Raw genomic sequence first — 42,714 nt, forward strand, 5'->3', positions numbered from 1 at the left:
GGTGCGGACGGCGGCCCTTTCCGGGTGCGTACGGGTACGGCGTTACTCCGTGGCCCGGATCAGTGGCCCGCGGCGTGCGAGGCGGAGCCCGACGGCGACGCGCCCGCGGCGCCCGAGGGGGACCCGGACGGGGAACCGGAGGCGGCACCCGACGGGGAACCGGACGGCGTGCCCGAGGGGCTGCCGGACGGGCTGCCCGACGCGGCCGGGGCCCCGGACGGGCCGAAGCCCGCGTACATGCCGGCGGCCGGGACCACGAAGGCCTGGAGCTCGACGCCGCCCGTGCTGCTCAGCTGGAAGACGACCTTCTGCACGTCGCCGTTCTTGGCGGCCTCGGAGCCGTTCTCGATCACGGCGGAGGCGTTGTCCTTGCCGCCGAGCACCACGGAGCCGCCGGCCGGCACGGTGATCTTGCCGGAGCCCTCGGCCGGCTTCAGCACGACCTTGCCCTTGCCGTCCGCAAGGGTGATGCCGTCGAGCGTCTGCGCCTCGGTGCCGTTGTTGAAGACGGTCGCCGAGACGACGGCCGGGCCCTTCTGGTCCTTCTCGCCCTGGGTGATGACCAGTGCGTTCTGGATCTCGATGTCGCCCTTGGCGGCGGAGGCGTTGTCCGGCTTGATCTGGAGAGTCTGCGCGTCGTTGCCCGCACCGCATGCGGCCAGCGAGGCGATCGAGAACACGACGGCGGTGGCGGCGAGGGCGCCGCGTCGAAGGCTGCGGCTCACGGCGGCGGCAACTCCTTGGACGAACGGAACGGGTGGGCTCTCCCGGCAACCGCTGGGAGGTATCCCCGGAGCGGCCGGTGTGAAGCCGCTCTAAGGGTGTGTCAGCGGGCTTAGGTTACCGAGCCGCCGCCCCGCCCCCGCACCCGACCCTCCGCAGCGCGGCCGCGACCCCGGGGTTGTCCCCGATCTCGCATTCCGGCCGGTGTTCGCCTCGCCGTTCGCCTCGCCGATCATGGGCCGCTCGCATATCGTGCGGCCGGCGCCCGTTGATCAATTCCGGGATTCCTTCGAAACGCCACTTGGTGATCAATTTCGGATTGGGCCGGAACCGGCTCCCGCGCGCCTGCTCGCCAGCCGAACGGAGCAGTTCGGTTTCGCGACTCCCAACCCGGCAAAACGGGACGTACGTCACACTGATGGAGGTGTGCAGCGGGTGTAGCGTGGCCCTTTCGCCCGGTCCGCGCAGCGCCCCCGACCTGCGAATACCCCCTTCCGGAACCCTTCCGCAGCACGTTCCTGTTGCTGTTGTCAAGCCCCGAGATGTGCCCTGACCTGCGAAAACGCCATTCATAACAGTCAGTTCTCGTGTTACCCTGGATAGCCACGGAAGGGGTACCTGTCACATGACGTTCAAGGTTGGCGACACCGTGGTCTATCCCCATCACGGGGCCGCGCTGATCGAGGCCATTGAGACTCGTCAGATCAAAGGCGTGGACAAGACCTACTTGGTGCTCAAGGTCGCCCAGGGCGACCTGACGGTTCGTGTGCCTGCGGACAACGCGGAGTTCGTCGGCGTTCGCGACGTAGTCGGCCAGGACGGGCTGGACCGGGTCTTCGAGGTGCTTCGTGCACCGTACGCAGAAGAGCCGACGAACTGGTCCCGGCGCTACAAGGCGAATCTGGAGAAGCTCGCTTCTGGCGATGTCATCAAGGTCGCCGAAGTGGTGCGCGACCTGTGGCGTCGGGAGCGCGAGCGCGGGCTCTCCGCGGGCGAGAAGCGCATGCTCGCGAAGGCGCGCCAGATCCTGGTCAGCGAGCTCGCGCTCGCTGAGAACACGAACGAGGACAAGGCCGAGGCCCTCCTCGACGAGGTGCTCGCGTCCTGACGCGAAGCCTCGTGCACGGTGTGCACAGCTTGCCGCGGTGCCCGATGACAAGGTCCCTCCTCCACGAGAGACCTGTTGCCGGGCGCTGCGGCATGTCTGTATCCGTACCTCATCGCGTACCCCGTCTTGCGGTACGCGTACCCCTGACCGCCTGACTCCATCACTGGATCACTGGCGTGCCGGGTCCGGGCGGCCTGCTCGACCGGTCGTCACGGAAGGGGCGAGGGGCGTCGCACCCGGCACCCTTCAGGCCATACCCATGTCGGCCGAAGTCACAAACCTGGCTCGGAAACCTGGCTCGGAGCTACTGATGTCTGACGTAACGCGGCCCCGCCGCACCGCCGCGGTGATCCCGGCCGCCGGCCGCGGGGTACGCCTCGGCCCCGGGGCCCCCAAGGCCCTGCGGGCCCTCGGCGGCACCCCCATGCTCGTGCACGCCGTCCGTGCGATGGCCCGCTCCCGCGCGGTGTCCGTGGTGGTGGTCGTCGCCCCGGCCGGCGAGGCGGCCGAGGTGCGGCTGCTGCTCGGCGAGCAGGCGCTGCCCGAGCGGACCGAGGTCCTGGTCGTCCCCGGCGGGGAGACCCGCCAGGAGTCCGTACGCGCCGGCCTGGATGCGCTGCCGCAGGACGTCACCTCCGTACTCATCCACGACGCGGCCCGCCCGCTCGTCCCCGTGGACACCGTGGACGCCGTCGTCGAGGCCGTGGACCGGGGCGCCCGGGCCGTGGTGCCCGCGCTCCCGCTGGCCGACACCGTCAAGGAGGTCGAGCCCGGCGGACCGGGCGAGCCCGAGCCGGTCGTCGCGACGCCCGAGCGGGCCCGGCTGCGCGCCGTGCAGACCCCGCAGGGCTTCGACCTCGCCACGCTCCTGGAGGCGCACGCCGCCATCGCCGTCGCCGGCGAGGGCGCCACCGACGACGCCGGCATGGTGGAGCGCCTCGGCGTCCCCGTCGTCGTGATCCCGGGACACGAAGAGGCCTTCAAGGTCACCCGCCCGCTCGACCTGGTCCTCGCAGAGGCCGTACTCGCCCGCAGGAGGGCCACCGATGGGTTCTAGTCCCGACGCACCGCTGATCCCGCTCGTCGGGATCGGCACCGACGTGCACGCCTTCGAGGCCGGCCGCGAGCTGTGGTGCGCCGGGCTGCTCTGGGAGGGGGAGGACGGCCTCGCCGGGCACTCCGACGGCGATGTCGCCGCCCACGCCGCCTGTGACGCCCTCTTCTCGGCTGCCGGGGTCGGCGACCTGGGCGCGCACTTCGGCACCTCCCGCCCCGAGTGGTCCGGCGCTGCCGGCGTCACCCTGCTGGCCGAGGCCGCCCGGATCGTGCGTGCGGAGGGCTTCGAGATCGGCAACATCGCCATCCAGGTGATCGGCGTACGCCCGAAGATCGGAAAGCGGCGCGAAGAGGCACAGAAGGCGCTCGCCGCCGCCGCGGGCGCCCCCGTCTCCGTGTCGGGCACCACCACCGACGGACTGGGTCTCACCGGCCGGGCCGAGGGCCTCGCCGCGATCGCCACCGCCCTCGTGTACCGGACGAACCGGGCCTGAACGTCCGCGGAGACGGCACATCTTCGGCAACAAAGCGGCCCCGCGCCCGCAAAGGTCGCGGGGCACTGCTACAGGCCCACTACCCTGGATGCCGTGACTATTCGCCTGTACGACACCAGCGCCCGGCAGATCCGCGACTTCGTCCCGCTCGTTCCGGGCTGCGTCTCGATCTACCTCTGTGGCGCCACCGTGCAGGCGGCCCCGCACATCGGGCACATCCGGTCCTACCTGAACTTCGACGTGATGCGTCGCTGGTTCGCCCACCGCGGCTACGACGTCACCTTCATCCGCAACGTCACCGACATCGACGACAAGATCATCACGAAGTCCACCGAGCAGGGCCGTCCCTGGTGGTCCATCGGCTACGACAACGAGCAGGCCTTCAACGACGGGTACGACGCCCTCGGCTGCCTGCGGCCCACCTACGAGCCGCGCGCCACCGGGCACGTCCCCGAGATGATCGAGATGATGCGCGGCCTGATCGAGCGCGGCCACGCCTACGAGGCCGACGGCAACGTCTACTTCGACGTGCGCTCGTTCCCCGGCTACCTGAGCCTGTCCAACCAGGAGCTCGACAACCTGCTCCAGCCCTCCGGCGAGGGCGAGACGGGCAAGCGCGACCCGCGCGACTTCGCCATGTGGAAGTCCGCCAAGCCGGGCGAGCCCTCCTGGGAGACCCCGTGGGGCCGCGGCCGTCCGGGCTGGCACCTCGAATGCTCCGCCATGGCGCACAAGTACCTCGGCGAGGCCTTCGACATCCACGGCGGCGGACTCGACCTGGTCTTCCCGCACCACGAGAACGAGATCGCCCAGGCCAAGGCCTTCGGCGACGCGTTCGCGAACTACTGGGTCCACAACGCCTGGGTCACCATGTCCGGCGAGAAGATGTCCAAGTCCCTCGGGAACTCGGTCCTCGTCTCCGAGATGGTGAAGCAGTGGCGCCCGATCGTCCTGCGCTACTACCTCGGCACCCCGCACTACCGGTCGATGATCGAGTACAGCGAGGAGGCGCTGCGCGAGGCCGAGTCCGCATTCGCGCGCATCGAGGGCTTCATCCAGCGCGTCGTGGAGAGGGCCGGCGGCCCCGTCGAGCCGGCGAAGGAGGTCCCGCCCGCCTTCGCCGAGGCCATGGACGACGACCTCGGCGTCCCGCAGGCGCTCGCCATCGTCCACACCACCGTCCGGCAGGGCAACAGCGCGCTCGCGGAGGACGACAAGGACGCGGCCGTCGCCCGTCTGGCCGAGGTGCGGGCCATGCTGGGCGTCCTCGGTCTGGACCCGCTCGACCCGCACTGGGCCGGCGAGGCCGACCGCGGCGAGGAACTCCACGGCGCCGTGGACGCCCTCGTGCGCCTCGTTCTGGAGCAGCGCGAGTCGGCCCGCGCCCGCAAGGACTGGGCGACCGCCGACGCCATCCGCGACCAGCTCCAGCAGTCCGGTCTGGTCATCGAGGACAGCCCGACGGGTCCGCGCTGGACGCTCGGCGCCCGCTGAGCCCCCGGCACCCCGGAGCAGTCCGACTGTGCCGCCCGGCCGTCCGGGCGGCACACTCTTCATACGTACATATCGCAGCACCAACGAAAACAGGTAGAGGTCATGGCCGGGAACAGCCAGCGCAGGAACCGCCGCACGTCCAACAAGAAGGGCGCCACGGTCGGCAGCGGTGGCCAGCGGCGCAGGGGCCTGGAAGGCAAGGGCCCCACGCCCAAGGCCGAGGACCGCAAGGGCCACAAGGCCTTCCGGGTCTCCAACGCCATGGCCCGCCAGGCCGCCAAGCGCCGTCCCGCCCCGCGCCGCGGCGGCCCCAAGGGCGCCAGCGAGATGGTCGTCGGCCGCAACCCGGTCTTCGAGGCGCTGCGCGACGGCGTCCCCGCCACCACCCTGTACGTCCAGCAGTTCATCGACAACGACGAGCGCGTCCGCGAGGCGCTCCAGCTCGCGGGCGAACGCGGCAACATCAACCTGATGGAGGCCCCGCGCCCCGAGCTCGACCGGATGACCAACGGGCTCAACCACCAGGGCCTGGTCCTCCAGGTCCCGCCGTACGAGTACGCGCACCCCGAGGACCTCACCGACGCCGCCTACGACAACGGCGAGGACCCGCTGATCGTCGCCCTCGACGGGGTCACCGACCCGCGCAACCTCGGCGCGATCGTCCGTTCCGTCTCCGCGTTCGGCGGCCACGGCGTGGTCATCCCGGAGCGCCGCGCCGCCGGCATGACCGCCGGTGCCTGGAAGACCTCGGCCGGCACCGCCGCCCGCACGCCGGTCTCCCGGGTCACCAACCTGACCCGCGCCCTGCAGGAGTACAAGAAGGCCGGCATCGCCGTCGTCGGCCTCGCGGCCGAGGGCACGCACGAGGTGCAGGACCTGGAGGCGCTCGGCGGCCCGGTCGTCATCGTCGTCGGCTCCGAGGGCAAGGGCCTGGGCCGCCTCGTCGGCGAGAACTGCGACTACCTCGTGCGCATCCCGATGCCGGGTGGCGCCGAGTCGCTCAATGCCGGTGTCGCCGCGGGCGTCGTGCTGTACGAGGCGGCCCGCCGCCGTGCCGCGCAGCCGCGCGCCTGATCGCCTTGATCCACTTGGCTCAGGGAACGTGACCCGTGAGCGTGCCACCCCGCCCGTTTCGGGCGGGGTGGCTTGATCTTGACGGGTCTCGGACAGATCCCTGATGTCAAGGCAGTGTCCTAAACACTGATCACTCGGTTAGATGAGTGTGGACACCAGAACGTCAGGGTTCGACGACCAGCCCGCGCTGAGCATGGTCAAGGTGCCGTGCGACCCCGCACAGGTCATCGTCAACCACGCCAGCTTCCGCGTGCGGCTCGCACCGAGCCCGAGCGCGCGTCCCAAGCCCGCGAAGGCCCCCGGCCGCGCACCCGTCCTGGGCGGCGCCGTGGTGGCCGCCGCCGGGGCCACCCGCCGCCGGGCCCCCGTGGTCTGGAGCGGCAAGTCCGACACCGGCGACGCCGCCGCGGCCATGGGCGGACTGCTCCAGGCCGTACGCGGCCACGACGCGCACGACGGCGGCGCCACCCAGGTCATCCCGCGCGTCGACCTGGACCACGATCTCGCCGAGGACACCCTGGCCACGCCGACCGTCATCGGCCAGCGCAGCTACGGGGACCCCGCCGAGACGCGCCCCCTGGCCGCCGTACGGGACCTCCCGTACGAGCAGCCGCAGGGACCGGCGGCCGGTCCCGGGCCGGAGTCCCGGCGTCCGGCGGGCGACAACCGCGGTCAGGCGTCCTACTACCCGGGCCGCCGGATGAACCTCGGCGTCGTGCTGCTCCCGCTGCGCGTCTTCCTCGGCTTCATCTCCATCTACGCCGGCATGGGCAAGCTGTGCGACCCCGTCTACTTCGACGGTGGCGAGCGCGGCTCCATGGTCACCTGGCTGCACACCCTGCACCCGTGGGCGCTGGCCGAGCCGCTGCGCGACTTCGCGCTCGCGCACCCGGTGGGGGCCGGCCTCAGCGTGGCCTTCATCCAGGTCATCGTCGGCGTCCTGACGGTCTTCGGCCTGTGGCAGCGACTGGCCGCGAGCTTCGGGGCGCTGCTGTCCGCCGCCCTGCTGATGACGGTGAGCTGGAAGACCGTCCCGGCCTACGACGCGCCCGACATCATCTACCTCGCCGCCTGGAGCCCGCTGATCATCGCGGGCGCCCCGGTCTACTCCCTCGACGGGCGCCTCGCCGGGGAGGCCTGGCGCACCCTCGGGCCGCGCTCCGAGATCTGGCGGCTGCGCCGCCGGGTGCTGCGGCGCGGGGCCATCATGGCGAGCGTCGTGTGCGGACTCACCCTGCTCGTCGGCTCGCTCCTGGGCGGCGCCGTCCGGTCCACCACGGTGGTCACCGTCCCCGGACCCGGCGAGGCCCCCAGCAACTACCTTCCGGGCCGCCCGCTGCCGCAGACGCCGGCCAGGCAGCAGCCCGCGCAGCAGCAGCCGACCCGGGCCGCGTCGCCGACGCCCTCCCCGTCCGAGACCTCGGCCAAGGCCGGGAAGACCGCTTCGGGGGCGCCCTCCCGGGCGACGACGGGCGCGGGTTCCGAGTCGCCCACCGCGACCCGGGGCACGACCGGCAAGCAGCAGACCCCGCGCAGCACTCCCCGCCAGTCGACGGCGCCGAAGTCGCCGTCCTCCTCGTCGGGCAGCAGCACCCGCGGTTCGGGCACCGCTCCGACCAAGCAGCCCGGCCTGATCGGCGGGCTCATCGGCTGAGCCCTCCGCCAGGGGCCGGCACACGGGAGCCCGGTACGCGTGAGCGTGCCGGGCTCCCGTGGCGTGTGCCGCGTGGCGTGTGCCGCGTGGCGTGTGCCGCGTGGCGTGTGCCGCGTGGCGTGTGCGGAGAGAAGGTGCCGGAGGGCCGGGCGCCGCGAGGGCGGTGCGGGCCCTCAGGAGCCCGTCTGCGCCGCCAACTCGCGTGCGGCCTCGGTGAGGTCCTTGGCCGTGTCGATCGCCCGCCAGTAGGCGCCCTGGGGCAGCGGGAAGCCCGCCAGCCGCCGCTCCCGCGCCAGCCGTGGGAAGGTGGTGCGCTCGTGGTCTCCCAAGTCCGGCAGTAGCGCGGCGAATTCGGGCCCGAAGACGTACACCCCGGCGTTCACCGGGTACGGCGACGGCGGGGCCTCGATGAAGTCCAGTACGTGGCCGTACGCGTTGGTCTCCACCACCCCCCACGGGATCCGCGGCCGGGCCAGCGCGAGCGTCGCGACCGCCCCGCGCTCGGCATGGAAGGCGGCCATTTCACGGAGCGAGAAGCGGGTCCAGACGTCGCCGTTCGTCGCGTACCAGGCCCCTCCGGGGTCCGGCAGGTGCCGTGCGGCGTACTTCAGGCCGCCCCCGCGGCCCAGCGGTTCCTCCTCGACCACCGTGGTCACGCGCAGCGGCAGCGGCGCCTCGGCCAGCCACTCCTGGAGCACCCCGGCGAGGTGCCCGCACGAGACGACGGCGTCGGTGACCCCCTCGGCCGCCAGCCAGGCCAGCTGGTGCCCGATGATCGGCAGCCCGGTCCCCGGGATCTCGACCATCGGCTTGGGGCGGTCGTCGGTGTACGGACGCAGCCGCGAACCCTGGCCGCCCGCCAGGACGACTGCCTGGGCGGGTGGGGCGGGGAACGCGGCTGCGGAGGAGGCGGATCGGGGGTCGTCGGTCATGACGGCCAGCGTAGGGACGCGGCGCGGGTCAGCCCATGGAGGCGACGCCGGCGGCGTACGAGGTGTCGCAGACGGGGCGGGCGAACGACTGGGCCTTCGTCGGGCCGTACGCCTCGACGGCGGCGCGTCCGAGCGCGCGGGCGATCCCCACGCAGTGCTCGGCGAGCGACGGCCGGCGGTTCACCTCCTGCTGCAGGTGGGTCAGGACGTCGTCCGGCCCCTGTCCCTGCTGCAGTTCGCCGACGAGCTGGGTGCGCAGCACCTCGTGGGCGGCGCGTGGCTTCGCGGGCGTCGAGACGCCTTCGGCGGACGCGGTCACGAGCTGGGAGGAGGACGTGTCCGCCCAGGGGACCATGGTGACCGCGAGGGTCCCGGACAGGACCAGGACGACGGGCAGGACCAGGGCGAGGGAACGGCCGATACGGCGGGCAGTGTGGGTCACGAGGGCGAGAGTAGCGCTCGGTGAAGATTTGGCGACATTTAGTCACCCTGTCGGGGGATGGTTCGACGTGGCTTTTCGAATTCCGGGTTGACGGGGCCGCCCGAATGGCCCGCTCTGCCGGGGTTCCTGAGGAGATCCCGTCGGCAACCGACGGCGGAGGGGCGCCCCTTGGCGGGACGCCCCTCCAACCCCCTTGCCGGTACGACTAGTCGGACAGTCGCTGACCGGAGGAGGTGGAGAAGACGTGGATCTCCCCGGCCCGCGGCACGATGTGCAGGCTGGAGCCCTTCTCCGGGACCTGGCGGCCGCCCACGCGGACGACGAGGTCCTGCGAGCCCTCGGCGGCGGAGGTGGAGCCGTAGACGTACCCGTCGGCGCCGAGTTCCTCGACGACGTTCACGGTGATCGTCAGGCCGCCGCTCTCGGCGACGTCGAAGTGCTCCGGGCGGACGCCGACCGTGACGGCCCGGTCGCCCGCGTCGGCCGCGGCGGACAGCGCCGCGCGCGACACCGGGACGACGCTGTCGCCGAACTTCACGCCGCCGTCGGTGATCGGGACCTCGACCAGGTTCATGGCCGGGGAGCCGATGAAGCCGGCGACGAAGAGGTTCGCGGGACGGTCGTACATGTTGCGCGGGGTGTCGACCTGCTGGAGCAGACCGTCCTTGAGCACGGCCACCCGGTCGCCCATGGTCATGGCCTCGACCTGGTCGTGGGTGACGTAGACGGTGGTGATGCCGAGGTCGCGCTGGAGGGCGGCGATCTGCGTACGCGTCGACACGCGGAGCTTGGCGTCGAGGTTCGACAGCGGCTCGTCCATCAGGAACACCTGCGGCTTGCGGACGATCGCGCGGCCCATGGCGACGCGCTGGCGCTGGCCGCCGGAGAGCGCCTTCGGCTTGCGGTCCAGGTACTGGGTCAGGTCCAGCATCTTCGCCGCGTCCTCCACCTTCCTGCGGATGGTGGCCTTGTCCTCGCCGGCGATCTTGAGCGCGAAGCCCATGTTGTCGGCGACGGTCATGTGCGGGTAGAGCGCGTAGTTCTGGAACACCATTGCGATGTCCCGGTCCTTGGGCGGCAGGTGGGTGACGTCGCGGTCACCGATGCGGATGGCGCCGCCGTTGACGTCCTCCAGGCCCGCGAGCATGCGCAGCGAGGTGGACTTGCCGCAGCCGGAGGGGCCGACGAGGACGAGGAACTCGCCGTCCTCGATCTCCAGCTCCAGCTGGTCGACGGCGGGCTTGTCGCCGCCCGGGTACAGACGGGTCGCCTTGTCGAAGGTGACAAAAGCCATGCTGATGAATCCCTTCTACCGGCAGGAACGTGCCGGACGATCCGAGTGGAAGGTCTAGTCCAGAATCCGGACTCCGCCCGACGCTACCCGCCGCCGCCCGTGCTGTCAGCACCGCTCCGCCGTGACTTCGAACTTTGTGCGATCTGTCGGACCCGCCTGCTTTCCTGCCCGCTCGCACCCGGTCGGCGGGCGGCATGAGCGGTCACGGGTGCGGGTTCAATGTGATGGCTCGGGCAAACGGGCGCTGTGTAGAGTGATGGCGGCCCCACACGCTGTGCGTTCGGGGGTGGCCCTGTGCCGCCTTAGCTCAGTTGGTAGAGCAACGGCTTTGTAACCCGTAGGTCATCGGTTCGATTCCGATAGGCGGCTCCATTGCAGGTCAGAGGCCCCGGACAGGTCACCGTCCGGGGCCTTCAGCGTGTCTCGGGCCGTCAGTGGCGGCCCGAGACGCGGTCGGCCAGGCGGGCCAGGGGGGCCGTCGTCGAGGTGTGGGTGGCCGCCTCCCGGCGGTCCGCCTCGCGGTACGCGGCGTAGAGGGCCTGCACCCCGAGCCAGCGGAAGGGCTCCGGCTCCCAGCGGCGGACCCGGTGATTCACCCACGGCAGACCGGTCAGCCCGGTGGACTCGCCGAGGACCAGGTCGCGCAGGGTGCGGGCGGCCAGGTTGGCGGTGGCGACACCCGAGCCGACGTACCCGCCCGCCCAGCCCACCCCCGTGGCACGGTCCAGGGCGACGGTGGCGCACCAGTCGCGCGGTACGCCGAGGACGCCCGACCACGCGTGGGTGATCTCCGTGCCGGTGAGCACCGGGAAGAAGGAGAAGAGCAGGTCGCGGAGCGAGTCGACGGTGGCCGGCCGGGTCCGGCCGTCGTTGTCGGTGCGCGAGCCGAAGCGGTACGGGACCCCGCGCCCGCCGATCGCGATCCGGTCGTCGGCGGTGCGCTGCGCGTACATGTACGCGTGGGCCATGTCGCCCAGGACCTCGCGGCCCGACCAGCCGAGCCGTGCCCAGGTCTCGGCCGACAGCGGGGCGGTGGCGATCATCGAGGAGTTCATCGGGAGCCACGACCGCTTCTGGCCCTTGAGAGCGGCGGTGAAGCCCTCCGTGCAGCGCAGGACGTGCGGGGCGCGGACCGTGCCGTAGGGGGTGACCGCCTTTCCCGCGGAGATCTCCGTGACCGGGGTGGATTCGTGGATCACCACGCCGAGGCGGTCGCAGGCCTCGGCCAGGCCCCTGACCAGTTTGAGGGGGTGGACGCGGGCGCCGTGCGGGCTCCAGCTGGAGCCGACGGCGTCGGCGATGCCGATGCGGGCGCGGGTGGCGGCGGCGTCGTGGAGCTCGCGGTCGGTCTCGCCGAAGGCGAGCTCGGCGGCGTGGAAGGCCTTCAGCCGGCCGAGCTGGGCGGGGGTGCGGGCGACTTCGAGGACGCCGCCGCGGTGGATGTCGGCGTCGATGCCCTCCCTGACGGCGACGTCGACGACCTCGGTGACGGTCTCGTTCATGGCCTGCTGGAGGCGCTGGGCGGCCTGCCGGCCGTGGAGGGCGGCGAAGCGGTCGCGGCCGGCGATGCCGTTGTAGAGCCAGCCGCCGTTGCGGCCGGAGGCGCCGTAGCCGCAGAACTTCTGCTCCAGGACGGTGACGCGCAGGTCGGGGGCGGCCCGCTTCAGGTAGTAGGCGGTCCACAGGCCGGTGTAGCCGCCGCCGACGATGACGACGTCGGCGGTGGCATGAGCGGTGAGGGGCGCGCGCGGTGGGGCGTCCGGGGTGCCGGGGAGGGTCGCGTACCAGAAGGAGATGCCGCCGTTGATCGTCATGGGGAGTTGCTATCCCTTTTCCCCGCGAGGTGCCAGGGACGGGATGTCGCGCCGCGGGGCGTGATGCGCGGCCCCCTGTCGCTTGCCCTGCGGGCGGCCCGGCCGTGTCTCCCGCAGGATGCTCGGGGGCCCGGGGCCCGGCCTGCGGTCCCGGACCGACCGGGCCGGGCGGGCGGCGTACCGCAGGGGACGCCGCCGAGCCGGGGCGCAGGGCGATAGCGTCGCCGCATGGTCGAGGTCGTGGAGATTCCGGACGGGCTGATCGAGGCCCAGATCGGGTACAACGGGGATGCCGGCCATCGTCAACAACTTCCGCGCGCAGGACGTGCGGTGGCGGTTCGACGTGCTGACCGAGGCGGCGGGCCTGGATCGGGCGCGGGCGCGGGCCTGGACGCTGGGCCGGGTGCGGCAGACCTGCCTGTGGGACGTGGAGGACGGTGAGGAGCGGCTGGACGAGGACCGGCTGGCGGTCGCCCGGCTGCTGCTGGGGCGGTGAACCCGCCGGGGTGGTGAACCCCTGGGGCGCTGCCGCGGTTCGTGGCGCCGAGGCCGGCGATGCCTGCGCCGGCCCGGCGGTGATCCGCGGGCGGCGTACGGGAAGCACGGCGCGAGGCGCGGGTCACGGTGCGCCGATGGACGGGGTTCTCGGCGGAGCCGAAGGCGCGGAGACGGACCGGGTTCCTGGCGGCGCGCGGGGCGGCGGCGGGCCCGGGCCCGGGCCGCGGGCCGATGTCAGTGCGGTCGGCCAGGATGGGGGCATGGTGCGAGACGGGCGGAAGCAGTCGGTGAAGGCAGCGCGGAGGCCGCAGCTGCGGCTGCCGGACCTGGTGCCCTGGCAGGGGCGGGAGCTGGAGACGGACGGGGACTACGAAGGGCTGGAGTTCGCGGACCTGGACCTGGCGGGGCAGGAGGGGGTCGGGGCCCGGTTCATGGACTGCGCGGTACGGCGCTGCACGCTGGACGAGGCGGGTCTGGCGAAGACACGCATCCTGGATTCGGTGCTGGAGGGGGTCCGCGGGGTGGGGACCGACCTGTCGGGGGCCTCGCTGCGGGACGTGGAGCTGGTGGACGCGCGGCTGGGCGGGGTGCAGCTGCACGGGGCCGGTCTGGAGCGGGTGGTGGTCCGGGGCGGCAAGATCGACTACCTGAACCTGCGGACGGCGCGGCTGCGCGACGTGGTCTTCGAGGGGTGCGTGCTGGTGGAGCCGGACTTCGCGGGCGCGGTACTGGAACGGGTGGAGTTCCGGGAGTGTTCGCTGCGCGGGGCGGACTTCAGCGGGGTCCGGATGGCTGAGGTGGATCTGCGGGAGGCCGCCGTACTGGAGATCGCGCGGGGGGTGGAGGCGCTGGCCGGGGCGGTGATCAGTCCGGCGCAGCTGTTCGACCTGGCCCCGGCGCTCGCCTCCCGGCTGGGGGTGCGGGTGGTGCCGTGACCGGGCCCGCGGTCCGGGTGCGGCGCCGTGACGGGGGAGGCGCTCCCGGCCTCCCCGGCTCCCGCCGGGAGGTGTCCGCGGACGGGGAGGCGGCGACGGCGGGGCGGAGGCTGTGGCGAATGGCCGAGCGACCGGGTGTCCGGGCGGGCGGTGCACCGGGGTGGGCGCCTAACGTCGCAGGCGGACACACCGGTGCCCGAGGCCTGTGGAGGTGTCATGTCCCACCGGAGCTGCCGGATCCGATGGCTGGTCGGAGCCTGCGTCAGTGCCGTCGCCGTCACCCTGCTCCTCGTGGTGCCCGCCCCCGGCCCCGGCCCGCGGCTGCCGCGGCAGGGCGCCGGGGGCGGTGCGGGGGCCACCGGGACGGCCCTGGGTGCCTACCTCCACTACGGGTCGCCGGGCGTCGAGCGGATGGCGGAACTCTCGCGCTGGCTCGGCGGTGCCGAGCTGCGCGCCGGGCACACGTACCTGCCCGGCGACACCTGGACGAACATCGAGGGGGCGCCGGATTCCCTGCGCAGCTGGGCGCGCTGGCGCAGGGAGAGGGCCGACCGGCTCTTCGTCCTGAACGTGCCCATGCAGGAGGGCAACGAGGCCCGTGTCCCCGACGCCCGGGTCGCGGAGCTGATCCGCGCCGGTGCCCGCGGGGCGAACGACCACCATTTCCGGCGCCTGGCCGACCGGCTGGTCGGCCTCGGCTTGCCGGATGCGGTGATCGTGCTCGGCTGGGAGATGAACGGCTTCGACTACACCCACCGCTGCCGTCCCGACCCCGAGAACTGGAAGGCCTACTGGCGGCGCATCGTGACCGCCATGCGTGCGGTGCAGGGGCAGCGCTTCCGGTTCGACTACGCGCCCAACCGCGGAGCCGACGCGATCGCCTGGACCCGTTGCTATCCCGGTGACGACGTGGTCGACGTCATCGGCATGGACTCCTACGACCAGGAGCCCGGCCGCACCTTCGACGAGCAGGTCACCCAGCCCTACGGGCTCCGGCAGCAGGTCGACTTCGCGAAGGCGCACGGCAAGCGGATCTCGTACCCCGAATGGGGGCTGTTCCGGCACGGCGACAATCCCGAGTACGTGCGGCGCATGCTGGCCTGGTTCGCCGAGCACGAGCCGCTCTACCACAGCATCACCGACTACTGCCCGCACGGCGTGTGGCAGTGCGGGCAGAACCCGCGCTCTGCGCGGGTGTTCCGGGAGGTGCTGTCCGGCGGACGGCCCTGACTACCCGGGAACGCGGGGGAAGCGGGCCTGGAGGGTCCAGACGGCCGGGTTGTCGCCGAGCCCGTCGTGCATGTCGATCAGGTCCGCGAGCAGGTCGTGCAGGAAGTCGCGGGCCTCGCGGCGCAGCAGCCGGTGGCTGAAGGTCAGCGGGGCCTCCTCGGCCGGCATCCAGTCGGCCTCGACGTCGACCCAGCCGAAGCGGCGCTCGAAGAGCATGCGGTCCGTGGACTCGGTGAAGTCGATCTCGGCGTACTGGCGGTTGGCGGAGCGGCTGCCCCGCGGGTCCTGGTCGAGCCGCTCGACGATGTCGCACAGTGCCCAGGCGAAGTCCAGCACCGGAACCCATCCCCAGGCTGTGGATACTTCCCGGTCCGAGTCGGTGTCGGCGAGGTAGACGTCCCCGCAGAACAGGTCGTGGCGCAGCGCGTGGACGTCCGCCGAGCGGTAGTCGGTCTGCGGGGGGTCGGGGAAGCGCCGGGAGAGGGAGTAGCCGATGTCGAGCACGTACCCGATGGTGTCACGGGTGCGGAGGGGGCCCCACCCCGGCGTCAGGAGGGGAGGAGGCGCTGCTCCTTCGCGACCGAGACGGCGCCCGCACGGGTGTCGACGCCGAGCTTGTCGTAGATGCGCCCCAGGTGGGTCTTGACGGTGGCCTCGCTGATGAACAGGGCACGGGCGATGTCGCGGTTGCCGAGGCCGCGGGCCAGCTGCCCGAGGATGTCCAGTTCGCGGTCGGTCAGGGTGGGGCGGCCGCCCCGCATGTGGGCCATGACGCGGCTGGCGACCGGCGCGGAGAGGGTGGTGCGGCCCTGGCCGGCGGAGTGGATCGCGGCGAAGAGCTCCTCGGGGCGCTCGGCCTTGAGCAGGTAGCCGGTGGCGCCCGCGCCGATCGCCCGGGTGATGTCCGCGTCCGTGTCGTAGGTGGTGAGGACCAGGACGTGCGGGGGCCGCGGGAGCGCGGTGATGCGGCGGGTGGCCTCGACGCCGTCGATGCCCTCGCCGAGCTGGAGGTCCATGAGGACCACGTCGGGGCGGAGCCTGGACGCCAGGGCGACCGCCTCCTCGCCGCTGCCGGCCTCGCCGAGTACCTCGATGTCGGGTTCGCTGCCGAGGAGGGCCAGCAGGCCGGCGCGGACCACCACGTGGTCGTCGCAGAGCAGGATCGTCGTCATGGAGCGGGCTCCAGGGGGATGGCCGCGGACAGGACGGTGCCCTCGCCCGGTGTGGATTCGATGGTCAGGGTGCCGCCCAGCTGGCGGACGCGGGCCCGCATCGCCGGGAGGCCGTGTCCGCGCCCGTCGGCGGCGTCGGTGTCGGCGCGGGGCTGGGTGAAGCCGTGGCCGTCGTCGGCGACGTCGAGCACCACCTGGTCTCCGAGGAAGCTCAGCGTGAGCGCGGCCGTACGGGCGGCGGAGTGCTCGCGGACGTTGGCGAGGGCGCCCTGGGCTATCCGCAGCAGGGCCGACTGGACGCGGTCGGGCAGCGGGGCGGGGGCGCCTTCGAGGTGGAAGCGGACCTCGATGCCCGGTCCGGCGTCCAGGCGGCGCAGTGCCTGGGCGAGGCCGGCGCCGTCGGCGAGCTCGGAGGGGGCCAGGTCGTGGACCAGCCGCCGGGCCTCGGCGAGGCCGTGTGCGGCGATGTCGGTGGCGGTGCGGACGTGCGCGCGGGCGGTGGCGGGGTCGGTGTCCCAGGTGCGGTCCGCGGCCTGGAGCAGCATCTGCTGGCTGGACAGGTTCTGGGCGAGGGTGTCGTGGATCTCCATGGACAGCCGCTGGCGTTCCGCGAGGGTGCCTTCGCGGCGTTCGGTGGCGGCCAGTTCCCGGCGGGTCCGGATCAGGTCGTCGATCAGTGCCCGCTGGGCCCGGGCCTGGCGTTCCATGTGGACGAAGACGGCGGTGGCGAGGGCGGCGACGGCGGGCGGCGCCAGGAGCAGGTTGGGATCGAAGGACTTGGACAGCTGGAGCTGGGCGGTCACGACGAAGGCGGTGAGGAGGGCCACCAGGACGATGGCGGGGCGGGGCGGGAGGGTGCGCAGGGCCGTGAAGAAGAGCGGTACGGCGCACCAGGCGAAGCTGGGCGCGAGGACGACGAGGACCACCCAGGTGGTGACCACCAGGCCGAGCCAGAGGAGGCGCCGGCGGGTGGGGGCGGCGCCGAGCGCGGGGCCGAGCACGTAGAGCAGGGCCAGGGTGACGCCGAGGGCGATGACCCATGGAGTGCGGGGTTCGCCGGGGTGGCGCAGCAGGAAGCGGGCCACGGAGGCGCCGAGGAGGAGGAAGAAGGCGGTGTGGGCGACCGTCGCCAGCGTGCGGGTGTCGTCGCGCGGCGCGGCGGGTGTCACGGGGTGCTCCTCGGTCGGGGGCATGCGTCCATTGTCGGCTGCGGCGCCGCTCCCCGGGCTCCGCCCCGGGCCCGGGTCACCCAGGTCACCCGGGTCCGACCAGGGAATACCGTGCCGGGGGCGGAGCGCATCGACCGATCGGACGACCCCCGGGTCAGCCGGTGCGGTGGGCGGGGCGAGCCGGTACGGGGACGGGGCGGAGGGGGGACCGGGCACAGGCTTGGAGCAGTGAAGGAGCCGGTCCGACCGGCCCGGAACGAGACCCGATGCCGTCACCGTGCCACCGTTCTCAGGAGCAGCAGAGATGAAGACCCGCACCCGCGTTCTCACCGGTACCGCCCTCGCCGTCGCCCTGGGCGCCGGCGCCTTCGGTGCTGTGAGCGCCAGCGCGAGCCCCGCCGCCACCACCGCCCAGGCCGCCGCCCTCGCGGCGAAGAAGGACGCTCCGAGCGACAAGAACTTCACCACGACGACCCACCTGACCGTCGACGCCGCCACCCGCGCCGCGCAGGCCGCCCTCCAGGCCGCCGCGGCGGAGAACCAGAAGGTGACCGTCGCGGTGGTGGACCGCAACGGCAACACCATCGTCACCCTGCGCGGCGACGGCGCCGGCCCGCAGTCCTACGAGTCGGCGCAGCGCAAGGCCTTCACCGCAGTGTCCTGGAACGCCCCGACCTCGGTGCTCGTGGGCCGGCTGGCCCAGGCCCCGAACCTGAAGGACATCCCCGGCACCCTCTTCCTCGGTGGCGGCACCCCGGTCCAGGCGAACGGCGCCCCCGTGGCCGGCATCGGTGTGGCCGGCGCCCCGAGCGGCGATCTGGACGAGAAGTTCGCGAAGGCCGGCGTGGACGCGCTGAGCAAGTAGGACGCGCGCCGTGGCCGCTTAGGATCGAAGGCGTGGAACACCGCGCGCTTCCCCGCCTCGCCGCCCCCGCCCTCGTCGCCCTGCTCACCGTCACCACGGCGTGCACGGGGGGCCCGGTGCAGGGGCGGCCGGGCGCTTCGGGGCTGCGCGACCCGTACTTCCCCAAGGCCGGCAACGGCGGCTACCAGGTCGAGCACTATGCGCTGGACCTGGACTACGACCCGGCGGACGGGGTGCTGCACGGCAGGGCCGTCATCACGGCGCGTGCCGGACAGGGGCTCAGTTCCTTCAACCTCGACCTGAGCGGCCTGCACGTCGAGGGCGTTGACGTGGACGGTGAGGGCGCCCGTTTCAACCGGACCGGCAACGAGCTGACGGTGCGCCCGGCCGACGACCTGGAGAAGGGCCAGGTCTTCCGGACGGAGGTCGCCTACAGCGGCAGGCCGAGGGCCCTGACGGACGTGGACGGCACCAGAGAGGGCTGGATCGCGGACGAGGACGGCGCGGTCGGCGTCGGTGAGCCGGTCGGCTCGATGACCTGGTTCCCCGGCAACCACCATCCGAGCGACAAGGCCTCGTACGACATCACGATCACCGTCCCGGGCGGCTACGAGGCGGTGTCGAACGGGGAGTTGCGCTCCCGCACCGAAGGCGCCGACGGGCGCACGCGGTTCGCGTGGCACAACCCGGAGCCGATGGCCAGCTACCTGGCCACCGCCGTCGTCGGCCCGTACCGGGTGACCACCGGGAAGACGCCTTCGGGGGTGTCCGTCTACAACGCGGTGTCGCCCGGGGAGGCGGCGGCGAGCGAGCCCGCGCTCAAGCTGCTGCCGGAGATGGTGGAGTGGGGCACCCGCCGGTTCGGCCCGTACCCCTTCGGCACGGCGGGCGCGGTGGTGCTGCCCGCCGGGACGCTCGACTACGCCCTGGAGACGCAGACCAAGCCGGTGTACCCGGGCGCACCCGAAGCCGGGCTGGTGCTGCACGAGTTGGCCCACCAGTGGTTCGGCAACTCCGTCTCGCCGAAGACCTGGAAGGACATGTGGCTCAACGAGGGCTTCGCGACCTATGCCGAGTGGCTGTGGGACGAGGACCACGGCGGGCCCACGGCGCAGCAGCACTTCGACGCCCTCCTGGCCGGTGACACGGACGTCGACGAGGCCGCCGACTCCGGCTGGGACGCCTTCCCGCCGGCCGATCCGCCCGGTCCGAAGGACATCTCCGCGAGCCCGGTGTACCAGCGCGGCGCGATGGTCCTGCACCGGATCCGGCAGGAGGTCGGCGACGAGGGGTTCTTCGCCCTGGTGCGCGGGTGGGCCGCCGACCACCGGCACGGGAACGCGAGCACCGCCGACTTCACCGCCTACGCGCAGGGGAAGACCGGCCATGACCTGACGGAGGTCTGGGACGTGTGGCTGTACGGGACGGCCCGCCCGAAGTAGGCCGTGGCCGGGCGGGAGCGACGCCGCTACGCCGTGCCGAGGGGCTTGCGCAGCACCGTGCAGTCGCGGCCCAGCTCGCGGTCCTTGGCCCGGCGCGCGGGGGAGTACCCCTGGGACTGCCAGAACGCCAGGGCCTTGGGGTTGTTGTCCAGTACGGCGATCTGCACGCCGGTGCGTCCGGCGGCTCGGAAGCGGTCCTCGACCAGGGTGGCCACGGCGCGGCCGAATCCCTCGCGGTGCGCGGTGGCGTCGATGAGCAGCAGGCCGATCCACGGGTCGTCGTCCCCCGGGGCGGCGGCCGGGTTGCGGTCGAGGGTGGCGGCGAGGCCGACGAGGCGGCCGGCGCTGCGGGCGAGCAGGATCTCCGCGCTGGCGTGGGCCAGTTCGTCAGCGAGGGAGGCCGCGACCTGTTCGACCGTGATGCGGTTCGGGTCGGGGAAGTCGCCGCTGAGTTCGAAGAAGGCGTGGTTGGTCGAGTAGAGGGCGGCGATCTCGGTCAGGACCGGGCCGGGGAGGGCGCCGTCCACGGGGACCAGCGGTTGGAGGATCACGTGGGGAACGGTAGCGAAGCCCCCTCCCCGGACGGCCGGGAGGGGGCTTCGCCCGCGCTGGTGTCGGTCAGCGCCGGACCGGGCGGACTCAGACGTTGACGCCGAAGTCCTGGGCGATGCCGGTGAGGCCGGAGGCGTAGCCCTGGCCGACCGCGCGGAACTTCCACTCCGCGCCGTTGCGGTAGAGCTCGCCGAAGACCATGGCGGTCTCGGTCGCCGCGTCCTCGGAGAGGTCGTAGCGGGCGATCTCGGAGCCGCCGGCCTGGTTCACCACGCGGATGTAGGCGTTGCGGACCTGGCCGAAGTTCTGGCTGCGGCTCTCGGCGTCGTAGATGGAGACCGGGAAGACGATCTTGTCCACGTCGGCGGGCAGGCCCGCGAGGTTCACCTTGATGGCCTCGTCGTCGCCCGCGCCCTCGCCGGTGCGGTTGTCCCCGGTGTGGACGATGGTCTGGTCCGGGGTGGACTTGTTGTTGAAGAAGACGAAGTGGCCGTCGGAGACGACCTTGCCCATCGCGTTCACGGCGATGGCCGAGGCGTCGAGGTCGAAGTCCACACCGGTCGTGGTGCGGACGTCCCAGCCGAGACCGACCGTGACGGCGGCGAGGCCCGGGGCCTCCTTCGAGAGCGAGACGTTGCCGCCCTTGGACAGGCTGACAGCCATGGGAATGTCCCTTTCCTCATCCAACATGCACGTACAGGCGGTCAAGGTACCGCTGACCCCTATAACGCGACGAGAGGCCGCTCGGGTTCCCGCCGGGGATCGCGGGTCCCGGCAAATGCGGGTGACGCGGGCCGAGCGGGCGCGGATCATAGGGGACATGCCTGGTCCCTATGTCATCCGCGGTTCGGTCGTGCTCCCCGAGGGGGAGCTCTCCTGGCGTTTCTCGCGGTCCTCCGGGCCGGGCGGGCAGCACGTGAACACGTCCGACTCGCGCGTGGAGCTGCTGTTCGACCTGGCGGCGACCAAGGCGCTGCCCGAGGTCTGGAAGGAGCGCGCGCTGGAGCGCCTCGCGGGCCGGCTGGTGGGCGGGGTGGTGAGCGTGCGGGCCTCCGAGCACCGCTCGCAGCTGCGCAACCGGGAGATGGCGCTGGTCCGGTTGGCGTCGCTGCTGGCCGAGGCGACGGCGCCGCCGCCCAGGCAGCGCCGGCCGACGAAGATTCCGCGCGGGATCAACGAGCGGCGGCTGCGGGAGAAGAAGGCGCGGTCCGAGACCAAGCGGGGCCGGACCGGCCGGGACTGGTAGCCGCCGCGGGTCAGGGTCCGAGGACGCCGGCGGCGGGCCGGCGCGGCGCGGGGCCGGGCCGGGCGGGGCCGCGGATCAGCTCAGGTGCCGGTAGCGCCCGCGGAAGTAGGTCAGCGGCGCGGAGTCCGGGGACGGCAGGGCAGCCGTGAGCACCCGACCGATCACCAGGGTGTGGTCGCCCGCCTCGACGCGGTTCTCCGTACGGCATTCCAGGGTGGCGAGGGCGCCGCTGAGCAGGGGCGCGCCGGAGGCCTCGCCGCGCACGTGGGGCAGGTCCGCGAAGAGCAGTCGGTCGCTGATGCGGCCCTTCATGGCGAAGCGGCCCGCGATCGGGAGCTGGTGGTCGGCGAGGACGGAGACCGCCCACAGCGGCTGCTCCGCCAGCAGGTCGTCCATGCGGGAGCCCTCGCGCAGGCTCACCAGGACCAGGGGCGGGTCCAGGGACACGGACATGAAGGCGGTCGCCGTCATGCCGACGTCCTCGCCGCGCGGTCCGCCGTCCGCCAGCGGGCTCTCGTGCGCGGTGATCAGGCACACGCCCGCGGCCAGCCGGGACATCGCGGCGCGGAACTCGTCATTGCTCACCCCCTCAGCATGGGGGTTCGCGTCGGGCCGGGCGGGCAGAGGGGTCGTCTTCAGCACGCTGAAACGCTAATCTCGCCCTCCCGTGCGGCACATCGGGCCCTGGTCCGAGTCGTGCCCCCGCCCCTCGGCCTAGGCCCGGGCGTATCGTTTGCTCACGAGAAGGCGGGGGGAGCGCTCCCAGTCCGAACCGTCCCAACGCGTACCGTTATTCATCTCATGTGACTTGACTCACAGAGGGCAAGATTTGTTGACCCTGTGTACCTGCCGCACAGCTCACTGTGATTCAGTGGACGGGACACCGCAACGAAACGCCGATGACAAAACTGGAGTTGCTGTCGAGGTCTCGGGGAGAGCGAGCAATGGAGACCGAGTCGGAGCCGTACGTCCGTCTTGCGACCCTGCGGCAGCTGCACCGGGTGGTGGCCGATCTCAATACGGCCCGGAGCCTGGCGGACACTCTGCAGACCGTCGTGGACGGCATCGTCGTGGGCCTCGGCTATGAGCTCGCCTGTGTCAACCTCGTGCGCCCGGACGGCGATCTGGTCGTCGCCGCCTTCGCCGGAGACCCGGCCGCCGAGGCCCTCATCACCGGTCGCGTCGGCTCCCGGGCCTCCTGGGAGCGCCGCCTGACGATGGGTGAGTGCTGGGACGGGCTCCGCTTCATCCCGCACACGGAGGGCTGGATCCTGCTGGAGGACGACGTCCCCCAGTGGCACACCGACGGCCCCGATCCGCGCTTCGAGGACGAGTGGCACCCCGAGGACCGGCTCTACGCCCCCATGTACGCGTCCGGTGGGGAACTTCTGGGTGTCATTTCGGTGGACAGACCGCGCAACGGCCGCCGCCCCGGCGCGTGGGGCCGCGAGGCGCTGCAGATGTACGCCTTCCAGGCGGCGATTGCGATCAGCAATGCCAGGCTGCGCGCGAACATGCAGCGCGCCCTCGTCCGGCTGGAGCGCGAGCAGCAGGCGCTCCGCGCCAGCGAGGAGTCCTTCCGGCAGGCCTTCGAGTACGCCCCCAGCGGCATGGCCATCGCCGAGATGGGCGGTGACCAGCACGGCCGGCTGCTGCGCACCAACGACGCGCTGTGCCGGCTGCTCGGCAGACCCGCCTCCGTGCTGCGCCGCTACTCCTTCTCCGACCTGGTCCACCCCGAGGACATCGGCACCCTGCTGCGCACCTCCGCCGAGGGCGGCCGCGCCGAGCTGCGCCTGGGCCGCCGGGACGGCACGTACGTATGGGTCTCGCTGCGCAACTCCGTCGTGGCGGACGCCGCGGACGGGCCGCGCTTCCTGCTCACGCACGTCGAGGACATCGAGGAACGCAAGCGGCACGAGCTCCAGCTCGCCCACCGGGCCAGCCACGACTCGCTGACCGGCCTGCCCAACAGCGCCGAGCTGCGGGCCCGGCTCGGCGCGCGGCTGTGCCGCAGGCCGCAGTCCGCCCGGGCCAGCGCCATCGAGGCCCTGGACGCGGCCTTCGAGGGGCGCGACGCGCCGGGCGGGCAGGACGGACACGAGGCCGGGTTCGAGGCGGGTGGTGCGGGTGAGCGCGGGTTTCACCCCGACGGCCCCGACCGCTACACCGCGGCCGATCCCTTCGACTTCCCCGGGGCGCCGACGGCGCCGACGGACGGGCCGTACGACCACCACGTGCACACGGTGGCGCCCGCGGCCGACGTCGACGACGGGACGAAGGGGCTCGCGGTGCTCTTCTGCGACCTCGACGGCTTCAAGTCGATCAACGACCGGTTCGGGCACCACACGGGCGACGCGGTCCTCATCGAGGTGGCCCGGCGCCTGACGACCGGCGTCAGGGACGGTGACACCGTTGCCCGGCTGGGCGGTGACGAATTCGTCGTCCTGGCCGACGGCCTCGGCGCGGCGGACGCCGCGGACCTCGCCGTCCGACTGCGCAACGCGATCATTCCGCCGATCCGCGTGGACGGCCGGGCCGTGCGTGTCGGCGCGAGTTTCGGTATCGGCTGGGCCAGCTGCGGCATGTCCGCGGACGAAGTGCTGCGCTCCGCCGACCAGCGGATGTACATCGAGAAGAGGTCCCGCTCCAAGGCGCACCGCCGGGCGGGCTGAGGCGGTCCGGCGCCCGTGGGTGCACCTGTTCGGGGTAGGCTCCCGGGGGTCGAAAGGAGTGACCTGCGATGACGACGCCCGCGAACAACGGCCCGGACGGTGGGGCGAACAAGCCCGAGGACGACGATCCGTTCGGCTATCTCTACGCGGACGGCCAGGCTGCCGGAGCCACCCCGCCCACGTCGGGCGGCGGGTACGGCTACCCCGGTGCGTCGGTCGGCGGTCACCCCGGTGCACAGCCCGGTGTCCCCCGTACCTCGCACCACCAGGTGCGTACGGTCGGTGACCGGAGGAACGGCGGCCAGCGCGGCCCCGTCCCCCAGCAGCAGGGCCCCGGCTACCAGGCCCAGTACCAGGCCCCCGAGGCGCTCCAGGCGGGCGGCTACGGCGTGCCGCAGCAGCCTCAGCCGCAGCACCAGACCCAGACGCCCGGGTCGGCCGGAAGCCACGGCGGGCACGGTGGGCACGGCGGGGGCTCCTCCAGCCGCCGCGGTCTGCTGATCGCCGCCGTCGCGGTGGTCGGCGCGGTCGCGATCGGCATCGGCGCGGCCCTCGCCTTCGGTGACAAGAACAAGCCCGTGGACAAGGGCCAGGACACCGCCACCGGCAACCAGCAGTCGGCGGCCCCGAAGGACCCGGCCGGCCCCACCCAGAGCGCGCAGCCCTCGCAGGCCCCGCTGCCGAAGGGCGAGGCGGCCGGGGCGGGCATGGTGCTGACCGGCGGCGCGAAGCTGGACAGCACGGTGCCCGGTTCGAAGAGCTCGGGCGGGCAGTACGTCGCGGGCTTCAACCAGACCGGTGCGGCGCTCACCTGGACGGTGGAGGTCCCGGAGGCGGGCGACTACACGCTGTTCGTCAACTACGGCGTCCCCGGCAAGGACGGCAAGGCGACCCTCACGGTCAACGGGCAGACCCCGACCCAGGGGCTGAACCTCGCGAACTTCGCCAAGGCGGCGGACGGCGCCTGGGACAAGGGCTGGACGCGCACCTACGCGTGGATCACGCTCAAGAAGGGTTCGAACTCGATGAAGATCTCGTGCGAGCCCGGCAACCAGTGCGACGTGATTTTCGACCAGCTGGAGCTGGCCTCGGGCCACACCAAGCGCTGACCGTGCCCCGCCGAACGCTTCCGGCCCCGCCGCACCTGCGGCGGGGCCGGAAGCGTTCGAGGTGGCGGCCCGTCAGCCGCAGTGGACCCAGCCGGTGGTCTCGCGGTGTGTGCCCGGCCAGCCGCTGGAGCCGTTCCAGAAGCCCGTGACGTGGCCGGAGAGCATGACGCACTTGCCCGGGGCGGAGACATAGACGGGGCCCGCGTACTGGGTGTAGGTGCGCCGGTTGTCGGCGGACACCTTGCCGTCGCTGGAGCTGATGGCTATCCCCATGCCGTCGGTGACGTTGAACTGGGTGTCGCGGCGGAGGATCGCGCAGTTCTTGCCGGTGGACTTGTTGTAGTAGAGGAACATCACACCGGCGCCGGAGGCGCCCGTGTGGTCGCCCAGCGGGTAGGCGTCCTGCTGGTAGTAACCCGCGCCGCACGAGCCGCCCGAGATCGTCTGGGCCTGGGCTGGCACCGCCGCCAGGGAGGAGACGGCCACTACTCCGGTGGTGATGGCGAGCACCCTGCGAGAGATTCGGTTCATGTCGTTCAACCTTGCATATGTGTAGATCAACAGCGTTCGTGATCATAGTCCGCCGAATCCGGGCGACCGGTCGCTGAGGCACCGTCAAAAATGTTACTCAAGAGATAATTTCAAACGCAGTCAGGCGTTCGGGGTGCGCGTTCAGCGACTCGGCCGCGGGCGCCCGGTCGGCCCGCCCGGCGGACGGGTCAGCCGCCGCTGGTGACGCGCACGCTCCGGCGCAGCTCCTCGTAGACGCCGGCGTCGAACTCTCCCGCCACCGGGGCCAGCACCGCGGCCGCCGAGAGGGCCACCGCGCGGGTGAGGCGGTCCGGCCAGTCCAGGCCCTCCGTCAGGGCGGAGAGCAGACCGGCGACGACGGAGTCGCCGGCTCCGGTGGGGTTGCCGGAGAGCGGGCGCGGCGGGGCCGCCTGCCAGGTGCCCTGGGCGGTCGCGGCCAGCAGGCCGGCCGGTCCCAGTGAGGTGACCACGGCGTGCGCGCCGCGGCGGCGGGCGTCGCGGCTGGCGGGGAGCGGGTCGCGGGAGCCGGTCAGCTCGGCCAGTTCGACGGTGTTCGGCTTGATGATCTCGGGGCGGGCGGCGACCCCACGGCGCAGGGCCTCGCCGCTGGTGTCCAGGAGGACGGGGACGCCGGCCGCGCGGGCCGCCCGTACGAGTACCGCGTACGCGCCCACGGGGACGCCCGGCGGGAGGCTGCCGCACAGGGCCACCGCCCGCGCCCCGGCCACGAGCTCTTCGTAGTGCGCGAGGAACCGCGCCCACTCGTCGGGCGTGATCAGCGGGCCCGGCTCGTTGAACTGGGTGGTGTCGCCGGAGGCTTCGTCGACCACGGCCAGGGTGCGGCGGGAGGCGCCCTCGCAGGGCAGCAGTGCGTCCACCACCCCGGGCGAGGCGGCCAGCGTGTCCCGTACGACGGAGCCGACCGGCCCGCCGGCGAAGCCCGTCGCCGTGACCTCGTGGCCGAGCGCGGCCAGGACGCGGGCGACGTTGAGCCCCTTGCCGCCGGGCCGTTCGCTGACGGCCGTGACCCGGTGCGAGGCGTGCGGGAGCAGCCGCGGCACGCGGTAGGTGACGTCGAGTGCGGTGTTGAGCGTCACGGTCAGGATCATGGGCACCCCCGGGTCTGTTGCTGCCGGGATCATGCCAAACACGAGGCGGTCGGCCCAGTCCTACGGGCCGACCGCCTCGTTCCGTCCAGCCGCATGGCCGTCAGGCGGGCCTTCGGAAGGCGGGGCTGACGACCCATTCGCCGCGTCGCATGACGCCCTTGAGGTCGAAGGCGGCGTCCAGAACGACGAGGTCGGCGTACTTGCCGGGCTCCAGCGAGCCGATTTCGTCGTACAGGCCGATCAGCTTGGCCGGGTTGGCGGAGATCGCCTGGACCACGGATTCCACCGGCAGTTCGTCGAGGGTCACCGAGCGCTTGAACGCGGTGTCCAGGGTGAGCGTCGAGCCGGCGATGGAGCCGCCCTCGACGAGCCGGGCCACACCGCTCTTGACCTCCACCTCCAGCGGGCCGAGATGGTAGGTCCCGTCGCCGAAACCGGCCGCGTCCATGGCGTCGGTGATCAGTGCCACGCGGTGCGCGCCTGCGTGGTGGAAGGCCAGTTCGAGGGCGGCCGGGTGCAGGTGGGTGCCGTCGTTGATGAGCTCGACGGTGATCCGCTCGTCCTCCAGGAGGGCGGCGATCGGGCCGGGTTCGCGGTGCGCGAGCGCGGGCATCGCGTTGAAGAGATGGGTGGCCACGGTCGCGCCCGCGTCGATGGCGGCGCGCGTCTGCTCGTACGAGGCGTCGGTGTGCCCGATCGCGGCGATGACCCCGTGTTCGGCCAGCAGCCGTACCGAGTCCAGGCCGCCCGGCAGTTCGGTGGCCAGGGTGACCATGCGGGCGGTGCCGTGGGCCGCGTCGACGAGCTTGCGGACCTCGGCCGGGTCGGGGTCGCGGAGCAGGTCCTCCTTGTGGGCGCCCTTGCGGCAGGGGTTGATGAACGGCCCCTCGAAGTGGATGCCGGCGATCTCGCCCGCTTGCGTCAGTTCGGCCAGCAGCCCGGCCCGGCGGGCCAGTTCGTCCAGGTCCCCGGTGACGGTGGAGGCGACGAGGGTGGTGGTGCCGTGCGCGCGGTGGGTGCGTACGCCCCGGAGCACGTCCTCGGTGGTGCCCGAGGTGAACGAGGCGCCGCCGCCGCCGTGGTTGTGGATGTCGACGAAGCCGGGGACGATCCAGTGCCCGGTCAGGTCGACGATCTCCGCGTCCTCCCGGGCGCTGCCGGCGATGCGGGCGCCCTCGACGATGACCCGGCCGCCCGCCACGGTCCCGGTGGGGAGTACCACCCTGGCGCCGGAGAGAACAGTGCTGTGTGCGCTTCCGGACATCAGGCCGGTACCTCCGTGGCGAGTAGGTCCCAGGCGAGCAGCCCTGCGCCCAGGCAGCCGGCGGTGTCCCCGAGGGCCGCCGGCACGATGTGGGGGAGCCGCTGGAACGTCACGCGCTCCTCCACGGCCTTCCGTAGTGGTGTGAACAAGGTTTCCCCCGCCTCGGCGAGTCCGCCACCGATGATCAGCGTGCGCGGGTCCAGCAGGGTGATCGCGGTGACCAGCCCGTCGGCGAGGGCTCCCACGGCGGCCAGCCAGACCTCTCGGGCGCGCGCGTCACCGGATGCGACGGCTCTGGCGCAGTCGGCGGCGTCGGCTCCGGGGTCGCCGGAGGCGGCCGCCCAGGCGCGGCTGACGGCGGCGGCGGAGGCGAGGGTCTCCAGGCACCCGCGCTGGCCGCAGCCGCAGTCGGGGCCGCCGGGGCGGACCACGATGTGCCCGATCTCGCCCGCGTACCCGTGGGCGCCGGCCTCGATGCGGCCGGCGATGCCGATGGCGCCGGCGATGCCGGTGCCGAGCGGGACGAAGAGAAAGCGGTCGGCGCCTCGGCCGGCGCCGATGCGGCCCTCGGCCAGTCCGCCCGTGCGCACGTCGTGGCCGAGGGCCACGGGGATGCCGCCGAGCCGCCCGGTGAGCAGCGCGCGCAGCGGGACGTCGCGCCAGCCGAGGTTCGCCGCGTAGACGGCGGTGCCGCTGTCGGCGTCGACGATGCCCGGGACGGCGACGCCGGCGGCCGAGGCGGCCCGTCCGAAGCGTTCCCGGCCGGTGGCGAGGAGCTCGCAGGCGAAGTCCTGGATCGTCTCGACGACGGCGTCGGGGCCCCGCTCGCGGCCGGTGGCGCGGCGCGCCTCGTGCAGCAGGGTGCCGTCGTCGGCGACGAGGGCGGCCTTCATCCCGGTGCCGCCCACATCGAGGGCGATGACGTGTTTCACGGGTTTCACAGAGACAGTCTCGCGTGCTCGGCGGGGAAAGGTCTAGTCCATTGGGAGGGATTGTTGAGTGGCCATACAAATCGGGCGCCCTGGTGGGGGGCCTGATGTGGACGAGCCGCCAAAGTGGTGTAGACCTTACGTGGATCGTACGTACAACAAGGGGTGGATCGATACCTGTGAAGGGCCGTTACCAGAGCCTGGCCGCGTCCGGCGCCGCGCTGTGCCTGACCGCCGTCACGCTGACGGGCTGCGGAGCCATCGGCGGACTCACCGGAGACAACGAGGTGACCCTGCGGGTCGTGGCGGCCGATTACGGGGACACTCCGCAGAACTCCTCGGCCGGCTACTGGAAGGGCCTCGCCGAGGGCTTCCAGAAGGACCACCCCGGCGTCAAGGTCGAGGTCAACGTCTACTCGTGGTCCGAGGTCGACGCCAAGGTCGCCGAGATGGTCAAGGCCGGCAAGGCGCCCGACATCGCCCAGATCGGCGCCTACGCCGACTACGCCGCCGCCGGCAAGCTGTACTCCACGGCCGAGCTGCTCTCGGTGAAGACCGAGGCCGACTTCCTTGCGCCGCTCGCGGACGCCGGGAAGGTCAAGCAGGCCCAGTACGGCATGCCCTTCGTCTCCAGCACCCGGCTGCTCTTCTACAACGAGAAGCTGCTGGCCGACGCCGGAGTGATCGGCAAGGACGGCAAGGGCTGGCAGCCCAGGAGCTGGGCCGACCTGGAGGCCGCGGCGAAGAAGCTCAAGGCCGCGGGCGTGCCCGTCCCCTTCGCGCTGCCGCTGGGCCGCGAAGAGGCGCAGGCCGAGACGATGATGTGGATGCTCGCGGGCGGTGGCGGCTACACCGACAACGAAGAGGGCTACGCCATCGACTCCGCCGACAACGTCAAGTCGCTGGAGTTCCTCCGGGACAAGATGGTCGGCCAGCAGCTCGTCGGGCCCGTCGAGCCCGGCAAGCTGGACCGCCAGGCCGCATTCGAGGCCTTCACCAAGGGCGAGGTCGGCATGCTCAACGGCCACCCGACGCTGATGAAGCAGGCCGAGGCCAAGGGCGTGAAGTTCGGCATGGTGCCGCTGCCGACCTCCGACGGCTCCCCGCAGCCGGCGATGGGCGTCGCCGACTGGGTCATGGCCTTCAAGAACGGCCACCGCGAGCAGTCCGGCGCCTTCCTGGACTACCTGTACCAGCCGGAGAACGTGACGGCCTTCACCGAGAAGTACGACCTGTTGCCCGCCACCACCACCGGCTTCCAGGCGAAGCAGGCCGCCACCGGCCCCGCGGCCCAGCTCAGGCCCTTCCTGACGGCGTTGCCCGGCTCGCGGCTCTACCCGGTCGGCAAGAAGTCCTGGGCGGGCGTCAGCGAGGACATCAAGCAGAAGATCGGCACGGCCGTCCAGCCCGGCGGACAGCCCGCCAAGGTGCTGGAGGAGATCGCCACCGCGGCGCGCGCCGCGGACAAGGGCTGATCCGGGGGACGCCGCCGTCTGTCGGACGGCGGCGTTAATCTGGCCGTATGACGGACGACGGGCAGCTGACGGCCACGGAGGCCGCGGTGCTCGCGTACGAGGGACGCACCTGGCCGGGGCCCGGAGCGAAGGAACGGGCCATACGGGAAGGACTGGGGATGACCCCGGTCCGCTACTACCAGTTGCTCAACGCCCTCATGGACGACCCGCGGGCACTGGCCCACGCCCCGGGCACCGTCAACCGGCTGCGAAGGATCCGCGAGGCCCAGCGAGCCCGGCGATAGCCGTAGCCGTGGACCCGCCGGGCCGTTAGGGTCGTGCGTATGGGGAGCCATCCGCACGATCTGCCGATGCCCGTCACCGCAGCCGGACGCGAGGGACTCGAAGCCCTGCTCCGCGCACCCCGCCGGTCCGTGGTCGCCCTGGACTTCGACGGCACCCTCGCCGACATCGTCCCGGACCCGGACCAGGCCCGGGCACATCCCGACGCCGTTCCCGCGCTCTCGGCGCTCGCCCCCGAGGTGGACTCGGTGGCCGTGGTCACCGGGCGGCCGGCAGGCGTCGCCGTACGCTACGGCGGCTTCGCCGGGGTGCCCGGACTGGAGCACCTCGTCGTCCTCGGCCACTACGGCGCCGAACGCTGGGACGCCGTGACCGGCATAGTCCACGCCCCCGCCGAGCACCCCGGGGTGGCGGCCGTACGGGCCGAGCTGCCCGGATTCCTGGACTCCATCGGGGCCTGGCGCGGCACCTGGATCGAGGAGAAGGGCCGGGCGCTGGCCGTCCACACCCGGCGTGCCGAGGACCCGGCGGCGGCCTTCGCCGCGCTGCGCGAACCCCTCACGGAGCTGGCCGCCCGGCATGGGCTGATGGTCGAGCCGGGGCGGGCGGTGCTGGAGCTGAGGCCCCCGGGCATGGACAAGGGCGTGGCCCTGACGGAGTTCCTGGCGGAGCGGGACGCGGAGACGGTCCTGTACGCCGGGGACGACCTCGGCGACCTGGCCGCGTACTCGGCCGTCGAGAAGCGGAGGGCCGACGGGCTGCCGGGGCTGCTGGTGTGCAGCGGCTCGGCCGAAGTCCCCGAGCTCGCCGCCCGGGCCGACCTCGTCCTGCCGGGGCCGGCCGCCGTCGCATCGTTCCTGGCTTCCCTGGCCGGCGCCGTCCGCCGCTGACGCTCCGCCGTCCGCCGCTGCCGCTCCGCCCGCCTTCCGCCGCCGGCCCGTCCGCCGTCCGCCGGGCGCGGATCAGTCCAAGGCCGCGAGCTGAGCCTTGAACCAGGCCGACGGGGGGAGGGCCGTCGCGGCGGAGGCCAGGCGCTCGGTGCGCTCCGCACGCTCCGCGTCCGGCAGGGACAGCGCCGCGTGCAGCGCCTCCGCCGTCGCCGACACGTCGTACGGGTTCACCGTCAGCGCGTCCTCGCGGAGCTCCTCGTAGGCCCCCGCGCCCGTGGACAGCACCACCGCGCACCCCGCCTCCGACACCACCGGGATCTCCTTCGCCACCAGGTTCATGCCGTCCCGCACCGGGTTCACCAGCGCCACGTCCGCCATCCGGTAGACCGCCAGCGACCGCGCGAAGTCGTCCTTCACCGACACCAGCACCGGCTGCCAGTCCTCCGTACCGAACTCCGTGTTGATCTCCGCCGCCAGCTCCGAGACGGCCGTCGTGTAGTCCCGGTACACCCTGAGGTCCTGCCGCGACGGGTACGCCGAGGCCAGGTGCACCACCCGGCCGCGCCATTCGGGGCGGACCGTCAGCAGCTCCCGGTAGGCCAGCAGGCCCCGCAGGATGTTCTTCGACAGCTCGGTCCGGTCCACCCGGGCGATGGTCCTGCGTCCCGCGACCTCCGCCCGCAGCTCCGCCAGCTTCGCGTCCACCTCCGGCCGGTGCGCCAGCGCCCGCAGCTCGTCCGCGTCCACGCCCAGCGGGAAGACGGCCACCCGCCGCTCGGCGTCCGCGTGCGCGGCGTCCGCGAAGGCGTCGGCCCAGACCCGGGTGTGGAAACCGACGACGTCCGCACCGAGCATCCCCCGCACCAGCTCCTCCCTGACGTCGGCCGGGAGCATGTCCAGGAACTCCCGCGAGGCCCACGGCGTGTGCGTGAAGTGCGCGATCCGCAGATCCGGTCGCAGTTCCCGCAACCGGCCCGGCACCAGCGCCAGGTGGTAGTCCTGGACCAGCACGCGGGCCCCCTGCGCCGCCTCCTCGGCGAGGGCGCGCGCGAAGGCCTCGTTGTACGCGACGTAACCACCCCAGCGGCGGCGGAACTCCGCGTCGAAGACCGGTTCGCGCGGCACGTCGTAGAGGTGGTGGTGGGTGAACCACAGCACCGAATTCGCGATGCCGTTGTACGCGTCGTCGTACACCGTGGGATCGATGTCCAGCATCCGGACGCCTGGCTCGGCGACCCCCCGGCGGACCGCCTCCCGGTCCGGCTCCGACAACGCCGCGCAGATCCACAGCGCCCCCGGCTGCTCCGCGAGGGCCGCCGAGAGACCGGAGACGAGTCCGCCCCCGCCGCGCCGGGCGCTGAGCGTGCCGTCGTCGGAGAGGGCGTAGGAGAGCGGGCCGCGGTTGGCCGCGACGAGTACCTGAGAAGCCATGCGCCGAACCTAGCCCGGCCCGCGCTCGCTCAAACGTATGGACACGGTCACGCCACGTGGCGCCGGCCGTACTCCTTCACGCCCACCATCGGCGGCCGCTCCTCGGTGTCCACCGCGTACGTGCGGGGTACGAAGCCCTCCGGCCGCCGCTCGAACTGCGTCAGCTCCGGCCGTACGAGGTGGCCGCGGGAGAGCCGCACCTGGGCCGTGCGGTAGATCGCCGCGGCCATCCTGCCCAGCGCCTGTCCGTCCTGATGGCGGTGGAGTCGTACGCCGACGTCCACCTGGGCCAGCGCGTCCAGCCCGACCGTGTGCAGTGCGTCGACCAGCAGCCCCAGCTCGACGCCGTAGCCGACGGGGAAGGGAAGGCGCTCCAGCAGCGAGCGCCGCACGGCGTACTCGCCGCCCAGCGGCTGGACGAAGCCGGCCAGCTGCGGCCAGTGGAGGTTCAGCAGCGGGCGGGCGACCAGCTCGGTGACCCGCCCGCCCTGGCCCGGTGCCCTGCCGGCGGCGGGCCCGTCGCACTCCGTGCCGAACGGGCGGTCGTACATCGCCTTGACGAACTGCACGCCGGGGTCGGTCAGCAGCGGGCCGACGATTCCGGAGACGAAGGCGGCCGAGAACTCCCGCAGGTCGGCGTCCACGAAGCAGACGACGTCCCCGCTGGTGGCCAGCAGCGAGCGCCACAGCACCTCGCCCTTGCCGGGCAGTGCCGGGATCCTCGGCAGGATCTCGTCGCGGTGCACCACCCGGGCGCCGGCCTTCGCCGCGACCTCGGCGGTCCGGTCGGCCGAGCCGGAGTCGACCACGACCAGTTCGTCGACGAGCGGGAACGGCAGTCCCTCGATCAGCTCACGCCGGATGACCTCGACGATCGCGCCGACCGTCGCCTCCTCGTCCAGCGCGGGTAGCACCACGCTGACCGTGGTCCCGGCCGCCCGTTTGAGGTCGAGCAACTGGTCGAGCGGTCGGTCGGCGGCGGACCAGGAGCGGTCGGCCAGCCAGCGCTCCACCTCTTCCAGCACTCTCAGCACTCCCTGCGTGTCGGTGTTATCAGCCGTTTTGTGATCCATCTCGCGGTTCGGACGGCTGTCTCAACCGCCCGCCCCTTCGGTTACAGTCTTGAACAACGCGAAGGACCACCGCATGCCGGGGTCCCCGCGGACAAACGCACCGGCGCGCCACAGAGCGCGTGTGCCGGTGCCATACCGCTCATCCAGAGGGGCAGAGGGATACGGCCCGTTGAAGCCCCGGCAACCCTCCAGTCGGTTCTCGCGATCGCGCGTCAGCGCTCGTCAGCGAGGTCCCCGGCTAGGGAAGGTGCCAATTCCGTCTCATGGCGAAATGCGCCATGGGGAAGATGAGGAGAAAGGGCCTCGCCATCATGGCTGCACAGACTGTCGCCACCTCTGTCGATCTCGGACCTGCCACCGGCCTTTCCTGTCGGGAGTGCGGTACCCGCTTCGCACTCGGTCCCATCTTCGCGTGCGCCGAGTGCTTCGGACCTCTGGAAGTCGCCTACGCGCTGCCGACCGGCGACCCCGAGGCCCTGCGCGCCGCGATCGAGGCCGGCCCGAACAACATCTGGCGCTACGCGCCGCTGCTGCCCGTCCCCGCCGACGTGGCCTCCAAGCCCAGCCTGAACCCCGGCTTCACCAAGCTGGTCGACGCGGCCAACCTGGCCAAGGAGTTGGGCGTCACCGGCAAGCTGTACGTCAAGGACGACTCCGGCAACCCGACGCACTCCTTCAAGGACCGCGTCGTGGCCATCGCCGTCGAGGCCGCCCGCGCCTTCGGCTTCACCACCCTGTCGTGTTCTTCCACCGGCAACCTGGCCGGCGCCGTCGGCGCCGCGGCCGCCCGGGCCGGCTTCCGCTCCTGCGTGTTCATCCCGCACGACCTGGAGCAGGGCAAGGTCGTCATGGCCGGTGTGTACGGCGGCGACCTGGTCGGCATCGAGGGCAACTACGACGACGTCAACCGCTTCTGCTCCGAGCTCATCGGCGACCCGCTGGGCGAGGGCTGGGGCTTCGTCAACGTCAACCTCCGCCCGTACTACGGCGAGGGCTCCAAGACCCTGGCGTATGAGATCTGCGAGCAGCTCGGCTGGCAGCTGCCCGACCAGATCGTCATCCCGATCGCGTCCGGCTCGCAGCTGACGAAGATCGACAAGGGGCTGCAGGAGCTCGTCAGGCTGGGCCTCGTCGAGGACAAGCCGTACAAGATCTTCGGCGCTCAGGCCGAGGGCTGCTCCCCGGTCTCGACCGCCTTCAAGGCCGGTCACGACGTGGTCCGCCCGCAGAAGCCGAACACCATCGCCAAGTCCCTCGCGATCGGCAACCCGGCCGACGGCCCGTACGTCCTGGACATCGCGCGCCGCACCGGCGGCTTCGTGGAGGACGTGACCGACGAGCAGGTCGTCGAGGCCATCAAGATCCTCGCGCAGACCGAGGGCATCTTCGCCGAGACCGCGGGTGGCGTGACCGTCGGCGTGACGAAGAAGCTCATCGAGAACGGGCAGCTGGACCCGGCGCTGACCACCGTCGTCCTCAACACCGGCGACGGCCTCAAGACCCTGGAGGCGGTGGCCGCGGACAGCGGGCAGACCGCCACCATCCGCCCCAGCCTGGACGCGTTCCGCGCCGCCGGCCTGGCCTGACCACCCTCCCTCGTACTACCGGAAAGGCAGTAGCGCCATGAGCGTCAACGTCCGCATCCCCACCATCCTGCGCACCTACACCGGCGGTCAGGCCGAGGTCCCGGCCGAGGGCGCGACCCTCGCCGAGGTCATCGAGTCCCTGGAGAAGAACCACCCGGGCATCGCCGCGCGCGTCCTGGACGACCAGGGCAAGCTCCGACGCTTCGTGAACGTCTACGTCAACGATGACGACGTGCGCTTCGAGGGCGGTCTGGCGGCGGTGACGCCGGACGGCGCCGGTGTGTCGATCATCCCGGCCGTCGCGGGCGGCTGCTGACCCTCCCGACAAACCGAAATTACCCCCTCCGCTAAAAGCGGAGGGGGTAATTCTGTTTGATTGGGCACGGTAGAGTTGGGGAAGTCCCCTCCGCTGGACTTGCCCGCTGCATATGAACGGGTCGCGTGAGGGTCGACATCGGGTCAATGTGCGGGCGCGGTATGGGGCTTTGGCGAGATATGTCTGGCCCGAGTTGCCCTGGAAGATGCCAAATTTTCACTCTATTTCAATGTTTCTCGGTGTCCAGATTTCTCGTCGGATTGACCTGTTGCAGACAGCACTCGCGCAGATACATTCAGCCTCGGTCGACGCGTTCCGACGCAAGTTCTGACCCGGGAACGCGAAGTGCGTTCCCGCGCAAGGGCCAGTAATAGGGGAGTTAGGCATGGCTCAGGGCACCGTCAAGTGGTTCAACGCGGAGAAGGGCTACGGCTTCATCGCGGTCGACGGTGGTGCGGATGTGTTCGTCCACTACAGCGCCATCCAGATGGACGGGTACCGCACCCTTGAAGAGGGTCAGCGGGTCGAGTTCGAGATCTCGCAGGGCCAGAAGGGTCCGCAGGCGGACATGGTCAAGCTCGCGCTCGGCTAGTCCCGGAGCATCGACCACCGACGCTCGGTCTTCCGTCGAAGACCCGGAAGACCTACGAGGGGCCCACATCCCGTGTCCGGGATGTGGGCCCCTCGCGTGTCCCCCGTGTGCCCGTGTTCTCCCCGGGGCCGCTTGCGCCCGCCTGTCACTCGACCGCCACCCCCGCATCGAGGCTTCTTCGAAGCCGCTTGCGCCCGCCCGTCACCCGACCGCCACCCCACGCCGAGGCTTCTTCGAAGCCGCTTGCACTCTCGGGGGTCGAGTGCTAATCATTGGCGTTAGCACTCTACGAGTGAGAGTGCTACTGAAACGAGGACCGGGTCGGTGAGGCCCGCAGGGTCCGGTGGGAAGGAACCGCCGGGCATGCAGGCCGTCCGTCGCGGGCGCGGGCGCGGTCCTGGGAGCAATCCACCGCTGTCCGGGAGGACCACTTCAGATGGCCAAGATCATTGCGTTCGACGAGGAGGCCCGCCGCGGCCTCGAGCGTGGGATGAACCAGCTCGCCGACGCCGTCAAGGTCACCCTTGGCCCCAAGGGTCGCAACGTCGTCCTTGAGAAGAAGTGGGGCGCCCCCACGATCACCAACGATGGTGTTTCCATCGCCAAGGAGATCGAGCTCGAGGACCCGTACGAGAAGATCGGCGCCGAGCTGGTCAAGGAAGTCGCCAAGAAGACGGACGACGTCGCCGGCGACGGCACGACCACCGCCACCGTCCTGGCCCAGGCGCTCGTCCGCGAGGGCCTGCGCAACGTGGCCGCCGGCGCCAACCCGATGGCCCTCAAGCGTGGTATCGAGAAGGCCGTCGAGGCCGTCTCCGCCGCCCTGCTCGCCCAGGCCAAGGATGTCGAGACCAAGGAGCAGATCGCCTCCACGGCCTCCATCTCCGCCGCCGACACCCAGATCGGCGAGCTCATCGCCGAGGCCATGGACAAGGTCGGCAAGGAAGGCGTCATCACCGTCGAGGAGTCCCAGACCTTCGGTCTGGAGCTGGAGCTCACCGAGGGCATGCGCTTCGACAAGGGCTACATCTCGGCGTACTTCGCCACCGACATGGAGCGTATGGAGTCGGCTCTCGACGACCCGTACATCCTGATCGTCAACTCCAAGATCGGCTCGGTCAAGGACCTGCTGCCGCTCCTGGAGAAGGTCATGCAGTCCGGCAAGCCGCTGCTGATCATCGCCGAGGACGTCGAGGGCGAGGCCCTGTCGACCCTGGTCGTCAACAAGATCCGCGGCACCTTCAAGTCCGTCGCCGTCAAGGCCCCGGGCTTCGGCGACCGCCGCAAGGCCATGCTCGGTGACATCGCCATCCTCACGGGCGGCACGGTCATCTCCGAGGAGGTCGGCCTCAAGCTGGAGAACGCCGGTCTCGACCTGCTCGGCCGCGCCCGCAAGGTCGTCATCACCAAGGACGAGACCACCATCGTCGACGGTGCCGGTGACAGCGACCAGGTCGCCGGTCGTGTGAACCAGATCCGCGCCGAGATCGAGAACTCCGACTCGGACTACGACCGCGAGAAGCTCCAGGAGCGCCTCGCGAAGCTGGCCGGCGGCGTGGCCGTCATCAAGGCCGGTGCCGCGACCGAGGTCGAGCTCAAGGAGCGCAAGCACCGCATCGAGGACGCCGTTCGCAACGCGAAGGCGGCCGTCGAGGAGGGCATCGTCGCCGGTGGTGGCGTGGCCCTGCTGCAGGCCTCCGCGGTCTTCGAGAAGCTGGAGCTCGATGGTGACGAGGCGACCGGCGCCAACGCCGTGAAGCTCGCCCTGGAGGCCCCGCTGAAGCAGATCGCCGTCAACGGTGGTCTTGAGGGTGGCGTCGTCGTCGAGAAGGTGCGCAACCTTCCGATCGGTCACGGCCTGAACGCCGCGTCCGGCGAGTACGTCGACATGATCGCCGAGGGCATCATCGACCCGGCGAAGGTCACGCGCTCCGCGCTGCAGAACGCCGCGTCGATCGCCGCGCTGTTCCTGACCACCGAGGCCGTCATCGCCGACAAGCCGGAGAAGGCCGCTGCCGCTCCGGCCGGCATGCCGGGCGGTGACATGGACTTCTGATCGGCCTGCTGGTCGATCGGCTGTTCTCGAACGAGGGCGGCACCCCGACGGGGGTGCCGCCCTCGGGCGTTCCCGGCCGGGACAGTCGGGACGTGGTGTCGAGCGTGAGGTCGAACGGCGCGGGGATGCGCAGCGGCTCGCCGAAGGACACCGTCGTGCGGGCGCGGGCCCCGCCCGGCCCTGGGGGCGCTCCCCTTCGACCGGGTGGCTAAAACCGCTGGCCGGGGTGGGTGGGAGCGTGTGAACGTACGGCCATGGGGAACTCCGTCACACATCCCGTGCCGCACACCGCCGATCCCGCCGGGACGTACGCGAAGGTGCGCCGCCCGTCGGCACCGCCGCCCCGGCGCGACGGGCAGGGATGAGGACGGGGTGGGGAGTTCGCGGGCCTATCCCGTGTTCCGGACCGATGACCTCGGGGAGGCCCACCGCCGGGCCCGGCTGCTGTGCGCGCGGATGAGGCCGCTCGACCCGGAGATGTGGCTGTGCGCGCGGACGGAGACCGTCGCCGAGGCCCGGGGGATGGCGGCGCTGCTGCCGGCCGGCATGTTCGATCCGTCGGACTACTGGGCGGCGGCGGACACCTGGTACCTGGGTGCCGAACTGCCGGGCGACGACCGGGAACTGGCCGCGGCGCTGCCGTTGACGGTCGACGCGTACGCGGCTCCCGGCCCGGTGGAAGCGAAGTTCCTGCGGGTGTTGCGCGGCGGGGCGGCCACGATGCTGTGGCGGGGGGCCTGGCCGGAGGTGCCCGGAATACCGTCCGCGTGCGCCGACCCGACGAACCAGCGGGTGGAGCTGGACCTCAACGAGGCGCATCCCGACGGGCGGCACACGCTCTACGTGCACTTCCGGTCCGCCGACGAGGTGGGCGCCGCCCATCTCGCGGCCCTCGTCGGCGGGGCGGTGCTCGGTCCCGTTCAGGTGGGGCGCTGAGGGGCGGGCGGGTGATCCGGCCGGAGCCGTTCGGCATGCGGGCGGGCCCGGCCCCGGCCCCCCGGGGACGCATAGGCTGGGAGCATGGCTGACCTCTTCGTCAAGATCTGCGGGCTCAGGACCGCGCCGGACGTCGACGCCGCGGTGGCGGCCGGGGCCGACGCCGTCGGCTTCGTGTTCGCACCCGGCAGTCCCCGTACGGTCGACGCCGCCACCGCGCGCGAGCTGGCGGCCCGGGTGCCGGACACGGTGCTGACTGTCGGGGTGTTCCGCGGCCAGTCCGTCGAGGAGGTGCGCCGCTTCGCCGCGGAGAGCGGCGTACGGGGCGTGCAGCTGCACGGCGAGGAGGGCCCCGAGGACTTCGCGGCACTGCGCGCCGAGGGCCGCGTCCTGCTGCGGGCCACCGCGGGGCGCGTGCAGCGCTGCGGTGAGTACGGCGAGGACCTGCTGCTGCTCGACGCCCCCGATCCGGGCTCCGGCAAGCCGTGGAACTGGGGCTCGGCGGACTTCACCGCGCCCGAGGGGCGCTGGCTGCTGGCCGGCGGGCTGAACCCGGGCAACGTGCGCGAGGCGCTCGCGGCCACCGGGGCGTGGGGCGTGGACGTCTCCAGCGGGGTGGAGCGGGAACGCGGAGTGAAGTCGCCGGACCTGATCCGGGCCTTCGTCGGGGCAGCCCGCGGTTAGGGCCTGTCCGGCGGATCGCGGCCGGCGCCCCGGGTCGTGCGCGCACCGGCGGTGGCAACACCACCGGGTGTTGCCATCTCCCTCTGTGCCGCGGCGCATGGGATGCGGCGGACGGGGCACCCGGGCGGTGAGGACGATCCGTCGTTCAGGAGGTGGCAGCGGTGCGCCGTACGCAGGTGCTCGACGTCTTTCCCGCCGGTGATCCCTACGGCAGCCGGCCTGCCGAGGAGTGCGCGGCCCGCTGCCGGGAGAGCGGCCTGCGGGTGACCGTCGTCATGGACCTCGACCGGGACGCCTTCCTCGTCGTGTCACTCGATGCGGACGCGGACGGGGACGCGGACGGGGAGGCGCCGCGGAAGGCGGCGTGAGGCCCCTCGTCAGGAGGCCGCGCGTCAGGAGGCCGCGCGCCAGACCGTCATGTCGGCCCTGATCCAGCTGGGGTCCTTCGACAGGCCCGGGGCCGACTTGATGCCGATGACGAACAGCGCGATGTCACCCGAGGGGTGTTTGACGCAGACCTCGCTGCCGGCCGCCATGACGTGCAGCGTCAGACTGTTCTGCCGGGCGAACTCCAGCTCCTCGCGGCAGGTTTCGAGGTTTCCGGTGCCCGCTTTCCGGGGCATGGAGAACACGCTCGTGTCGCTCTCCATCGTGCAGCCGCTGGCCAGCCCGCACTTCATGCGGATGTCGCCCGTGCGGTCGCCGTCCTCGTGCTGGACGGGTTCGTCGAAGCTGATCGAGTTCTTCTCGTTCAGCTCCAGCCCCGGATAGGGGATCGGCCTGGGCGGCTGGGACGCGCTCGGCGTCGGAGTGGGCGTGGGGGCGGCGGCCCCGGTCGGCAGCGTCGGGCCGGACGACCTGGCCGCGGCCGCCTCGGGTTCGGCCGCCCGGTCCGTCACGTCCATGAGCTTCCAGCCCAGGCCTCCCAGGGTCAGCGCACCCGTCACCGCCGCCACGGCGGCGACCCGCGCGGTTCGCCGCCGCTTGAGCCCGGTGCCCCCCGTTGTCGGCACGGCCACCGCGGCCGGCGTCGCCGCGGATGAGGGCGGGACGGCTCCCGCCGGGGCCGCCGTCGCGTGTCCGGTGCCTCCCGAAGCCGAGCCCCCCGGGGCCGTTCCGCCCGGGGTGGCGCCTGCCGCGGCGGGCCGTGGGACCGGTGTCGGTATCTCCTCGTCCAGGCCGGCCACCTCCCGCCAGACGGCCGGGCCGCCGCCCGCGGCCTCCTCGCCCAGATACGCGCGGCACCAGGCCAGGATCTCCGCCGGGGTGGCCCGCTCCTCCGGTTCGGTGGCCAGGCACAGCGCGAACAGCGGACGCAGCGGCTCCGGCAGTCCGGTCAGGTCGGGCTTCGAGTGCACGATCCGGAACAGCACGGTCATGGACGGCCCGTCCCCGTACAACGGTTTGCCCAGCGCCGCGAACGCCGCGGTCTGCCCCAGCGCGAAGACGTCGGTGGCCGGTGTGGTCTCGCCCGCCAGCCCCTGCTCGGGGGCCATGTACTGGGGTGTGCCGATGGTGCTTCCCGTGGCGGTGGCCGTCAGGCCGGAGGCCTGCGAGATCCCGAAGTCGATGACCCGGGGCCCGTCGGCGGCCAGCAGCACGTTCGACGGCTTCAGATCCCGGTGCACGATGCCTGCACCGTGGACGGCCACGAGGGCTTCGGCCACGCCCGCCATCAGCCACACCACCGCGGCGTCCGGCAGCGGCCCGCGCCGGGCGACGGCCTCCGACAGGGAGGGACCGGGCACGTACACGGTGGCCAGCCAGGGCGGTGTCGCCCCGGGGTCGGCGTCGATCAGCTCGGCGGTGTACGCACCCCGGACCCGCCGGGCGGCCTCCACCTCCCGGCGGAAGCGCCGCCGGAAGGTCGGGTCCTCGGCCAGATCGGGATGGACCACCTTGATCGCGACGGGGCGGCCGCCCCGGGTGTGCGACAGGTAGACACGGCCCATGCCGCCCGACCCGAGCCGCGCGGCGAGCCGGTAGCCGCCGACGGTCTGCGGATCGTCGGCCCGCAGCGGCTGGAACACATCGGTCGCACTGTTCATCGGTCTCCCCCCGCCCCCCCCGGTGACCAACCGGTGGGTTGATCCACGCAACCCTAAGCGCCGGGCGGGTGCGCGAGGGTGCCGGGGAGCCGTCCGCCGCGGCCGCCCTCCGGTCAGCCGGCCGCGCCGGACGGGGACACGCCGCCGTCCTCCCAGACGGACTCCACCCCCGGAAAGCCGCGCAGGGCGGCGACCTGGCCGGGGTTGAGCCGGGCGGCGAAGCCGCGCAGCGCGGTGCGGTAGACGTGGTCGGGGGAGGCCCCGACCATCCGGGCCACCGCCGCCGGATCGACGTCCTGGCGCACGGTGACGATGTACGGGGCTTCGTCGGCGGGGGCCGCACGGGCCACGGGCCCGGCCGGCGCGGCGGTAGCCGCGGCCGCGGGCAGGGCGGTGGCGGCGGCCAGCGCGGCGGCGGCCGCGGCCACGTGCAGGGCTCGGCCCGCTCGGCTCAGGAGGAGGCGCATGGGGCGAGGCCATCACGGGCCGCGGTGCCGGTCAACGAAGCCCGGGGGTGTGGCGGGGGGGCCCCCC

Annotated in this window: 42 protein-coding genes, 1 tRNA gene, 1 pseudogene and 1 riboswitch; of the genes and pseudogenes, 25 read left to right on the forward strand and 19 right to left on the reverse strand. The window is 72.4% G+C overall.

Going from position 1 to position 42,714, the window contains the following annotated elements:
- Window positions 1–59: 59 nt before the first annotated feature.
- On the reverse strand, window positions 60–725 hold the full coding sequence (locus tag ACFW2G_RS27320) for a hypothetical protein (RefSeq protein ID WP_037924688.1): 666 nt from the start codon (window positions 723–725) through the stop codon (window positions 60–62).
- Between the two features lie 623 nt (window positions 726–1,348).
- Here ACFW2G_RS27320 and ACFW2G_RS27325 point away from each other — a divergent pair.
- From ACFW2G_RS27325 to ACFW2G_RS27350, 6 genes are all read left to right on the forward strand, one after another.
- Window positions 1,349–1,831, forward strand: a complete 483-nt coding sequence (locus ACFW2G_RS27325; RefSeq protein WP_003953493.1) for a CarD family transcriptional regulator — start codon at window positions 1,349–1,351, stop codon at window positions 1,829–1,831.
- A 310-nt stretch (window positions 1,832–2,141) separates the two neighbouring features.
- Window positions 2,142–2,888: a 2-C-methyl-D-erythritol 4-phosphate cytidylyltransferase gene (gene ispD / locus ACFW2G_RS27330; RefSeq protein WP_037924690.1), complete on the forward strand. Its 747-nt coding sequence runs from the start codon at window positions 2,142–2,144 to the stop codon at window positions 2,886–2,888.
- Window positions 2,878–3,381, forward strand: coding sequence for a 2-C-methyl-D-erythritol 2,4-cyclodiphosphate synthase (gene ispF, locus ACFW2G_RS27335; protein ID WP_037924693.1), 504 nt, complete (start codon window positions 2,878–2,880; stop codon window positions 3,379–3,381). The genes ispD and ispF overlap by 11 nt, the downstream gene beginning before the upstream one ends.
- A gap of 93 nt (window positions 3,382–3,474) precedes the next feature.
- On the forward strand, window positions 3,475–4,875 hold the full coding sequence (cysS, locus tag ACFW2G_RS27340) for a cysteine--tRNA ligase (RefSeq protein ID WP_384584709.1): 1,401 nt from the start codon (window positions 3,475–3,477) through the stop codon (window positions 4,873–4,875).
- A gap of 102 nt (window positions 4,876–4,977) precedes the next feature.
- Complete coding sequence (rlmB, locus tag ACFW2G_RS27345) at window positions 4,978–5,949, forward strand: 23S rRNA (guanosine(2251)-2'-O)-methyltransferase RlmB (protein ID WP_384584706.1); 972 nt, start codon at window positions 4,978–4,980, stop codon at window positions 5,947–5,949.
- Window positions 5,950–6,091: 142 nt separating this feature from the next.
- Complete coding sequence (locus ACFW2G_RS27350) at window positions 6,092–7,603, forward strand: DoxX family protein (protein WP_037924698.1); 1,512 nt, start codon at window positions 6,092–6,094, stop codon at window positions 7,601–7,603.
- A 173-nt stretch (window positions 7,604–7,776) separates the two neighbouring features.
- Here the strand turns inward: ACFW2G_RS27350 and ACFW2G_RS27355 are convergent, their stop codons facing one another.
- From ACFW2G_RS27355 to ACFW2G_RS27365, 3 genes are all read right to left on the reverse strand, one after another.
- A complete protein-coding gene (locus tag ACFW2G_RS27355; protein ID WP_037924700.1) occupies window positions 7,777–8,535 on the reverse strand; it encodes a nucleotidyltransferase family protein in 759 nt (252 codons plus the stop codon).
- A 28-nt stretch (window positions 8,536–8,563) separates the two neighbouring features.
- Window positions 8,564–8,977, reverse strand: a complete 414-nt coding sequence (locus ACFW2G_RS27360) for a hypothetical protein (RefSeq protein WP_037924704.1) — start codon at window positions 8,975–8,977, stop codon at window positions 8,564–8,566.
- A gap of 205 nt (window positions 8,978–9,182) precedes the next feature.
- A complete protein-coding gene (locus ACFW2G_RS27365; protein WP_384584703.1) occupies window positions 9,183–10,271 on the reverse strand; it encodes an ABC transporter ATP-binding protein in 1,089 nt (362 codons plus the stop codon).
- Between the two features lie 296 nt (window positions 10,272–10,567).
- Here ACFW2G_RS27365 and ACFW2G_RS27370 point away from each other — a divergent pair.
- Window positions 10,568–10,643: transfer RNA gene (locus ACFW2G_RS27370), tRNA-Thr, on the forward strand.
- Between the two features lie 59 nt (window positions 10,644–10,702).
- Here ACFW2G_RS27370 and ACFW2G_RS27375 read toward each other — a convergent pair.
- Window positions 10,703–12,085 (reverse strand): NAD(P)/FAD-dependent oxidoreductase, encoded by a 1,383-nt coding sequence (locus ACFW2G_RS27375; protein WP_384584700.1) that lies wholly within the window; start codon window positions 12,083–12,085, stop codon window positions 10,703–10,705.
- A gap of 289 nt (window positions 12,086–12,374) precedes the next feature.
- Here ACFW2G_RS27375 and ACFW2G_RS27380 point away from each other — a divergent pair, with 289 nt between their 5' ends.
- The 3 genes and pseudogenes from ACFW2G_RS27380 to ACFW2G_RS27390 form a co-directional block, all read left to right on the forward strand.
- Window positions 12,375–12,581: a hypothetical protein gene (locus ACFW2G_RS27380; protein WP_384584697.1), complete on the forward strand. Its 207-nt coding sequence runs from the start codon at window positions 12,375–12,377 to the stop codon at window positions 12,579–12,581.
- A 262-nt stretch (window positions 12,582–12,843) separates the two neighbouring features.
- Window positions 12,844–13,518, forward strand: coding sequence for a pentapeptide repeat-containing protein (locus ACFW2G_RS27385; RefSeq protein WP_384447870.1), 675 nt, complete (start codon window positions 12,844–12,846; stop codon window positions 13,516–13,518).
- A 216-nt stretch (window positions 13,519–13,734) separates the two neighbouring features.
- Window positions 13,735–14,733: pseudogene (locus tag ACFW2G_RS27390) on the forward strand (glycoside hydrolase family 26 protein); the annotation flags it as partial.
- Window positions 14,734–14,748: 15 nt separating this feature from the next.
- Here the strand turns inward: ACFW2G_RS27390 and ACFW2G_RS27395 are convergent.
- From ACFW2G_RS27395 to ACFW2G_RS27405, 3 genes are read right to left on the reverse strand one after another with little or no spacing between them, the layout of a single operon-like run.
- A complete protein-coding gene (locus ACFW2G_RS27395) occupies window positions 14,749–15,252 on the reverse strand; it encodes a hypothetical protein (RefSeq protein ID WP_037924712.1) in 504 nt (167 codons plus the stop codon).
- A gap of 44 nt (window positions 15,253–15,296) precedes the next feature.
- A complete protein-coding gene (locus tag ACFW2G_RS27400) occupies window positions 15,297–15,920 on the reverse strand; it encodes a response regulator transcription factor (protein ID WP_037924714.1) in 624 nt (207 codons plus the stop codon).
- Complete coding sequence (locus tag ACFW2G_RS27405; RefSeq protein WP_384447866.1) at window positions 15,917–17,113, reverse strand: sensor histidine kinase; 1,197 nt, start codon at window positions 17,111–17,113, stop codon at window positions 15,917–15,919. Before ACFW2G_RS27405 ends, ACFW2G_RS27400 begins: the two co-directional genes overlap by 4 nt.
- Window positions 17,114–17,393: 280 nt before the next feature.
- Between ACFW2G_RS27405 and ACFW2G_RS27410 the strand changes: the two genes are divergently transcribed.
- Together ACFW2G_RS27410 and ACFW2G_RS27415 are read left to right on the forward strand one after the other, a co-directional pair.
- Window positions 17,394–17,954 (forward strand): heme-binding protein, encoded by a 561-nt coding sequence (locus ACFW2G_RS27410; protein ID WP_037924715.1) that lies wholly within the window; start codon window positions 17,394–17,396, stop codon window positions 17,952–17,954.
- Window positions 17,955–17,986: 32 nt separating this feature from the next.
- Window positions 17,987–19,396 (forward strand): M1 family metallopeptidase, encoded by a 1,410-nt coding sequence (locus ACFW2G_RS27415; RefSeq protein WP_037924716.1) that lies wholly within the window; start codon window positions 17,987–17,989, stop codon window positions 19,394–19,396.
- A gap of 26 nt (window positions 19,397–19,422) precedes the next feature.
- On the opposite strand, the gene ACFW2G_RS27420 is transcribed toward ACFW2G_RS27415, so the two are convergent.
- Both ACFW2G_RS27420 and ACFW2G_RS27425 read right to left on the reverse strand, forming a co-directional pair.
- On the reverse strand, window positions 19,423–19,947 hold the full coding sequence (locus tag ACFW2G_RS27420; protein ID WP_384584694.1) for a GNAT family N-acetyltransferase: 525 nt from the start codon (window positions 19,945–19,947) through the stop codon (window positions 19,423–19,425).
- 88 nt (window positions 19,948–20,035) lie between these two features.
- Complete coding sequence (locus ACFW2G_RS27425) at window positions 20,036–20,611, reverse strand: TerD family protein (RefSeq protein WP_037924720.1); 576 nt, start codon at window positions 20,609–20,611, stop codon at window positions 20,036–20,038.
- Window positions 20,612–20,768: 157 nt separating this feature from the next.
- Here ACFW2G_RS27425 and arfB point away from each other — a divergent pair, with 157 nt between their 5' ends.
- Window positions 20,769–21,194 carry an alternative ribosome rescue aminoacyl-tRNA hydrolase ArfB gene (gene arfB / locus ACFW2G_RS27430; RefSeq protein ID WP_037924721.1) on the forward strand — a complete coding sequence of 142 codons (426 nt, stop codon included), beginning with the start codon at window positions 20,769–20,771 and terminating at the stop codon, window positions 21,192–21,194.
- A gap of 75 nt (window positions 21,195–21,269) precedes the next feature.
- Here arfB and ACFW2G_RS27435 read toward each other — a convergent pair whose 3' ends face one another.
- The gene (locus tag ACFW2G_RS27435) at window positions 21,270–21,836 is read right to left on the reverse strand and encodes a flavin reductase family protein (protein ID WP_078556743.1); all 567 of its coding nucleotides are present in this window, start codon (window positions 21,834–21,836) and stop codon (window positions 21,270–21,272) included.
- Window positions 21,837–22,138: 302 nt separating this feature from the next.
- Here ACFW2G_RS27435 and cdgB point away from each other — a divergent pair, with 302 nt between their 5' ends.
- The gene (gene cdgB, locus ACFW2G_RS27440) at window positions 22,139–23,869 is read left to right on the forward strand and encodes a diguanylate cyclase CdgB (RefSeq protein WP_037924724.1); all 1,731 of its coding nucleotides are present in this window, start codon (window positions 22,139–22,141) and stop codon (window positions 23,867–23,869) included.
- A gap of 68 nt (window positions 23,870–23,937) precedes the next feature.
- A complete protein-coding gene (locus ACFW2G_RS27445) occupies window positions 23,938–24,978 on the forward strand; it encodes a CBM35 domain-containing protein (protein ID WP_037924725.1) in 1,041 nt (346 codons plus the stop codon).
- A gap of 72 nt (window positions 24,979–25,050) precedes the next feature.
- Here ACFW2G_RS27445 and ACFW2G_RS27450 read toward each other — a convergent pair whose 3' ends face one another.
- From ACFW2G_RS27450 to ACFW2G_RS27465, 4 genes are all read right to left on the reverse strand, one after another.
- On the reverse strand, window positions 25,051–25,509 hold the full coding sequence (locus ACFW2G_RS27450) for a hypothetical protein (protein WP_384447851.1): 459 nt from the start codon (window positions 25,507–25,509) through the stop codon (window positions 25,051–25,053).
- A 188-nt stretch (window positions 25,510–25,697) separates the two neighbouring features.
- Window positions 25,698–26,618 carry a 1-phosphofructokinase family hexose kinase gene (locus tag ACFW2G_RS27455; RefSeq protein WP_037924726.1) on the reverse strand — a complete coding sequence of 307 codons (921 nt, stop codon included), beginning with the start codon at window positions 26,616–26,618 and terminating at the stop codon, window positions 25,698–25,700.
- A gap of 100 nt (window positions 26,619–26,718) precedes the next feature.
- A complete protein-coding gene (gene nagA / locus ACFW2G_RS27460) occupies window positions 26,719–27,882 on the reverse strand; it encodes an N-acetylglucosamine-6-phosphate deacetylase (protein WP_037924727.1) in 1,164 nt (387 codons plus the stop codon).
- Complete coding sequence (locus ACFW2G_RS27465; RefSeq protein WP_037925383.1) at window positions 27,882–28,814, reverse strand: ROK family protein; 933 nt, start codon at window positions 28,812–28,814, stop codon at window positions 27,882–27,884. The genes nagA and ACFW2G_RS27465 overlap by 1 nt, the downstream gene beginning before the upstream one ends.
- Window positions 28,815–28,990: 176 nt before the next feature.
- On the opposite strand from ACFW2G_RS27465, the gene ACFW2G_RS27470 reads away from it, so the two are divergent.
- The 3 genes from ACFW2G_RS27470 to otsB are packed head-to-tail and all read left to right on the forward strand — an operon-like array spanning window position 28,991 to window position 31,458.
- Window positions 28,991–30,286: an extracellular solute-binding protein gene (locus ACFW2G_RS27470; protein ID WP_384447844.1), complete on the forward strand. Its 1,296-nt coding sequence runs from the start codon at window positions 28,991–28,993 to the stop codon at window positions 30,284–30,286.
- 47 nt (window positions 30,287–30,333) lie between these two features.
- A complete protein-coding gene (locus ACFW2G_RS27475; protein ID WP_037924728.1) occupies window positions 30,334–30,570 on the forward strand; it encodes a DUF3263 domain-containing protein in 237 nt (78 codons plus the stop codon).
- A 39-nt stretch (window positions 30,571–30,609) separates the two neighbouring features.
- Window positions 30,610–31,458, forward strand: coding sequence for a trehalose-phosphatase (gene otsB, locus ACFW2G_RS27480; protein ID WP_037924729.1), 849 nt, complete (start codon window positions 30,610–30,612; stop codon window positions 31,456–31,458).
- Between the two features lie 72 nt (window positions 31,459–31,530).
- Here the strand turns inward: otsB and ACFW2G_RS27485 are convergent, their stop codons facing one another.
- Window positions 31,531–32,889, reverse strand: a complete 1,359-nt coding sequence (locus ACFW2G_RS27485) for a trehalose-6-phosphate synthase (protein ID WP_384584688.1) — start codon at window positions 32,887–32,889, stop codon at window positions 31,531–31,533.
- Between the two features lie 47 nt (window positions 32,890–32,936).
- Complete coding sequence (locus tag ACFW2G_RS27490) at window positions 32,937–33,914, reverse strand: glucosyl-3-phosphoglycerate synthase (RefSeq protein WP_384584712.1); 978 nt, start codon at window positions 33,912–33,914, stop codon at window positions 32,937–32,939.
- A gap of 184 nt (window positions 33,915–34,098) precedes the next feature.
- Window positions 34,099–34,256: riboswitch (SAM riboswitch) on the forward strand.
- Here ACFW2G_RS27490 and thrC point away from each other — a divergent pair.
- From thrC to ACFW2G_RS27525, 7 genes are all read left to right on the forward strand, one after another.
- Window positions 34,250–35,548, forward strand: a complete 1,299-nt coding sequence (thrC, locus tag ACFW2G_RS27495) for a threonine synthase (RefSeq protein WP_384447835.1) — start codon at window positions 34,250–34,252, stop codon at window positions 35,546–35,548. It overlaps the preceding riboswitch by 7 nt.
- Window positions 35,549–35,585: 37 nt before the next feature.
- Complete coding sequence (locus ACFW2G_RS27500) at window positions 35,586–35,864, forward strand: MoaD/ThiS family protein (protein ID WP_030854668.1); 279 nt, start codon at window positions 35,586–35,588, stop codon at window positions 35,862–35,864.
- Window positions 35,865–36,249: 385 nt separating this feature from the next.
- The gene (locus ACFW2G_RS27505; RefSeq protein ID WP_030009783.1) at window positions 36,250–36,456 is read left to right on the forward strand and encodes a cold-shock protein; all 207 of its coding nucleotides are present in this window, start codon (window positions 36,250–36,252) and stop codon (window positions 36,454–36,456) included.
- Between the two features lie 436 nt (window positions 36,457–36,892).
- Window positions 36,893–38,512, forward strand: a complete 1,620-nt coding sequence (gene groL, locus ACFW2G_RS27510; protein ID WP_037924737.1) for a chaperonin GroEL — start codon at window positions 36,893–36,895, stop codon at window positions 38,510–38,512.
- Between the two features lie 396 nt (window positions 38,513–38,908).
- Entirely contained in the window at window positions 38,909–39,448 is a 540-nt protein-coding gene (locus ACFW2G_RS27515; protein ID WP_384447830.1) for a hypothetical protein, read from the forward strand.
- An 84-nt stretch (window positions 39,449–39,532) separates the two neighbouring features.
- On the forward strand, window positions 39,533–40,132 hold the full coding sequence (locus ACFW2G_RS27520) for a phosphoribosylanthranilate isomerase (RefSeq protein WP_037924740.1): 600 nt from the start codon (window positions 39,533–39,535) through the stop codon (window positions 40,130–40,132).
- A 161-nt stretch (window positions 40,133–40,293) separates the two neighbouring features.
- Complete coding sequence (locus tag ACFW2G_RS27525) at window positions 40,294–40,500, forward strand: hypothetical protein (RefSeq protein ID WP_384584682.1); 207 nt, start codon at window positions 40,294–40,296, stop codon at window positions 40,498–40,500.
- Between the two features lie 24 nt (window positions 40,501–40,524).
- Here the strand turns inward: ACFW2G_RS27525 and ACFW2G_RS27530 are convergent, their stop codons facing one another.
- Window positions 40,525–42,180, reverse strand: coding sequence for a serine/threonine-protein kinase (locus ACFW2G_RS27530; protein WP_384447826.1), 1,656 nt, complete (start codon window positions 42,178–42,180; stop codon window positions 40,525–40,527).
- 113 nt (window positions 42,181–42,293) lie between these two features.
- Window positions 42,294–42,647, reverse strand: coding sequence for a protease inhibitor I9 family protein (locus ACFW2G_RS27535; protein ID WP_384584679.1), 354 nt, complete (start codon window positions 42,645–42,647; stop codon window positions 42,294–42,296).
- Window positions 42,648–42,714: the final 67 nt, after the last annotated feature.

Source organism: Streptomyces sp. NPDC058880, from assembly GCF_042742535.1.
Taxonomy (GTDB): domain Bacteria; phylum Actinomycetota; class Actinomycetes; order Streptomycetales; family Streptomycetaceae; genus Streptomyces.

Excerpts from the sequence above, each read along its gene's own strand:
- ACFW2G_RS27400 (WP_037924714.1), bottom strand. The coding sequence starts at position 15,920 with ATGACGACGATCCTGCTCTGCGACGACCACGTGGTGGTCCGCGCCGGC.
- ACFW2G_RS27350 (WP_037924698.1), top strand. The coding sequence starts at position 6,092 with ATGAGTGTGGACACCAGAACGTCAGGGTTCGACGACCAGCCCGCGCTG.
- nagA (WP_037924727.1), bottom strand. The coding sequence starts at position 27,882 with ATGTCCGGAAGCGCACACAGCACTGTTCTCTCCGGCGCCAGGGTGGTA.
- ACFW2G_RS27530 (WP_384447826.1), bottom strand. The coding sequence starts at position 42,180 with ATGAACAGTGCGACCGATGTGTTCCAGCCGCTGCGGGCCGACGATCCG.
- ACFW2G_RS27450 (WP_384447851.1), bottom strand. The coding sequence starts at position 25,509 with ATGAACCGAATCTCTCGCAGGGTGCTCGCCATCACCACCGGAGTAGTG.
- ACFW2G_RS27365 (WP_384584703.1), bottom strand. The coding sequence starts at position 10,271 with ATGGCTTTTGTCACCTTCGACAAGGCGACCCGTCTGTACCCGGGCGGC.
- ispF (WP_037924693.1), top strand. The coding sequence starts at position 2,878 with ATGGGTTCTAGTCCCGACGCACCGCTGATCCCGCTCGTCGGGATCGGC.
- ACFW2G_RS27375 (WP_384584700.1), bottom strand. The coding sequence starts at position 12,085 with ATGACGATCAACGGCGGCATCTCCTTCTGGTACGCGACCCTCCCCGGC.
- ACFW2G_RS27325 (WP_003953493.1), top strand. The coding sequence starts at position 1,349 with ATGACGTTCAAGGTTGGCGACACCGTGGTCTATCCCCATCACGGGGCC.
- thrC (WP_384447835.1), top strand. The coding sequence starts at position 34,250 with ATGAGGAGAAAGGGCCTCGCCATCATGGCTGCACAGACTGTCGCCACC.
- ACFW2G_RS27485 (WP_384584688.1), bottom strand. The coding sequence starts at position 32,889 with ATGGCTTCTCAGGTACTCGTCGCGGCCAACCGCGGCCCGCTCTCCTAC.
- ACFW2G_RS27410 (WP_037924715.1), top strand. The coding sequence starts at position 17,394 with ATGAAGACCCGCACCCGCGTTCTCACCGGTACCGCCCTCGCCGTCGCC.
- arfB (WP_037924721.1), top strand. The coding sequence starts at position 20,769 with ATGCCTGGTCCCTATGTCATCCGCGGTTCGGTCGTGCTCCCCGAGGGG.
- ispD (WP_037924690.1), top strand. The coding sequence starts at position 2,142 with ATGTCTGACGTAACGCGGCCCCGCCGCACCGCCGCGGTGATCCCGGCC.
- ACFW2G_RS27455 (WP_037924726.1), bottom strand. The coding sequence starts at position 26,618 with ATGATCCTGACCGTGACGCTCAACACCGCACTCGACGTCACCTACCGC.
- ACFW2G_RS27385 (WP_384447870.1), top strand. The coding sequence starts at position 12,844 with ATGGTGCGAGACGGGCGGAAGCAGTCGGTGAAGGCAGCGCGGAGGCCG.
- ACFW2G_RS27520 (WP_037924740.1), top strand. The coding sequence starts at position 39,533 with ATGGCTGACCTCTTCGTCAAGATCTGCGGGCTCAGGACCGCGCCGGAC.
- ACFW2G_RS27500 (WP_030854668.1), top strand. The coding sequence starts at position 35,586 with ATGAGCGTCAACGTCCGCATCCCCACCATCCTGCGCACCTACACCGGC.
- ACFW2G_RS27475 (WP_037924728.1), top strand. The coding sequence starts at position 30,334 with ATGACGGACGACGGGCAGCTGACGGCCACGGAGGCCGCGGTGCTCGCG.
- ACFW2G_RS27380 (WP_384584697.1), top strand. The coding sequence starts at position 12,375 with ATGCCGGCCATCGTCAACAACTTCCGCGCGCAGGACGTGCGGTGGCGG.
- groL (WP_037924737.1), top strand. The coding sequence starts at position 36,893 with ATGGCCAAGATCATTGCGTTCGACGAGGAGGCCCGCCGCGGCCTCGAG.
- ACFW2G_RS27535 (WP_384584679.1), bottom strand. The coding sequence starts at position 42,647 with ATGCGCCTCCTCCTGAGCCGAGCGGGCCGAGCCCTGCACGTGGCCGCG.
- ACFW2G_RS27405 (WP_384447866.1), bottom strand. The coding sequence starts at position 17,113 with ATGCCCCCGACCGAGGAGCACCCCGTGACACCCGCCGCGCCGCGCGAC.
- rlmB (WP_384584706.1), top strand. The coding sequence starts at position 4,978 with ATGGCCGGGAACAGCCAGCGCAGGAACCGCCGCACGTCCAACAAGAAG.
- otsB (WP_037924729.1), top strand. The coding sequence starts at position 30,610 with ATGGGGAGCCATCCGCACGATCTGCCGATGCCCGTCACCGCAGCCGGA.
- ACFW2G_RS27425 (WP_037924720.1), bottom strand. The coding sequence starts at position 20,611 with ATGGCTGTCAGCCTGTCCAAGGGCGGCAACGTCTCGCTCTCGAAGGAG.
- ACFW2G_RS27445 (WP_037924725.1), top strand. The coding sequence starts at position 23,938 with ATGACGACGCCCGCGAACAACGGCCCGGACGGTGGGGCGAACAAGCCC.
- cdgB (WP_037924724.1), top strand. The coding sequence starts at position 22,139 with ATGGAGACCGAGTCGGAGCCGTACGTCCGTCTTGCGACCCTGCGGCAG.
- ACFW2G_RS27505 (WP_030009783.1), top strand. The coding sequence starts at position 36,250 with ATGGCTCAGGGCACCGTCAAGTGGTTCAACGCGGAGAAGGGCTACGGC.
- ACFW2G_RS27355 (WP_037924700.1), bottom strand. The coding sequence starts at position 8,535 with ATGACCGACGACCCCCGATCCGCCTCCTCCGCAGCCGCGTTCCCCGCC.